Below are 57,671 nucleotides of genomic sequence, written 5' to 3' on the forward strand. Positions count from 1 at the left end.
GTGACCAGCGTCAGCGCGTTCAGCAGGAACAGGTCGATGACGCTGAACGCGCCCCAGAACTTCCCGAAGCGCTCCAGGATCAGCCGGGCGTGGCCAACACCGGTGACGGCGCCCAGGCGCAGCACCATCTCCTGGTTCACGTACAGCACCGGGACCAGCATCAGCAGCGTCCACAGCAACTGCGTGCCGTAGTTCTGCCCCGCCTGCCCGTACGTCGAGAAGGCGCCCGCGTCGTTGTCGCCGACCATCACGATCAGGCCGGGGCCCACGATGGCGAGCAGGGTCTTGAGTCTTGCGGACAGGCCGTGGCGCGGCGTGGTGTCGTCGAGCCGGATGGTGCCGAGCGCACCCTTGATGTCGCCGACGTGGGCGTCGTCCAGTACGGCTGAACGCGGGGCGGGGACCTTGGAGTTGAGCGTGGCGTTGGTGGTCATGACGATCCTCCCGTGGGCCCCGGGGCAGGCGGGGCGATCGGGGGCGCACGGCGGCGATCCCCCTGCGGACGGGCGCGGCGCATCGCCACCCGGCGGTGCGGGCCCGTTCGGGCGCGGCGAAGCCGGGAGTTGAGGTGATGAACCGTCAGAAACGTTCGCAGGGAGGGTCGTTACCGCGTGCCGGGAGTGTGCGAGGACAGGCGGGGGTAGGGGCAACTGTGGCCCGGACTACTGCAATCCATGTCTCTCGCCTCCTCCCGGTCGACGCACCCCGTGGTGCGTGTGATCGACGCGGCAAGGAGTTCGCCGGCGCGCGAAGCGACCGCCGGTTCACCCCAACTCGTCAGAGCTTTGGCACTCCACGGCGTGTCCAGCCCGGTCGGGCCGGAAGCCACTTCGGATCAACCCTTAGGTCGGGAAGATCTGTCCTAACCCTGGGCGTCTCTCGACGTCGTCGGATCAGTGGCCTGTGTCCGTGAAGAAGCCTCACCGAACGAGGTGCCTTCTTCAAACCTCCAGAAGCATAGACCGCGCGGAGGCCAATACTTGCGTACTTGGTAGAACCTTTACCTTCTGTCTCCGGTCGTCCCGGCCGAGGCGCGGCGGGGGGTTGCGGGGGGCGGCGGGGCGGATCGGGTGACGTGGGGTTTTGCCGCCGGGCCGCCACGGAACGACTTCCCACCGCATCGGCAGCAGCACCAGGTTGCGCCCGAATCCGAGGGGTGGCATGGCGTCCGCAGGCTCCCAGGGTGGTCCCCGGCAGGCGCGGGCCCTCGTGCTCGCCCGCCACGCGAAGCTGTGGCTCGTCCCGAGCATCCTGTGCGGCCTGCTGGCCGTGGTGCTCTCGCTGCTCTACATGGGCGGCATCCTCAACCCGACCGGGCACCTGCACCGGCTCCCGATCGCCCTGGTGAACGCGGATCAGGGCCCGCCGCCGCCGGGCCGGGCGGAGACCCTGGGCGCGCGGCTCAGCCGGGAGATCGTCGCCGGGACGCCCGGCAGCACCGTCGACTGGCGCCAGGTCGACCAGGCCGAGGCGATGGACCAGCTCTCCACCGGGAAGGTCTACGGCGCGCTGCTCGTCCCGCAGGCGTTCACCGCCGACGTGGCGGCACTGACCACCGGCCGGGCCACCGAACGGCCCACCCTGACGGTGCTCACCAACCCCGGCCTCGGCAGCCTCGGCTCCTCGCTGGCCTCCCAGATCACCCAGTCCGCCGCCCACCAGGCCTCGCTGGCGCTCGGCAAGGAGCTGACCGCGGCCGCGCCGCCGTCCGGTTCCGCCGGCTCCGGCTCCGGCTCCGGCACGGGCACCAGCGCCACCGCGCGGCTGCTGCTCGCCGACCCGCTCGCCGTCACCACCCGGGTCGGCCACCCGATCGGCGCCCACAGCGGGCTCGGCCTGAGCGCCTTCTACTACACCCTGCTGGCCGTGCTGACCGGCTTCATCGGCGGCAACATCATCCACAACGGCGTCGACACCGCGCTCGGCTACAGCGACAGCGAGCTCGGCCCCTGGCACACCCGGCGCCCGACCGTCCCGATCACCCGCACCCAGACCCTGCTGCTGAAGATGGTCATGACGGCCGGCATCATGCTGCTCACCACCACCCTGGTGATGCTCTGCTCGGTCACCGTCCTCGGCATGGACGCCCCGCACCAGGCGCTGCTCTGGGTCTTCGCCTACTGCGCCAGCCTCGCCGTCGGCCTCGGGGTCCAGGCGATCAACGCGGCGTTCGGCGGGATCGGGCAGCTGGTGTCCATGTTCGTCTTCATCGCGCTGGCGCTGCCCTCCTCGGGGGCGACCATCCCGCTCCAGGCGGTGCCCGGCTTCTACCGCTTCCTCAGCGTCTTCGAGCCGATGCGCCAGCTCAGCGACGGCATCCGGGCGATCCTGTTCTTCGACGCCCGGGCGGACGCGGGCCTGGCCCGGGGCTGGACCATGATCGCGGTCGGCGTGCTGCTCGCCCTGGCCTTCGGCTTCGGGATGACCCGGTACTACGACCGCAAGGGCCTGCACCGCTGGACGCCGCAGCCGTCGGAGTAGGCGTTCAGGAGTGGGCGTTCAGGAGTGGGCGTTCAGGAGTGGGCGTCTGGAGTGGGCGCCGTCCTCGGTTCCTACGCCTTGGTGACGGTGACCTTGAGGTGCTTCATGATCGGCTGGTCGCTCTGGGTGCTGTGGTCGGCGATCGCGCACAGCACGTTCATCTCGGGCATGTAGCCCGCCGCGCAGCCGCGCGGGATGTCGTACGGGATCGCGAGGTAGCCGTTCAGGGTGCGGGTGCTGCCGTCCTTCGCGGTGCTGGTGATGTCGACCGGATCGAACTCGGCGATGCCGCGCTCGCGCATGTCGTCGGTGTTCAGGAAGACCAGCGTGCGCAGGTTCCGCACGCCCCGGTAACGGTCGTTGTCGGAGTAGATCGTGGTGTTCCACTGGTCGTGGGAGCGCATGGTGCCCAGCGCCAGGGTGCCCGGGGCGGGGACGACGTCGGGCAGCGGGGCGGTGGAGAACTCGGCCCGCCCGGAGGGGGTGAGGAAGACCAGTTCGCGGGCCGGCTGCTTGATCCGGAACCCGAGGGGCAGCCGCACCCGGCGGTTGAAGTCCTCGAAGCCGTCCAGCGCCCGGGACATGGTGTCGCGGATGCGGTCGTAGTCCTCGATGTACCACTCCCAGGGTGTCCCGCTGTCCGGCAGCGCCGCGCGGGCCATCCCGGCGACGATGGCGGGCTCGGACAGCAGGTGCGGGGAGGCCGGGCGCTTCATGCCGACGGACAGGTGCACCATGCTCATCGAGTCCTCGACCGAGGTGCTCTGCACCCCGCCGCGCTGGTGGTCCTTCTCGGTGCGGCCCAGGCACGGCAGGATCAGCGCCCGGCGGCCGTGCACCAGGTGGCTGCGGTTCAGCTTGGTGCTCACCTGGACGGTCAACTCGCAGCCGCGCAGCGCCTCGTGGGTGTAGGGCGTGTCGGGAGCGGCGAGCGCGAAGTTGCCGCCCATGGCGACGAAGACCGTCACCTCGCCGCGCCGCATCGCCTCGATGGCGGAGACGGTGTCCAGGCCGTGCGCGCGCGGCGGGTCGATCCCGCAGGCCTCGGCGAGGCGGTCCAGGAACTCGGGTGAGGGGCGGTGGTCGATGCCGCAGGTGCGGTTGCCCTGGACGTTGCTGTGCCCGCGCACCGGCGACGGGCCGGCGCCCTCGCGGCCCAGGTTGCCGCGCAGCAGCAGGAGGTTGACGATCTCCCGCACGGTGTCCACGCCGTGCTCGTGCTGGGTGACGCCCAGGCACCAGCTGACGATGGAGCGGTCGGCGTCGCGGTAGACCCGGGCGGCCTTGAGGACCTCGGCCCGGTCGAGCCCGCTCTGCCGCTCGATCTCCTCCCAGGGGGTGGCCCCGCACAGCGCGCGGTAGGCCTCGAACCCGGTGGTGTGGCGCTCGATGAACTGCCGGTCCAGGGCCCGGGGGTCGGCCGTGGCCTGCTCCAGGATCGCCTTGGCCATGCCGCGCACCAGTGCCATGTCGCCGCCGATGCGCGGCTGGAGGTTCAGGGTGCTGGTCTTCGTGGACTTGAACAGCGCCATGTCCACGAAGTCGTGCGGGACGATGGTGCGGGTGGCGGCCGCCTCGATCAGCGGGTTGATGTGCACGATCTGCGCGCCGCGACGGTGCGCGTCGGCGAGGGCGGTGAGCATCCGGGGCGCGTTGGAGGCGGCGTTGACGCCCATGATGAACAGCGCGTCGGTGACCTCCCAGTCCTTGAGGTCGACCGTGCCCTTCCCGGTGCCCAGCGAGGCCTGGAGGGCGCGTCCGCTGGCCTCGTGGCACATGTTGGAGCAGTCCGGCAGGTTGTTGGTGCCCAGTTCGCGGGCCATCAGCTGGTAGAGGAAGGTGGCCTCGTTGCCGAGCCGACCGGAGGTGTAGAAGGCGGCCCGGTTCGGGTCGTCCAGCTCGCGCAGGGTGCGGCCGACCAGCTCGAAGGCGTCCTTCCAGCTGATCGGGACGTAGTGGTCCGAGGCGGCGTCGTACACCATCGGCTCGGTGAGGCGGCCCTGGTCCTCCAGCGCGAAGTCGCTCCACCCGGACAGCTCGGTCACCGAGTGGGCGGCGAAGAACTCGCGGCCGACCCGCTTGCGGGTCATCTCCCAGGTGACGTGCTTGATGCCGTTCTCGCAGATGTCCAGGTGCAGGCCCTTGGTGTCGTCCGGCCAGGCGCACCCGGGGCAGTCGAACCCGGTGTTCTCGTGGTTCATCCGCATGATCGCCCGGGGCCCGTCCACGTACGCGCCCTCCTTCACCAGGAAGCGCGTCACGCTCTTCGCGGCACCCCAGCCGGCGGCCGGGTGGTGGTACGGCGCGAACTGCGGCGGCCCGACGGGGTCGGGGCCCACGGCCGGCTCGTCCCGGGCGGGGCGGTTCCGGGCGGCGTGGTTCTGCGCGGGGTCCTGCGCGGAGTCGTCCCGCGCGCGGCCGTCGGGGGAGTTCACGAAGCCCTCCGTCCGCCGACCGACAGCACGACCGCGCTCGCCGCGCCGTTCGGCGCCTCGTAGTTCACGGTCTCCCCGGCATGCCGCCCGAGCAGCGCTCGCCCGAGCGGGCTGTCTGCGGTCACCAGGGTCTCCTCCCGCACCTCGGCGAGCTCCGCCACCTCGACGGTCTCCTCCACCCCGTCCGCGAACCGCACGGTGACGGTGGAGCCCACCCCCACCACCTCCGTGGACGGCGGCCCGGCGGCGGCCCCCTCGCGGACCCGGGCCTCCAGCTCGGCGATCCGCTCGTCCAGCCGGGCGACGTCGTCGGCCCGCTGCAACTCGTCCGCCGCGTCCGCCCGGTCGCCGACGTCCTCCCCGCGCAGCGTCCCCACCACTTTCGCCCGCTCGCCGCGCAGCTCGGCCAACTCCTCCTGCACGGCGCGCAGGGCCTCGGCACTGATGGGCTCGGGACCGTCTGTCATGGCTGCTCCCGGGTCGTTCGCGGAACGCTCAAGCACGGGTCGCTTCCATTACCCCACCACCCCGCACCCCCGGCAAATCCGCCGTGGGCGAGGCTCCCGCGACCGGCCCCGGGGGTGGCGGTGATCACCTTCGCGGTGGGCGGGCGTCGGGGCGGTGGGCCCCGGTCGGGACGAAGCCGCAGGTCCGGGCGGTGCGGGCGGGGCGCGGCCGGGCAGGCGGGGGGAGGGACCGGCCGAAGGGGTGGGGGCGGGCGAAGCTACCATGTGCGCAACACCCTCAGCTCGAAAGATGGACTTGTGACTGTCAACGACGACGTGTTCACGGACTGGAAGAACCGCGAGGAGATCGCGGAGTCGATGATCCCGATCATCGGGCGACTGCACCGCGAGCGGGACGTGACCGTCCTGCTGCACAGCAGGTCCCTGGTGAACAAGTCGGTGGTCAGCATCCTGAAGACGCACCGCTTCGCCCGCCAGATAGCCGGCGAGGAGCTCTCGGTCACCGAGACGATGCCCTTCCTGAGTGCGCTGACCACCCTGGACCTCGGCCCCTCGCAGATCGACATCGGCATGCTCGCCGCGACCTACCGGGCCGACGACCACGGCCTGTCGGTCGAGGAGTTCACCGCCCGGGCCGTCTCCGGCGCCACCGGCGAGAACAAGCTGGAGCGCCGCGACGCCCGCGACGTCGTCCTCTACGGCTTCGGCCGGATCGGCCGCCTGGTCGCCCGCCTGCTGATCGAGAAGGCCTCCGGCAACGGCCTGCGCCTGAAGGCCATCGTCGTGCGCGACAGCGGCGGCGACGACCTGGTCAAGCGCGCCTCGCTGCTGCGCCGGGACTCCATCCACGGCCAGTTCCAGGGCACGATCACCGTCGACGAGGCGAACAACAAGATCATCGCCAACGGCAACGAGATCACCGTGATCTACTCCGACGACCCGACCAAGGTCGACTACACGGAGTACGGGATCAAGGACGCCATCCTGATCGACAACACCGGCCGCTGGCGCGACCGGGAGGGTCTGTCCAAGCACCTGCGCCCCGGCATCGCCAAGGTCGTGCTGACCGCGCCGGGCAAGGGCGACGTCCCGAACATCGTCCACGGCGTCAACCACGACACGATCAAGCCCGACGAGCAGATCCTGTCCTGCGCCTCCTGCACCACCAACGCCATCGTCCCGCCGCTGAAGGCGATGGACGACGAGTACGGCGTGCTGCGCGGGCACGTGGAGACCGTCCACTCGTTCACCAACGACCAGAACCTGCTGGACAACTACCACAAGGCCGACCGTCGCGGCCGCTCGGCACCGCTCAACATGGTGATCACCGAGACCGGCGCCGCCTCGGCCGTCGCCAAGGCCCTCCCGGACCTCCAGGCGAAGATCACCGGCAGCTCGATCCGCGTCCCCGTGCCGGACGTCTCGATCGCCATCCTCAACCTGCAGCTGGCCCGCGAGACCAACCGCGAGGAGGTCCTCGACTACCTGCGCGACGTCTCGCTGACCTCGCCGCTGAAGCGCCAGATCGACTACACCGACTCCCCGGACGCGGTCTCCAGCGACTTCATCGGCTCGCGCCACGCCTCGATCGTCGACGCCGGCGCCACCAAGGTCGAGGGCGACAACGCGATCCTCTACCTGTGGTACGACAACGAGTTCGGCTACTCCTGCCAGGTCATCCGGGTCGTCCAGTACGTCTCGGGCGTCGAGTTCCCGACCTACCCGGCCCCGGCGGTCTGATCCTCCGGTAGTCCAGGTAGTTCCGGCAGTCCCGGCGGCGGGGGGGGGGGCCCGGGGGGGCCCCGGGGGGGGCGCGGGGGCGGGGGGGGGGGGGGGGCCCCCGGCCCGCCCCCCCCCCCGCCGCCGTTCACGCCCCCGCTCCGTCCTTGATCGGCCCGGGTGCACCCGGACGCGGGTGGGCCGGGGGCGGCGGCTATCTTGATGGGTCACGGACATCCGGAGGGAGCGGGCGATGGGGATGGGGATGGGTCGGAGGGTGGCTGCCGCAGTGGCGGCCGGGGCGTTGATGGGGGTGCTGGCCGGGTGCTCGTCGGGTTCTACGGGGAGTTCCCCGGCGGGCTCGGACGCGGCCAAGGGCGCGGCGGGGGCGGCGAGCGCGGTGGCGAGCGCGACGGGTCCGGCGGGCGGTGAGAGCGGTGCAGGGGCTTCGGTCTCCGCGTCGGCGTCCGCGTCCGCGTCTGCTGCCGCGACGGGGGCGGGTGCGGCCTCGGCGCCGGCGACCGGAGGCGGCGGCGCCGGGGCCTCCGCTCCGCCGGCCGGTGCGGCGACGCCCGGGGCGGACCTGGAGGCGGTGCTGCTGGACGACAAGCTCGTCGGGCAGGTGCTGCCGGACGCGAAGGCGATGGCGGGCTGGGAGGAGGAGAAGCGCAAGGTCGACACCATCGACCACGCCACCACCTGCACCGCGTCGGTGCCGTGCACCGGCAAGCCGCTCAGCGGTTCCGTCCGGTTCTCCTCGGGGGATCTGGTCGCCCGCTTCATCGTCGAGACGCTGCCGAACCGCGACGCCGCCAAGGGCAAGCTCAAGGAGTCCTACGCCTCCTACGGAGCCGGGCCGTTCCGCAAGGTCGACTCCCCGGTGCTGGGCAGCGAGAGCCAGGTCTTCCAGGGCCAGCTGGGCGAGGGTGAGGGCATCGGCATCGTGCTGCGCTCGGGCACCGTCGTCGCCAGCGTGACCACCGAGGGCGGGCCGGCCGACGTGGCTGCCGCCCGGCGGTTCGGGGCGATGCTGGTCAAGCGGATCGAGCAGGCCCAGGCGGGCAGGACCCCGGACGCCGGGCTCGGACTGGCCTGACGGCCGCCGCGTACGCGAAGCGAAGCGAAGCCCCGGGCCGAGGAGGCGCCGGGGCCGCTTGCGCTCGGCGCCGGACCGGACGGCGCCGGACCGGACGGCGTCGGACCGGACGGCGCCGCCGCCCTCGACGTGCCCTCACCCCGTTCGACGTGCCCTCACCCCGGCCGTCGGCCCCGGCCGTTCGCCCCGGTCGGCGGGCCGTGGGGCGGTCCCCGCGCGGGCCGGACCGGGACCGCCCCTGGGCTGGGGAAACGGATGTCGGTCGGCCGTGATATCTACTCATCTGGGGTGGCCGTCGTGCGGCCATGCGAAAGATGCCGATGATGTTCGAGGGGGCCACACATGCCGCTGTTCCGACGCCGCTCCGGCGAGGAGGCCGCGCAGAGCGGGGCGGGCTGGCGCGGGAGGGTGCGACGGGCCGTCGGGTCCGCGCCCGTGGCGGCCGTTGCGGCGCCGCGGCTGGATCCGGCGCTCGGGGACGAGTCGCTGCGCCTGATGCTCGGCCAGGCCGCCGCCGGTGACTGGGCGGCCCTGGGCCCCGCGCTGGCCGCCGTCGGGGACGGCGCCGATCTGACCGGGCGGGTCGGTGCGATCGCCGAGGTGCCCCGGGTCGAGGAGTGGACGGCTCGGGCCCTCGCCGACCGGCCCGAGGACACGTCGGCGCTGCTGCTGTCCGGTGCCCGGCACGTCACCTGGGCCTGGGAGGCCCGGACGGGTGCCCGGGCGAAGCACGTGTCCGAGAAGCAGTGGAAGGTGTTCCACGAGCGGCTGGACGTCGCCGAGGAGCAGCTGCTGGAGGTCGCCGAGCGCGAGCCGTCCTGGCTCGCCCCCTGGTACTTCCTGCAGATCAGCGCCCGCGGCGCCTCGCTCCCGGCGGAGGTCGCGACCTGCCGCTTCGAGGCCGCCGTGCGCCGTGCTCCCGGGCATCCGGCCTCGCACCGCCAGCGCCTCCAGCAGCTGTGCGCCAAGTGGGGCGGCTCGCACGAGGAGATGCACGCCTTCGCCCGGTCCTCGATGCTCGCGGCGCCGGAGGGCAGCCAGCTCGGCGAGCTGGTCGTGCTGGCGCACCTGGAGCGCTGGCTGGACCTCCCGGACGGTGAGGACCGCGCCTACCTGGCCAGTGCGGAGGTGGTGGCCGACTTGCAGGAGGCGGCCTTCCGCTCCGTGCTGCACCCGGACTTCACGCCGGTCCGCGGCTGGCAGGGTTCCTTCAACGCCTTCGCGATGGCCTTCTCGCTGGCCGGCCAGCGCAAGACCGCGCGCCTGCTGTTCGAGGCCTTGGACGGCGCCGTCACCGAGTCGCCCTGGCACTTCCTGTCCGGTGATCCGCTCAAGGCGTTCGCCTCCCACCGGGACCGCTGCGCGTACTGACGCCCCGGCCCGCCCAGAACCTCCGTCACCCGCCCCGCGATCGAAAGAGCCCCCGGTGTCCCCATCCGAGAACCCGACGCCCGACAACGCGGCGAGCGCGCACACCTTCCAGGTGGACCTGCGCGGCCTGGTGGACCTGCTCTCCCACCACCTCTACTCCAGCCCGCGGGTGTACCTGCGCGAGCTGCTGCAGAACGCGGTGGACGCGATCTCCGCCCGCCGCGCCCTCGATCCGCAGGCGCCGGCCCGGATCGTCGTGCGCGCCGACGACGAGCTGAGCGTCACCGACACCGGCGTCGGCCTGACCGAGGCGGACGTCCACACCTTCCTCGCCACCATCGGCCGCAGTTCGAAGCGCGACGCCGACGGCCGGCTGGACGGCGCCGGGCTGGCCCAGGCCCGCGGCGACTTCATCGGCCAGTTCGGCATCGGCCTGCTGGCCTGCTTCGTGGTCGCCGACGAGATCACCGTGGTGACCCGCTCCGCCGCCACCCCGGACGCGCCGGTGATCGAGTGGCGCGGCGGCTCCGACGGCCGCTACACGATCCGCACCCTGCCCGCCGCGGCCAAGCCGGAGCCGGGCACCACCGTGACGCTGGTCCCCCGCGCCGACGCCGCCGAGTGGACGCGGTCGGGCCGTGTCCTCGCGCTGGCCCGGGACTTCGGCAGCCTGCTGCGCCACGACGTCACGGTGGTGGACGCGAACGGCACCGAGCACCGGGTGAACCGCACCCCGCCGTGGGCCGAGCGGCACGGCTCGCCGCTGGCCCGGCGCGACGCGCTGACCGAGTACTGCCGCGCAGCCTTCGACTTCACCCCGCTCGACACCATCGACCTGGACCTGCCGCTGGTCGGCCTGCGCGGCGTCGCCTACGTGCTGCCGGACGCGGCCCCGCCGTCCCGCCGTTCGGGCCACCGGGTGCACCTCAAGGGCATGCTGCTGTCCGACCAGGCCGCCGAACTGCTACCGGACTGGGCGTTCTTCGTCCGCTGCGTGGTGGACACCGACGGCCTGCGCCCGACCGCCTCCCGCGAGGGCCTGTACGCGGACGAGACGCTGGCCGCCGTCCGCGACGCGCTGGGCGTCCGGATCCGCGACTGGCTGACCGGCCTGTCCGCGAGCGATCCGGCGCTGCTGCACCGCTTCCTGTCCGTGCACCACCTGGCCGTCAAGGAACTCGCCCGTTACGACGACGAGTTGCTGCGGATGATGCTGCCGTGGCTGCCGTTCGAGACCACCGACGGCAACGTCACCCTGGACGAGTTCACCCGCAGCCACCCGGTGGTGCTGGTGACCCGCACGGTCGAGGAGTTCCGCCAGGTCGCCCCGATCGCCGGCGCCGCCGGCCTCGGCGTGGTCAACGGCGGCTACACCTACGACCGCGACCTGGTGCACCGGCTGCCCGAGATCCGCCCCGGCGTCTCGGTCTCCGACCTCGACCCGGGCACCGTCACCGCGCACCTGGACACCGTCGACCCGGCCGCCGAGCTCGCCGCGAACGCCTTCCTCGCCGTCGCCCGCGAGGTGGTCGGCCGCTTCGACTGCGACGTCGCCCTGCGCAGCTTCCACCCGACCAACGCGCCCGCGCTGCTGCTGGACAACCGGGAGGCCCGGCACGAGCGCAGCCGCGCCCAGCTCGCCGAGGAGGCCGACGGCCTGTGGGCGGACATCCTGGGCTCGCTGCGCGCCGAGGCGCCCCGCGCCCAACTGGTGCTCAACCACCTCAACCCGCTGGTGCGCCGCGCCGCGACGGTCACCAACCGCGAGCTGGCCGTCACCGCCGTCGAGGCGCTGTACGGGCAGGCCGTGCTGATGACCCGCCGCCCGCTCAAGGCCAGTGAGAGCGCCCTGCTCAACCGCTCGTTCATCAGCCTGCTCGACCACGCCATGCTCGGCCACGAGTCGGCCGGCCCGGACCGCACCGACCCGAAGGAGGCCTGATGCTGGACACCCCCGACGCGGTGATGGCCGCGCTGCGCGAGAACGACGCCCGCCCGTACGGCCGCCAGCGGACCGTCGCGGCCGAGGAACTCGTCGACGCCGCCGAGCAGTTCGACGACACCGGGGCGCGCTCGATGGCCCTGCTGGAGCTGATGGAGGCGTACGAGTACGACGGCGAGCGCAGCAAGAGCCCGGTCGTCTTCGCCCGCCTCCTCAAGCTGTGGGACGCCGACCCGGACGGCTTCGGCGAGTGGGCCCGCCAGCAGGTGTTCTGGCGCTTCAAGTGGGTGGCCGGCGCGCTCCTGGGCAACCCGGACGTGCCGCTGCCGGCCCTGCGGCGCTGGCACACCGAACTGCGCGACCGCTACCGGGCGGCCGGCTTCGACCTCCAGCCGTACTACGCCCAGCGCTACCACCTGGCCGCGCAGACCGGCACCGGCCGCCAGGACGCCTACGAGCTGTGGACGGCCCGCCCGCGCTCCGAGCTGAGCGACTGCCACGCCTGCGAGACCCGGGCGCGCGCCGAGCACTTCGCGGACGCGGGCGACGACGCCCGGGCGCTGGAGGTCCTGCAGCCGGTCCTCGACGGCCGGAGCAGCTGCGAGCAGGAGCCCGCCCTCAGCCAGGCCGCGGCCCTGCTCCCGCTGCTGCGCCGGGGCCGTCTGGACGAGGCCCGCTCCAGCCACCTGACCGGCTACCGCGCCGCGCGCGGCAAGGCCTCGATGGCGCACGCCGTCGGCCGCCATGTCGAGTTCTGCGCGCTGTCCGGCAACGAGCCGCGCGGCCTGGAACTGCTCGCCGAGAACCGCGACCTGTTCGCGGTGGCCGGCGAGCCGTCCGGGCTGCTGTCCTTCCTCACCGGCGTCGAGGTGCTGCTCGCCGTCCTGGCCCGGGGCGGCCACGGCGGGCTCGCCGTCAGCGGCCCGCCCGGCACCTCCTGGACGGCGGACACCCTGCTCGCCCACGTGCGCGCCGAGGCCGACGCGCTCGCCGCCCGCTTCGACGCCCGCAACGGCACCGACGCGGTCGGCGCCGACCGGCGCGCCCGGCTGGCCCGCGAGCCGCTGCTGGCCGAGCCGCTGGCCCTCGGCGTGCGCGCCGCCGCCGCGCCCGAGCTGGCCGCCGCCCCGGCGCTCGCGCCCGCACCGCGTCGGGCCGTCGAGCCGGAGCCGGAGGACTTCACCGCCCTGGTGGTCCGGGCCCGCGAGCTGGAGCTCGTCGGGCACCCGGACGCCGACCGGCTCTGGCGGCGGATCGCCGAACGCGCCGCCGCCGACGGCTTCGCCCACCCCGAGGGCACCGCGGTCGGCAGCCCCGGGCGGCTGCGCGCCGAACTCGCCGAGCAGCGGGCCCACCAGGCGCTGGAGCGGGACGAGCACGCCGACGGCCGGGCCGGGCTGCTGGCCGCCGCCGACCTGTTCGAGCAGGCCGGGCTGCCCGGCCAGGCCCTGATGGTCCGGGCCCGCGCGCTGATCGTGGAACTCGGCGAAGTCGAGGGCACGGTGGCCGACTGGCCGGCGCTCGACGAGGTGCTGCGCCGGGCCGAGGAGCTGCGGTCCGCCGGCGCGATGGCCGACGACGACCACCTGATCGTGTGGCAGGTCCGCGCCTACGCCGCCCACCACGACCTGGTCGAGGCGCTGCCCGAGCCGCCCGCCGAGGCCGTCGAGCGCTTCGAGGCGGCGGCCGGCGGCTACCACCGCACCGCCGTGGAGCTGGGCTCCGCCCGCCGCGCCGCCACCTCCCGCCAGTACCTGGCCGACGCGGCCGCCCGGCAGGGCCGGCTGGCCGAGGCCACCACCGAACTGCGCGAGGTGCTCGGCGAGTTGGACGCGGCCGAACTGCCCTGGCACACCCCGCGGGTGCTCGGCCTGCTGGGCCAGGTGCTGCTGCAGGGCGGCGAGTCCGCCGAGGCCGTCGAGGTGTTCCACCGGGCGCTCGCCGAGGCCGCCCGCTGGGGCGACGACTCCTACCCGTACGCGCCCACCTACCTGATGCTCGGCCACGCGGCCATGGGGGCCGGCGACCGCGGCGGCGCGGTCCGGGCGCTCACCGAGGCGGCCGCGCGCTTCGACCGCAAGGGCCGGGAGGCGGCCGAGGACGCCGCCCGGGCCCGCCTCCAGCTGGCCGACGTGCTGCGCGCCGCCGACCGCACGGCCGACGCCGTCGCGGTGCTGGAGTCGGTGCTGCTGGACGCCGCCGCGCCGGAGCTGGACGTGCGGATGCTCGCGCAGGCCCGGCTGGACCTCGCCCGGGGCCTCACCGAACTGGACGAGCACCGGGACGCCGCCGAGGAGTACCTGCGGCTGGCCGACGCCGTCGCCGGCTGGGAGGAGCAGGACACCCACACCATGGTCGCCTGCGAGGCCGCGCTGGCGCTGGCCCGGGCGGACCGCTGGGAGGCCGCGAAGGCCGCCCTCGACCGCGCCCTCGCGGCCCACGCCCAGGCCCCCCAGGTCGACCAACTGGCCGCGACACTGCGCGAGTTCGCCCGGCTGACGATGCACGCCGAGGGCCCGGAGGGGCTGGCGTCGGCGCTGGCCCGGCTGGCCGAGGCGGACGCCGCCGGGGAGCACGCCGGGCAGGCCGGTCAGGAGTACAACCCCTGGTACCTGCGCGGCGGTTCGCACTACGAGCGGGCGCGCTGCCTGGCCATGGCCGAGCGCCACGAGGAGGCGCTGGCCGAGGTCGAGCGGGCGATCGCGGTCTACGAGGGCGGCGACGAGCGGGCCGGGACGTCCCGGGCCGAGGCCGTCCGGCTGGCCGCGCTGATCGAGGGCGCCGACCTCGGCCGTACCGGGGCGGCCGTCGCCCGGCTGACCGCGGGCATCGCCCGCTGCGAGGCCGCCGGCCTCCCGGAGGCGGCGCAGGTGCTGGCCGACCTGCGGGAGCGGTTCGCGGCCGCGAACTGACCGCGGCCGCGAACTGGCCTGCCCGGGGCCCGGGGTGCGCAGATCCCCGGGCCCCGGGCGTCGGCCCGTCAGCCCGTCGGCCCGTCGGCCCGTCGGCCCGTGTCAGCAGGGACCGTCGTCGCCCCAGACGCCCCACTGGCCGCTGGCGCTCGGCACCTCGTTCAGCGTCCACCACTTGGCGTGGTACTTGTGGCCGCCGTACGAGACCTTGCTGCCGCTGGTGTACGTGGTGCTCGCGCTCCACGCCGGGTCGGTGCAGGCCCCGGGGGTGGTCGGGGGAGTCGTCGGCGGCGTGGTGGGCGGGGTGGTCGGCGGCGTGGTGGGGGGCGTCGCCCCGGCGAACTTCACGGTGTACTTGGTGAAGTCCCAGTCGTTCTGCGCCACGCTGGAGCAGGAGCCGGACAGCCCCGGGTCCACCGGGCCCGTGCACTGACGGTCCCGGTTGACCGACCAGTAGGTGTACCGGGCCAGGTTGTGCGCGGTGGCGAAGTCCAGCACGGCCTGGAAGTCCGCCTGCCGGAAGTACTCGGCGGCGTCGGTGCGGCCGTTCATCATCGACACGCCCTCGTGGGCGTAGGCCGTCGCCTCGGACCAGCCAAAGGTGGTCTGGAGGATCTGGTTGAACTTCACCAGCGCGTCGGTCTGCGCGGCGGCGCCGTTGAACCCGCCGTCGAACGGCATGATCGAGTAGTTGTTCGGCGTGAAGCCCTGCGACTTGGCCTCGTTCAGCATCTGTGTGCCGAACCAGCCCGTCCCCGCGTTGGTCCCGGCGGTGGTGATCGAGATGTAGAGGCCGGGGTTGTTCTGCTGGAGGATCCGGGCGGCGCCGATCTCGTTGTGGATCGCCGCGGTGTTCTCGTACTCCGGCTCCTCCAGGTCGAAGTCGATCGCCTTCAACTGGTACTTGGTGATCACCTTCTGGTACCCGGCGGCGGTCGCCTCCGGCGTGCCGCAGACCTGGCCGAGCTTGGTGCCGCCGTACCCGCCGACCGACACCGAGACGTCCCCGCCCTTGCCGCGGATGGTCTGGATGACGCCGGGCATGGTGGTGTCGGTGTCGATCGAGGAGGTGCCGCCCCAGGCCGGCGAACAACTGGTGCCCTGGGCCAGGATGAACGCCAGCTGGAAGGCCTTCTGTCCGGTGGCGTCCATCACCGCCGCGGCGTCCGGCGGGCTGTTGTCCTCGGGCATCAGATAGGGCGCCGAGGCGTACCAGTTGCTGCCGAGGCCGGTCGTGGTGTCGGCGGCGGCGGAGCCGGTGTTCGCGAGCGCGGCGACGCCGCCGGCGACCAGGCCGAGCACCCCGGCCACGGCGGCGGCGACCCGGGGCGGGCGGCGGCGCGGGTTCCGGGGGGCGGGGTGTGGGGGAAGTGCGCGTTCCATCGAGGGCCTTTCCAGGCGGGACGGCAGTGGGGGAGGGGCTGCTCACGCCGGAGGTGGGGGTGGCGCGCAGACCGAACGGGCCTCCGGCAGGGGGTAGTTGCCGAAGGCTGTCACTGGTATAGACCTGTCGAGGAAGGGCGGTCAACCCCGAAATGGTCAAGCCGGGGTCCGGCGCCGGCGGTGGGCCGGGCGCCGGACGGGCTCCCCGTCAGGCGCGCGCCGCCACGCGGACCCCGGCCCCCGCCCCCTGTGCGACCCCCGCCCCCTGCGCGGCGCCCACCGCCGCCAGCAGCCCGCCGACCGCCGGCGACCACGGCCGGCTGGTCGGCCCGGTGAGCGTGAGCGTGCGGTGGACGGCCGGCCGGATCGGGACGAGCACGCAGTCGGCCGGGAGCATGGTCAGCGCCAGCGCGGGCATCACCGAGACCCCGACGCCCGCGTGCACCATGCCGATGAGCGTGTTGAGGTCGCGGATGCGGTGCCGGGGGGTGAAGCGGGTGCCGGCCCGGCGGAAGGCCTCGCGGATGTGGCGTTCGCAGCCGCCCTCGGAGAGCAGGAAGTCGTCGTCCTCCAGGTCGGCGACATGGATGGTCTCCTGCCCGGCGAGGGGGTGGTCGCGGCGCAGCAGCGCGTGCATGGAGTCGGCCCCGAGCGCGACCGCCCCGGGCGGGAGCGGCCCGGCGTCGACCAGGACGGCGGCGTCGACGGTGCCCGCCTCCAGCCAGGTGGCGAGCTCGTCGTCCTCGCCCTCGAAGACCCGGACGGTGACCTGCGGGTAGGCGGCCTTCCAGTCCCGGAGCAGCCCGGGCAGCAGCGCCTGGCAGACGGTGGTCGGCGCGGCGAGCCGTACGGTCCCGACGGGGCCGCCGGAGTGCCGGGTGGCGATGGCGCGCACGGCGGCTGCGGAGGCGACGGCGGTGCGGGCGTGGGGGAGGACCTGCTCGCCCAGGGGAGTGGGCCGGGCCGGGGTGCCGCGCAGCAGGACGGGCGCGCCGAGGGTCCGCTCCAGCGCGGCGACGGCGTGCGAGACGGCGGACTGGCTGATGCCCAGTTCGTCGGCGGCCGCGCCGAACCCACCGGTGTCGGCGACCGCGACCAGTGCCCTCAGCTGGGCCAGGTTGACCTCCGAGGCCATGAGACTTCCTCATCCATCCGGCACTGCCACTTGTTGGACTCATGCTCTGCCACCGGGCCACCCTCTGTCCAGACGGGACCCGAGGCGGGACCCGAGGCGGGACCCGAGGCGGGACCCGAGACTGGACCCTGGGCGGGACCGGGACGGAACCCGACACGGAACCAACGGGACGAAGGTGGAGGTGATCCGGGTGCGGCGCTGGTTGCCGGGCTTCGTGGCGCTGTCGGCGATCTGGGGCGCGAGCTTCGCGCTGATCAAGGTGGCGGTGGAGGCGGGGGTGCCGCCGCTGTGGGTGGCGCTGTGGCGCTGCGCCCTCGGGGCGGTCACGCTGTGGGCGATCCTCGTGCTGCGCCGCGAGCGCGTCCCCCGCGACCGCGCGCTCTGGGGGCACTCCGCCGTGGTCGCGGTGCTCCTCAACACCGTGCCGTTCACGCTGTTCTCGTTCGGCGAGACCCGGGTCAGCTCCGTCCTCGCCGGGGTGATGAACGCGACCACCCCGCTGTTCACCCTGCTGTTCGCCGTCCTCATCGTCGCCGAGGAGCGCCGCCCCGGCGCCCGTCGGCTCTCCGGACTCGCCCTCGGCTTCGTCGGCGTGCTCACCGTGCTCGGGGTCTGGCGCGGCATCGGCTCCGGCGAGGCCGCCGGCGGCCTCGCCTGCCTGGCCGCGGCCTGCTGCTACGGCGCGGGCTTCACCTACCTGCGCCGCTTCCTCTCCGGCCGGCCGGAGTCGGTGGTCACCCTCTCAGCCGTCCAGATCGCCTGCGCCACCGCCGAGCTGGCCGCCGTCGCGCCGTTCGCCGCGGGCGCCCCGCACTGGCCGGGGGCGGGCGCGGCCGGAGCCCTGCTGGTGCTGGGTGCGGTCGGCACCGGCCTCGCGTACCTGCTCAACCTCGGGCTGGTCCGCACGGCCGGCACCGCGGTGGCCTCCGCCGTCACCTACGTCATGCCGCTGTGGTCCACGGCCCTCGGCGCGGCCTTCCTCGCCGAGCCCGTCGGCTGGAACGCCCTGGCCGGCGGCGTCCTGGTGATCGCCGCCGTCGCCCTGACCCGCCCCCGGCCCGCACTCCGCCCGGCCGGCTCCGCCGTCTCCACGCCTGACGCCCCGAGGCCTGGTCAGAGGGTTCGTTAGAGTGACCGGGTGAACGAGGAGGAGCAGCAGCCGACGGCCGTCTGGGCCGCGCTGCGAGCCCACCCGCTGCACTTCCCCGTCACCCCGTGGGTGCCGCGCTGCTGGGCCTACCTGCTCGGCGGCGCGCTGCTCGGCCCGCTGCTGCTGGCTGCCCTGACGGTGCTGCTGGTGCTCGGTCTGGGCCTGTCCGTGGTCGGGGTCGGACTGCCGGTCCTCCTCGCCCTGGCCCTCGCGGGCCTCCCCGCCGCCGCCCTCGAACGCCGACGGCTGCGGCTGGTCGAGCCGGTACCGCTGCCCGACCCGCACCGCCCGCTGCCCGGCGCCGGCCGCCGCGCCCGGCTGCGGACCCGCCTGCGCGAGCGCGCCACCTGGCGCGAACTGGCCCACACCGCGCTCACCGCCACGGCCCTCGCCGCCGCCGCGCTCGGCTTCAGCGCCGCGCTGCTGTTCTCCGGCGCCCTGGTCGCCTCCCCGGTGATCGTCTGGGCGCTGGCTCCCGAAACCGTCATGATCATTCCCGGCAGGGCGGTGTCCGGGCCGCTCGCCGCCCTGCCGTTCAGCGCCGCCGGGCTCGCCGGGCTCCTCCTCTGCGCCTACGCCGGGGCCCTGCTGACCGCCGCCCAGGTGGCCCTCGCCCGCCTCCTGCTCGGGCCCCGCGAGGAGGACACCGGCCGACAGGTCCTCGAACTCACCCGCTCCCGGGCCCGGCTCGCCGACGCCTTCGAAGCCGAACGCCGCCGCATCGAACGCGACCTGCACGACGGCGCCCAACAGCAGCTCGTCGCGCTCAGCATGACCCTCGGCCTCGCCGACCACGCGCTGCGCGACGGCAGCGCCCAGTCCGGCGACCGGGCCACCGCCCTGGTCGCCCGGGCCCGCGGCGAAGCCCGGCAGGCCCTGGAACAACTGCGCGGCCTGGTCCGCGGCATCCACCCCCAGGTGCTCACCGACCACGGCCTCGCCGCCGCCGTCGCCGAGGTCGCGCTGCGCCACCCCATCCCGGTCCGGTCCGACTTCGACCTCCCCGGCCGGCTGCCCGCCCCCGTCGAGACCACCGCCTACTTCACCGTCACCGAAGCGCTCACCAACGCCGCCAAGCACAGCGGCGCCGCCGCGATCACCGTCAGCGGGCGCATCGCCGACGGCCGGCTGGTGCTCCAGGTGACCGACGACGGCCACGGCGGGGCGGACCCGGCCGCCGGGGCCGGACTGCGCGGACTCGCCGACCGGGTGGCACTCCTGAAAGGACGGCTCATGGTGACCAGCCCGACGGGCGGCCCGACCACGCTGCGGCTGGAGGTCCCGTGCTCCGGATCGTGATCGCCGAGGACGCCGTCCTGCTGCGCGCCGGACTCGTCGAACTCCTCACCCTCGGCGGCCACCGGGTGACCGCCGCCGTCGGCGACGCCCGCGCCCTCGCCGCCGCCGTCGACACCGAACGGCCCGACGCCGTCATCACCGACGTCCGGATGCCGCCCGACTTCTCCGACGAGGGCCTGCGCGCCGCCCTCGACCTGCGCGAACACCACCCGGGCCTGCCCGTCCTGGTGCTCTCCCAGTACGTCGCCACCCCGTACGCCACGCGCCTGCTCGCCGCCGCCGGCGCCCAACCCGCCGGCCTCGGCTACCTCCTGAAGGACCGCGTCGGCGACGTCGCCGACTTCCTCGACGCCCTGCGCCGGGTCGCCGCCGGCGAGACCGTCATCGACCCCGACGTGGTCCGCGTCCTGCTGCGCCAGCAGTCCGCCGACCGCCCCCTCACCCGCCTGACCCCCCGCGAACGCGAAGTCCTCGCCCTCATGGCCGAGGGCCTCAACAACCAGGCCATCGCCACCCGGCTCACCATCACCGAGGCCTCGGTGGTCAAACACTGCGGCAACATCTTCATGAAGCTCGACCTCGACCCCACCGAAGGCAACCGCCGCGTCCTCGCCGTCCTGGCCCACCTCCGGGAGGCGTAGGGCGGGTCCGACAACAGGCTCGGGTCCGACAACAGGCGTCGGTGGCTCAGCGCAGACCGAGACAGGGCAGCCAGGCCCGTGAGGCGTCGTGGCCTGCGGTGAGCAGGGCGCACAGCGGGCCGGCCGCGCCCCCGAGCAGGCCCATCCCCTCCGCGCCCAGGGCCTCCACCTCGGGCAGGCGGGCCCTGAGGTGGGCGAGCAGACGGGCCTTCAGCGCGGTCGCGGCGGGCAGGCCGGCGTGGTGGGCGAAGGCGTCGGCCACCGCCAGCACGCCCGAGGCGCCGTGGCACAGGGCCAGCAGGTCGCTCGCGCGGTCGCCGAAGAGGTGGAACCGGTCGTCGTACCGTTCGGCGAGCGTGCTGAAGGCCGCTGCGGCCCAGGTGGCCGCCTCCCGGTCGCCCGTCGCGTCGGCCGCGTCCCACAGCGCCCAGGACACTCCGGGGGTGCCGTAGCACCAGGCCTGGCGGGCGCGCGCTCCGGCGGGCGGCGGGCCGTCGAGCCCGGCGCCGTCCCAGGTGCGGATGGAGCGGGCGTCGTCGAAGGACTGCCGCATCAGCCACCCGGTCGCGCGGCGCAGGGCGGGGGTCAGGTCGGGGTGCGGTCCGAGGTGGCGTACGGCTGCGGTGAGTGCGACGACGACTCCTGCGGCGCCGTGGCCCGTGCCGGTGTTGATCCGTCCGTCGAGCCAGCCCAGGTGCGGGTGGCCGGCGTACTGCCCCGTCCGCAGCCGGGGCAGCTCGTCGGCGTCGCACAGCCGGGCCAGGTGGTCGGCGTACGGGCCGAGTTGGGCCGGTGTCGGGCGGGTGCCCGTGCTCAGGGCGAGCAGGGTGCCGGAGGGGCCGACGATGAGGTCGTAGTCCGGGAAGGCGACCTGTTCGCAGCGCCAGGTGAGGGCCGGCGCGGTGCGGACCAGGTGGTCGCGGAGCCGGTCGGCGACCGGATGCAGCCCCGGGAGCACCCGGGCTCCCAGCCGCAGGCCCGCCAGCGTTCCGGCCAGTCCGCCGTCGTACAGCCCGCAGTGGCCCGGCCCCTGGCCGGCGGTGCGGGCCCACACCGCCACGGCACGGGCCGCGGACCGTTCGGCCTCCGGCCCCCCGGTGGTGTGCAGCAGGGCGGCCAGGACGGGGATGCCCGGATCGGAGGGGTGCTCGGCGACCGCCGGGCTCTCGCGGGGCCGGGCGGACCAGGCGTCGAGGAGCCGGACGGCGAGTCCGGTGACGGCGGTGCCGGTGTCCTCGGCGTTCGCGGTGTGCTGCGGCACGGTGGCTCCTCGGGAACGACGGGTCGGCACTCCGCCCGGCCTGGAGGGGCCGGGCGGAGTGCCGGTGGTGGCGGCCGTCAGGGGCCGCTGTCCGGGTGGCCGTCCGAGGGCGTGCCCTCGGACGGCCTGACGGGAGATCAGCAGAACACGCCGCTACAGAGCAGCACCGTGTCGCAGATCAGGACGGTGCAGACGCCGCTGCAGCCGCCGCTGCTGGCCTCGGGGGTCGGCAGGGTGGTCTCGGTGATGCGCGCGTCCAGGTCGCCGATGAGGGCGTCGAGGTCGGTGAGCGCCGTGATGTCGGGCATGGTTGTCCTCCTTCAGGAGCGGTGATGGGTGGAGACCGCCCCGGTGGCCCGCCCGCGAGGGGCGGGCGCACCGGGGACGTCGGGTTCGCCGCGCAGTGCGGCGGCGGCGGGCTCCGCGAGTTCCTCGGCGCCCTGGTCGAACGGAAGTCTGAGCAGCAGTTGGGCGGCGACGGCGGCACCGCCGTGCACGGGGTCGTGGAGCAGCAGGCCGCCCGGGTCGGGAAGCATCTCCTCGACCAGCAGGTCCGCACCGGGGTGGCGCGCGCAGATCCGCTCCAGCAGGGCGACGGCGGTCAGCGCCGCGAAGTCCACGGGCACCGGTTTCGGCTGGGGTACGGCCCGGACGAACGCGAAGCGCGGCAGTCCGGCGGAGCGCCCGAGGGCGGCGAGGGCGCGCACCTTGGTCAGGTCGCCGTCGCCGGGCCGCCACAGCTGGGCCGGCGGCACGCGCCAGACCGCGGGGCTGATGACCAGGGCGCCGCCGCCGACGGTCACCCGGGGCAGTCGGTCCGTGTCGGGGAACGCCTCGGCCAGGCCGTCCAGGCGGATCAGGCGCGAGCCCGCCGGGTGGCCGGCGGCCAGCAGCAGCCGGACCAGGACGTCGTACGGGGGCAGGGGCGTACGGGTGGCGTGGTGGACGGGCAGCAGCCGGCACCCGTCGGCCTCGGCGATGATCCGCGGGCCGACCCGTCGCAGGGTGATGCGCTCCAGCGGCAGGTAGCGGGCCGTCAGGCCGTCCGCTCCCTGGTACGGCAGGGGATCGGGATCGCCCGTCCACCAGCCGGTGATGACCGGCCGCCGTACGGCGTTGGCGGCGCGTCCGGCCAGCGGCGGCACCAGCAGTTCGACGAAGCGGGCCCCGGACAGCCGCTCGACGGAGGCGAGGAAGGCCCGGTAGCTCCGGAGGTTGTCGTAGCCGCCGTGCAGGGTGTGGAGCGCGTCGGCGAACCGGGCGTCCAGCACGCCCGCCGGTGAGGCGGTCTCCAGTACCGCGACCGGTCCGGGGCCCGGCAGCGGACGCAGCAGGCAGTCCAGGGGCCAGGGTGGCAGCGCGGTCGCGGCCGGGGGCGCCCCGAGGATGTCCAGCAGGTCGTCGTCCAGGTCCACCGGTCCGCTGCCGGCCCGGGCGGACAGGTGGGCCAGCAGCCCGGCGTAGCCGGACCCGGAGGTCTCGGCGGGGTGCCAGCCCGCGTACCGGCGCGGGGGCTGAGGCGGCGGCGGGCAGCTGCCGTCGGGCAGGTGGCGCGCGAGGATCTCGCCGAGCGGGCACGGCCGTTCGGTGAGCTCCGCGAGCTCGGCCGGCAGCCGGTGCGGGTCCGGCCCCGCGAGCCGGTCGGCCTCCCGCAGCCACGCCACGCGGGCGGCGGTGCCGAGGCCCTGCTGCACCTGGCGGGCGGCCGCTCCGGAGACGGCCGAGGCTATGGTGCGGTAGGAGTCGGTGAACCACGGCCGGGAGTCGTCGGCGGGGGCGGCGGAGCCGGTGGTGCGGAGCGCCGACGCGGGGGCGGGGGCGGGTATGGGCGCGGGTGCGGCGGAATTGGCGCTCGGTGCAGGTGTCGGAGGAGGCGCCGGTTGCGGAAGGGTGCCGCGCGCGTGGACGTCCTCGGCGGCGAGCCAGCCCGTGGTGCGGCGGCGCGGGGCCGCGCAGGCCTGGAGCACGCCGAGTCCGAGCAGGTGCGCGAGGAAGCCGCGCAGCACCGTGGGGGCGGAAGCCGCCGCCCCGGCCGCCGCTGCGACGGTCGTCGCCGTGCCCAGCAGAGCCGCTTCGAGGTCGCCCAACGGGCGAGGGCCGCCGGCCAGTTGAGCCAGCACGTGATCCAGGGGGAGGGAGCGCCGCAGGTCGACCTGCCGCAACCGGCCCCGGTCGTGCGGGTCGGTCACCCAGCAGCGCAGGACGCCGGCGCCCGGTGCGGTGCCCGCCGGCTGGGGGAAGTGCAGCGGAGCCAGGGCCAGCACCGTGGCCGGGTCCGCCGCCCGCAGGTCCAGGGCGCCGAGCCGGGCCCGCACCCCGTGGACGTTCTCCACGGCCTGGGCCGCCACCTCGCCGAGGGTCGTGCCCGGCGGGACGAGCCGCAGCAGGGTGCCGTCGGCCCCGCCGCCGTTCCCGTCATCGTTCCCGCCGCCGTTCCCGCCGCCGTTCGCGCCCGTCGGGGTGACCGGCAGCAGGATGACCTGGCCGACCCAGCCGCGCGGGGTGGTCTTCGCCGCGGCCCGACCGAGCGCCCGCCACACGTATGCCGCCCGTTTGCGCAGCCGCTTCCCGCTCCAGGACTCGCCCGCGGCCAGCCGGCCGGCCACGTCTGCGGCCGCTCCGGGCTCCACCTCGTCCAGGAAGGCCCGCATGACGGGCGACGCGCACACCAGGGACCAGCCCAGGGCGCCCACGCGCTCGCGCTCGGCCGCCACCGCGGCCTCCAGCCGCCGCAGGGCGACGGCCGCCGACTCGGCCTCGCCGGACAGCCGTGCGGCGTCCGCGACGAGGCCGCCGGCGGCGGGCAGCCGCCCCAGCAGCCCGCAGTCGGCCGGGCCCGGTGCGGCGCCGGAGTGCAGCCGACGGCGCACGGCCAGCACGGCGCGGCGGTCGGCGGCGGTGAGGGCGGGGTGCGGCACGACCACGATGCCCAGCTGCTCGGCCAGTCGGCGGGCGTGCTCCGCCCGCCGTTCGTCCCGTCGGGCGTGGTCGGCGACCTGTGCGAACAGCTCCGGGTTGCCCGCCGCCGCCCACGCTGCCAAGGGCATGCCGGCCACGCGGAGCAGCGCCGCAGCGCCCAGTTCCCGGTCCTCGTCCACGTCAGGACCTCCCGTCACCGGTGAGCGCGTGGGTCAGCAGGCTCTGCCGGGCCAGGGAGAACCGCCCCCGGTTCCAGTGGAAGACGACGTAGTGGGCGGCGGCGCGGCGCGGGCCGATCACCGCTTCACCGGACTCGAAGTAGCCGGTGCGCCAGCCCTCGGCGGCCCGGCGCACGGCGTCCCCGTGCACCTCGACCGCCGCCCGCCGTTGCGGCGGCAGCGGATCGAGCAGGCTCCGTCCGCCGGCTCGCCAGGCCGCGAGGATGCCCGCGGCGGCGCGCCGGGTGTCCTCGTCGGGCTCGGTGCCCAGCCTGCGGCCGGCGTCGTCCTGGAGCACCTGCCAGACCCCGCGGTGCTCCCAGCCGACGATGCCGAGGCCGTCGAGGAGTTCACCGAGGAGGTACAGGGACAACCGCCAGTCCGCGACCGCCTCCGGTCGGCCCGGTGCCGCGACGGTGTCGTGGTGATCGAGCCAGGCCAGGGAATCCACCGTGAACAGGTCGTGGACGTGCCGCATCGATCGCGGGCCGCCGAAGAGGTAGGTCTCCGGCTCGTACCGCCCGCACAGCGGCGGTTGCGGCTGTCCGTCCACCGCGCGGAAGCGGCGCGTCAGTTCCTCGCGCAGTGCCCCGACATCGGACCGGCCCGCCTCGAACCGGACCCGGAGGCCGGGCGGTTTGTGCATGAAGAAGAAGGAGCGCGCCGCGCCGGCGGAGATCAGGTCGCGGGCCGTGTCTGCGACGGCGCGGTACGTCCGGTGCCAAGTGGCCGGGCCCGGCGCGAGGTTGATCTGCACCCAGCCGTCCTCGGGCCGGTCGTCGCGCAGCGCGGACAGCCCGGCCGTCAGGAACGCGCGGCGCGCGGTCTCGTACTCGGGGCCCGCGGAATCGACCGGTACCGTTCCCCACGGAATGTCGCGAGCGTCCCGGAGGCAGTCGGCCAGCAATCGTTCGACCTCCACCATGGTGCCCACCTCCTCGTGATTCCGGCTCTACTCCTGGGGTTTCCACCATTCGGTCGGATTGAAAAACGGAAGGCAAATATTCATATGATGAAAAAGGGTGCGCCCGCTGCGCGTACGGGACTTCGCGCGCTGAAGGCGCATCCTGCGGGCGGATTCTGAAGCCTTCGCCCCCCCCTGACTCGATGATCGCCCGCATGTTGGTGAGTGGGTGTCACTTCTGCTCGAACTCCCATTGAAAAAAACGGCGTTGGCGGGTCCGAAAGTGTCAGGGGAGCTCGGCGGGAGCGCCGGTGACGGACCGGGTGGGGTCGAGCAGGTGGGCGAGGCGGTGGGCGGAGGCGGTCCAGGACCAGTGGGTGGCGGCCCAGTCGCGGCCGGCGGCGCCCATCCGGGCGCGGTCCGCCGGCGGGGCGAGGAGGAGGCGGGTGAGGGCGGCGGCCACGTCGGCCGGGTCGCGCCCGTCGACGACGGTGCCGGTGACGCCGTCGAGGACGGTGTCGGGGGCGCCGCCGGAGCGGCCGGCGACGACGGGCAGGGCGGCGGCGGCCGCTTCCAGGTAGACGATGCCGAGGCCTTCGGCTTCGAGGCCGGCCCGGCGGGTGCGGCACGGCATGGCGAAGACGTCGGCCTCGGCGTAGTGGGCGGCGGTGGCCGCGTGGTCGAGACCGCCGGCGAATTCGACGCTGCCGGGCTCGGTGCACCGGTGGGCGAGCGCGCGCAGACGGTCCTCGTACGGGCCCTGGCCGACGAGGACGAGGACGGCGCCGGGGACGGCCCGGCGGATCGCCGGCAGGGCCCGGATCAGGACGTCCTGCCCCTTGCGCGGGACGAGCCGGGCGACGCAGAGGATCACCGGCCCGGTGCGGGCCCGCCGGGCGCCCTCGGCACCGGGCCGGAAGCGGTCCGGGTCCACGCCGGGGACGAGGCGCGCCAGCCGGGCGTCCGGGCCGAGGGCGGGGGCGATCCGGGCGCGGGTGTACTCGCCGAGGTAGGTGACGACGTCGACGCTGCGGCCTATCCGGCGCAGCAGGCGGCGGGCGCCGGGGGTGCGGGCCCACCAGATCTCGTGGCCGTGGGTGGTGGCGACGGTGCGGCGGATGCCGTCGGCCTGGCGGAGCAGGCCTGGGGTCATCGCGGCGAGCGGGGCGGCGGCGCCGAACCAGACCCGGTCGCAGCCGTGGGCACGGGCGATCTCGGCGGCGCGGCGGGTGGCCCGGGCGGTGGGCAGCAGGGTGCGGGCCCGGTCGCGGATCACCGGGAAGGGGAGAGCGGCGTCGTGCCGATCGGCGCCCGGTTCGGCGGAGGTGTAGACCACGACGTCGGAGTGGGGCAGCCGGGTGGCCAGGGCGTGGACGAAGGTTTCGATGCCGCCTTGGCGGGGCGGGAAGTCGTTCGTGACGATGAGTGTGCTGCCCATGGGCGGGTGGGACCTCGGTTCGGTGTCGGAGAAGCGGCCGGGGAAGGGATCGGAGGAGGCGTCGGGGAGGGGCTCGGAGCGGGGGAGACGGGGAGGGCCGGCGGGAGGACCCGGGCGAGCAGGACGAGGAGGACCGGCAGCGCGAGGTAGCCGAACCGCCCGGCGGGGGCGAGCAGGAAGGCCAGGGCGAGCCCGAGGGCGAGCCGGTCGGCGGCGTCCGCCGCGTGCCGGGGCGGGTGGGTGAGCAGGGAGGCCGCGAGGGCGGCTGCGGCGAGCAGCAGCAGGCCGACGGCCGCGTACCAGCCGGGCGGGCCGAGGTCGGCGAGCAGCCGTCCGGGCAGCGGGCTGGCGGCGGGGGTGGGCAGGTCGCCGCGGCCGGTGGGGAAGGCGAACACCTGGTGGAGCATCGGCCCGGGCGAGCGCAGGGCGCCGGGCAGGACGAGCAGGGCCGTGCCGCCCACCGCGACGGCGGCGGCGCGCAGGGCGGGGCGCCGTCCGGCGGTGGCGGCGAGCAGCGCGGTGACCACGGCGACGGCCGGCCAGGCCGTCCACTTGAGCGAGCAGGCGGCGGCGAGGGCCAGTCCGGCGGGGGCGGGGCGCCGTCGGGCGGCGAGGGTGAGGGCGAGCCAGCAGAGGCCGGTCATCGGCAGGTCGACGCCGCTGACGCAGAGCGGCAGCGCGACGACGGGCGAGGCGGTCAGTGCGGCGAGGGCGGTCCGCCGCCCGGCGGGCGCGGAGCGCAGCAGGCAGGCGAGGAACGCGGCCGCGCACCAGAGCCGTGCGTCGCCCGCCACCCGGGCGAGCGGCAGACCGCCGAGTGACAGGCCGTCGAGTGACAGGCCGCCGAGCGGCAGTCCGTCGAGCAGGGCCCGGGGGAGTCCGAGGATCGCCATTCCGGGCAGGTACGGGGTGTACTCGGCCACCGTCCGGGGCTCGGCGAGGTACGGCGTTCCGGTGTGCAGCAGCAGGGCCCCGGAGCGTTCGATCACCCCGACCTCGCTCTGCCCCCGGCTGGTCAGCACGAGGGCGAGCAGCGGCACGGCGACGGCCCCGGTGAGTGCGAGGGCGATGGACAGCGGCCGGCCCCGGCGCGTCGGCAGGAGGGCGGCGAGCGCCGCCAGCAGGTAGCCGACGGCGGCGCAGGTGCCCCAGGTGCGGTGCGGGCCGAGGTCGGAGAGCAGTGGGAAGGCCCCGGCCCATCCGGCCGCGAGGAGCCATCCGCCGCACCACGCGGCGGCGTGTCGCCGGTCTGGGGAGTCGTGCCGATTCATCACCCGTTCATTGCATCGTCGCAGGTCAGCCTGGTCATCACGGTCAGGTCGAGTCCTCTGGTCGGGTTTCCCCTACCATCCGTCGGGGCCGTCGCCCGGCGACCTTCGTATCCGATCTGACGTTCGGTGTTCGTCGGATTACGGAAAGTGCCCGCGCTCCCGCTATCGTGTCGGCGTGGTGAGGTCGTGGGATGCGGCAGTGGAGCGGGCGCAGGACCGGCTGGCGGCGGGGCCGCGGCTGCGGGCGGTCGCCGAGGGGGACGAACGGCGGTTCGCCCTCTGGGACTTGGCGTCCCTGGTGGAAGGTGAGCTGGGGGAGCTGGTGGCCCCGGACGAGCTGACGCCGGAGGCCGAGCGCCGGTGGCGCGAGCGGCTGGGGGAGAGCGGCCGGGAGTGGCCCGGCGGCGAGCTGTACCGGCGCCGCTACTGGGTGCTGGACGAGGACGGAGCCGCGGCCGGCACGGTGGCGGTGGACAACTGGACCAAGGGACCCGGCCAACTCGCCGTCTCCTCCCTCTACTTGATCCCGGAGGCGCGTGGCCGGGGGCTGGCCGCCGGGGCGCTGGACGAGGTGTACGCGGCGTCCGCCGCGGAGGGCCTGCCCGGCTTCCGGCTGGAGGCGCACTGGGCCTGGCAGCACACCGTCCGCTACTACCTGCGCCGCGGCCTCTGGGTGGTCGGCTGGAAGCGTTCGCTGGCCCTGGCCCGGATGCCGCAGCTCCCGCCGTACCGGGTGTGCGAGGAGGGCGGCTGGCTGCACCTGCTGGTCGCGGACCGGGGGTGGGGCTGGGTGCCGATGCTCGCTGCCGGCTGCGAGGGTCGCTGGCTGCGGCTGGACGAGACGCCCGACTACCGGGCGGCCGACGGCTGGGTGCACGAGTACGCGCGTTCGACGCTGGCGCTGCACCTGGCGCTCGCGGGCCGGCCGCTGGTGCGCGGCCCGCAGTGGTGGGCGGAGGCGTGGCGGTGGTCGGACGCCGGGGAGCCGGAGGGGCTGGCCTACAAGATCGAGCACTTCGAGCAGCTGGCCCTGGCGGCGGGCCGCCAGGTGGTCAGTCCGTATCGCCCGGCGGTGGCGGCGTCTGAAACCCCGACCCCGCCCCCGGCACCGGCGCTGAGAGCGGAGGCCCCGGTGGCGGCGGCGCCGGGGCTGGCAGACTCGGGGGATGGCTGAGATCGAGATCGACGGCGCGCCGGCCGACCCGGCGCGGCTGGCCGCACTGGGGCTGCTGAACTACGGGCACTTCACCACCCTGCGCGCCGAGGCGGGCCGGGTCCGGGGCCTGGCGCTGCACCTGGACCGGTTGGTCCGGGACTGCCGGGTGCTGTTCGCCGCCGAGTTGGACCGGGAGGCGGTGCGGGAGCGGATCCGCGCGGTGCTGCCCGCCGACGGCGCGCCGGTGATCGTCCGGGTGACGGTGTACGACCCGGAGCTCGGCCTGGAACGCCCCGGTGCCCCGGCGATGCCCCGGCTGCTGCCGACCACCCGCCCGGCGGCGGCAGCGGCGCCGGGCCCGCTGCGGGTGCGCACGGTCGGGTACCGGCGGGAGCTGCCGGAGGTGAAGCACGTCGGCCTGTTCGGCCTGGTCCACCACCGCAGGCGGGCCCAACTCGACGGCTACGACGACGTCCTGCTGGTGGATCCGGACGGCGGCGGGGTGGTCGAGGGCGCCACCTGGAACGTCGGCTTCCTCGACGGCCGCCGACTGGTCTGGCCGGACGGCCCGAGCCTGCCCGGGGTGACCGCCGCGCTGCTGGCCGGCGCGTACGGCGGGCCGCAGTCGCGCGAGCGGGTGGACGCGTCCGGGCTGGGCCGCTTCACGGCGGCGTTCGCGGCGAACGCGGGCGTCGGCGTCCGGCCGCTGGCAGCAGTCGACGGTACGGCCTTCGACCCGGCGCACCCCGTGCTCGCCGAACTCGCCACCGCCTACGGGGAGATCACCGCCGACCCGGTGTGAGCCCGCCCGGCGCGGGCCCGCAGGCCCCCGGAGGGGGGTGGGGATATCCCCACCCCCGGTCCGCCAGCGGCCTCCATGGTCCGCCGGCCTGGCCTTTTCTAGCGTGGAACCCGTCGACGACCACCGACGATCCCCGAGGGAAGGCCCACCCATGGCACGCCGCCACGACCGCCCATCGACCGAGCCGTACGCCGCCGGACCGTACGCCGCCGGCCCGTACGCGACGGGGGCGTACGGCGGCGGCCCGTACCCCGAGCAGGGCGCCCGTCCGGCGATCGAGCTGCGCGGGGTGCGCCGCACCTACGGCCGCGGCGGCGAGACCGTGCACGCGCTGCGCGGGATCGACCTGGCGCTGGCCCGGGGCAGCTTCACCGCCGTGATGGGCCCGTCCGGCTCCGGCAAGTCGACCTTCCTGCAGTGCGCGGCGGGCCTGGACAAGCCCGACCAGGGGGAGATCCGCCTCGGCGGCGAGGACATCACCCGGCTGAGCGAGGACCGGCTCACCAAGCTGCGCCGCAGCCGGATCGGCTTCGTCTTCCAGTCCTTCAACCTGCTGCCCTCGCTGACGGTGGAGCAGAACGTGCTGCTCCCGCAGCGGCTGGCCGGCGAGCGCCAGGACCGCGCCCGGGCCCGGGAGCTGCTGGCCCAGGTCGGCCTCGGTGAGCACGCCAAGCGGCGGCCCGGCCAGCTCTCCGGCGGCCAGCAGCAGCGGGTGGCGATCGCCCGCGCGCTGATCACCGACCCGGACGTGGTGTTCGCCGACGAGCCGACCGGCGCGCTGGACACCCGCACCGCGCACGAGGTGCTGGGCCTGCTGCGGCGCGCCGTGGACGACCTGGGCGCGACGGTGGTCATGGTGACCCACGACCCGGTGGCGGCCTCGTTCGCCGACCGGGCGCTGTTCCTGGCCGGCGGCGCGCTCGTCGACGAGCTGCACCACCCGCAGGCGCAGGCCGTCGCCGACCGGATGGTCTCGCTCACCGCCCGCCCGGTGGGGGTCGCGGCGTGAACGGGCGGCGTGGACCGATCGACGAGTGGAACGGGGCAGGGGCATGAGCAACGGACTGGCGCGCGCCTCGGTGCGCTTTCGACCCGCCTCCTTCGTGGGCACCCTGGTCGCCCTGCTGCTGGGCGCCGCCGTGGTGGTGGCCTGCGGTGTGCTGCTGCAGACCGGTGTGACCGCGAGCGTCGCACCGCAGCGGTACGCGGGCGCCCCGGTGGTGGTCGCGGCCGACCCGGTGGTGCGGATCACCGCCAAGGTCGGCCGCGACACCGAGACCAGGGAGCAGACCACCCCCGAGCGGGCCCGGACGGACGCCGCCCTGGTGGGCCGGATCGCCGCACTGCCCGGGGTCGCCGCCGCCCGCCCGGACAGCGCCTTCCCGCTGCCGGCCGGCACCGGCACCCCCGCCCTGACCGGCCGGGGCTTCGCCGCGCTCGGCATCGCCGGCCCGGCCGACCAGCTGGTCGAGGGCCGTGCGCCCGGCGCCGACGAGGTGGTGCTGGACGCCGACACGGCGCGCGCCGCCCACCTCGCGCCCGGCGCGAAGCTCACCCTCACCGCCCCCGGCGGCACCGGCGACTACCGGATCTCCGGCCTGGCCGCCGCCCAACCGGCCGGCCCCACCGCCTGGTTCGCCGACGCCACCGCCGACCGCCTCTCCGGCCACCCCGGCCGGATCGACGCGATCGCCGTCCAGCCGCGCGAGGGCGTGGACCGCGCCGCGCTGGTCGCGCAGGTCCGCCAGGCCCTCGACGCCCAGGCCCTCGGTGCCAAGGCCGCGGACACCCGGGCCGCGGACGCCAAGGCCGCCGGCACCCCGGCCCTCGGCCTTGAGACCAAGGCCGAGAGCGGCGGCGCCAAGGTCTTCACCGGCGACGGCCGCGGCACCGTCGAACAGCCCGCCATCGGCGAGGCCCGCACCCTGCTGATAGGGCTCGGCGGCAGCTTCGGCGGCTACGCCACCATGACCGCGATCTTCGTCGTGATGAGCACCGTCGCCCTGGCCACCGGCCAGCGCGCCCGCGAGTTCGCCCTGCTGCGCGCCATCGGCGCCACCCCGCGGCAGATCCGCCGCACCATCGCCACCGAGGCGATGCTGGTCGCGCCGGTCGCCGGGGCGCTCGGCATCCTGCCCGGACTGGCCCTGGCCCGCTGGTGGTTCGGCGAACTGACCTCGCGCGGCGCCGTGCCGCAGGGCGTGCGGCTGGACGTCGGCCCGCTGCCGATGCTCGCCGCCGTCCTCATCTGCACCCTCGCCGCGCTGACCGCCGGCTTCCTGGCCGCCCGCCGCCCCGCCAAACTGCGCCCCGGTCAGGCGCTCGGCGCGGCCGCCGTCGAACCGGGCCACCCCGGCAAGGTCCGGACCGTCATCGGGCTGCTCTTCGCCGCCGGCGGCGTGGTGGCCGCCGCCTTCGCGGCCGCCCTGGACGGCATCAACGCCGCCAACACCGCGCTCGGCGTGGTCATGTGCTTCATGCTGGCCGTCGCGCTGCTCGGCCCCTGGGTGGCGCGGGTCGCCGCCACGGTGTTCGGCGCCCCGCTGCGGGCCGGCGGCGCCCCCGGCTCGCTGGCCGCCGACAACACCCGCGCCAACGCCCGCCGGCTGGCCTCCGCGATCACCCCGATCGTGCTGGTCACCGCCTTCTGCGGCACCCTGTTGTTCCTCCAGAGCACCATCAGCCACACCACCGGCGCGAACGTGCGGGACGGCATCGTCGCCGACCACGTGATCGGCTCCACCGGCCCCGGCCTGCCCGCGGGCACCGCCGGGCGGGCCGCCAAGGTGCCCGGTGTGGACGCCGCGGTCGGCGTGCTGCGCACCGCCGCCGTGTACACCCACGACATGCAGCTCGGCTCCGCCACCGCGCTCGGCGTCGACGGCGACCCGGCCCGGCTGTCCCGGGTGCTCGACCTGGGCGTACGCAGCGGTTCGCTCGCCGACCTGGGCCGCGCCGCCGACACCGTCGCCCTGGACGCCACGCTGGCCGACGCCCTGGACGTCAAGGTCGGCGACCGGGTGCCGCTGCGGCTCGGCGACGGCACCCCGGTGCAGCCCGCCGTGGTCGCCGTCTACGACCGCGGGCTCGGCTTCGGTCAGGTGCTGCTGCCCCGGGCGGTCGTCGCCGGGCACGTCACCGCCGGGTACGACAGCCAGGTGCTGGTCGCCGACGCGCCGGGCGCCGACCGCGCGGCGGTGGCGGCCGCGCTGGCGGGCCTCGCGGGCCCCGGCGGGGCGACCGTGACCGACCGGGCCGGATTCGTCGCCCAGTCCGACAAGATGATGGAGCTGAACGCCTGGGCCAACACCGTGATGGCCGGCGTGCTCGGCGGGTTCGCCGCCGTCACCGCCGTCAACACCCTGGTGATGACCGTCCTCGACCGGCGCCGCGAGGTCGCCCTGCTCCGGCTGGCCGGCACCACCCGGCGCCAGGTGCGCGGCATGATGCGCTGGGAGGCGCTGCTGGTCGCCGCGACCGGCCTGGTGATCGGCGGGGGGATCGCCTGGGTCGCCCTCGTCCCGATCGCCCGGGGCGTCGCCAACTCCTCCCCGTACATCCCGCCGGCGCTCGCCCTGCCGCTGGCCGCCGGAGCCGTCCTGCTCTGCCTCGGCGCGACCGGGTTGCCCGCCCGGGCCCTGCTGCGCACCCGCCCGGTGGCACTGGGCGCCGCCCGGCAGTAGCGGAGGCCCGCGCATGCTCGAAGGGCCCCGTCCGGTACCGCCGGACGGGGCCCTTCGAGCATGCGCGGCACCTGCTCGAGGATCGCTGGACGGGCACACCAGAGCCTCGCTCGTACGGGTGACAAAAGCCGGGCCGAGTAGGCGCAATGGGGTAGCCGGGAAACTCCAAACCCCTTTATTGGAGCTGATCGTGATGTCGGATCAGCTACGCTCTCGCCCGCCCCGCCCGTCCCGCCCGACCCGCCGAAGCAGAGAGTAGCCCGACATGAGCAGTCCTCCCGCGGCCGCCGCGCCCCGCTGGCCGCTGATCCTGCTGCGCACCACCGCGACCACCCTGGCGGTCCTGGCCCTGCTCCAGGTCATGCTGGCCGGCAGCTTCCTCAACGGCACCTACGAGTCCCTCAAGGACCACGAGGGCAACGCGATGACGCTGGCCACCGTGGTCCTCTGCCAACTGGTGGTGGCCGCGCTGGTGCGCCGGCCCGGCCGCGGCCCGCTCTGGCCGCTGTGGACCACCGCCGTGCTGACCGTCGCCGTCGTCGGCCAGATGGCGGCCGGCTACGCGCGGTCGATCAGCGTGCACGTCACCCTCGGGGTGCTGCTGGTCAGCGGGGTCCTGTTCGGGCTGGTCGGCGCCTGGCGGCTGCCGCTGCCCGCCCGCGCGGACCACCTGCCCGAGCCGGACGGCAGCGGACGCCTGCCGCGCCCCGGCGGGCCGCTGGAGGTGTCCAAGTGAACCGTCGCCGGTTCCTGGGCGTCGGCGCCTCCGTCCTCGGCGCGGGCGCGCTGGCCGCCGTCGCCGGCCCCGCCGCCGCCCGGCTGTTCGCCGAGGGCCACCCCGGCCGGCTGCTCAGCAGCGGCCTCGACCTGCCCGAGCCGTTCCAGGTCCCGCTGCCGGTGCCCACGGTGCTCCAGCCGGTGCGCACCGACGCGACGGCCGACTACTACGAGATCACCCAACGGGTCGCCGAGCTGGAGATCCTGCCCGGCGTCAGGACCGAGGCCTGGACGTACGGCGGCACCTTCCCCGGGCCGACGGTGGTCACCCGGTCCGGCCGGGCGGCGGTGGTCAAGCACCGCAACGAGCTGCCGGTGCCGTCCGTGGTCCACCTGCACGGCGGCCACACCCCGGCCGACAGCGACGGCTACCCCGTCGACCTGCTGCTGCCGGTCGGCTCCTCCGGCGCGGGCCGGGGGGCGCCGGGCATGCCGGGGATGTCCGACATGCCCGGCATGCAGGGGATGGGCCACGAGGCGGGGCGCACCGCGGAGGGCGAGCGCACCCACACCTACCCGGGCAAGCAGCGCGCCGCCACCCTCTGGTACCACGACCACCGGATGGGCTTCACCGGCCCCGGCGTCTGGCGCGGCCTGGCCGGCTTCCACCTCGTCCACGACGACGAGGAGAGCGCCCTGCCGCTGCCGCGCGGCGACCGCGACCTCCCGCTGATGCTCGCCGACCGCTCCTTCGCCGGGGACGGCTCCTTCCGCTACCCCGCCCTGGACGAGGACCTCGCCTCGCCCGGCGTCACCGACGACTACATGAACGGCGTCCTCGGCGACGTCATCCTCGTCAACGGCGCCCCCTGGCCCCGCCTCGACGTCGACCGCGCCCGCTACCGGCTGCGCCTGCTCAACGCCTCCAACGCCCGCCCCTACCGGCTCCGGCTCGACCCGCAGCCCTCCGGCGGCGACGCCCTCGTCCAGATCGGCTCCGACGGCGGCCTGCTCGCCGCCCCGGTTGCCCACGACGTGCTGGAGATCGCCCCGGCCGAGCGCTTCGACATCGTCGTCGACTTCTCCCGCTACGCCCCGGGCACCTCGGTGCGGCTGCTCAACCTCTTCGGCAGCGGGCGCACGGCGGAGGTGATGCGCTTCGACGTCTCCGGCAAGAAGGTCAGCGACGACTCGACCGTGCCCGACAAGCTGTCCACGATCGAGGAACTGGACGCCTCCGCCGTCGACGTCACCCGCAAGTTCATCTTCCGGCGCAGCGGCAGCTACGGCTGGACCATCAACGGCGACCTGTACCGGCCCGGCCACGACCTCGCCCGGCCCGCCCTCGGCAGCACCGAGCGGTGGCGCTTCACCTCCGACCTGCACCACCCCGTCCACGTCCACCTCAACCAGTTCCAGGTGCTCAGCCGCAACGGTCGCGACCCGGGCCCGTACGACGGCGGCTGGAAGGACACCGTCGACCTGCGTCCGGCCGAGGCGGTCGAGGTCCTGGTGCGCTTCACCGACTACCGGGGGACGTACATGATGCACTGCCACAACCTGGAGCACGAGGACATGGCGATGATGGCGGACTTCACCGTGCAGTGAGCGGGGGCCTGGGGGTTTCATTCGGTCGGCTTCATCCGGTCGGCCGAGTGTCGGAGGGCGCGCGGTGCGCGCTCCGGCACTCGTGGCCTAGCGTCGCGGGGAGACGTACCCCGCCCGCCGCCCGCCGTTTCGTCCTCCCGCCGACCCGCTGTCCCGCTGTCCCGCCGACCGAGGAGCCGCCGCGCATGACCACCCCCGCCGAACGCCGCCGGCACGGCCGGGCCGCCCGCGACCGTGTCTCCCGCTCCGCCCACGGGCGGTGGATCCCCGCCGCCGACCGGCCCGACCCGGTCGAGGTACTGGTGCGCCAGGGCGAGGACCGGGTCGCCCGGCTGCTGCCGATCCGCTACGGGCGGATGGCCGACACCCCCTTCGCCTACCTGCGCGGCGCCGCCGCCGTCATGGCCGCCGACCTCGGCGCCGTCCCCGACACCGGCCTCACCGTCCAACTGTGCGGCGACGCCCACCTGGTGAACTTCGGTCTGTTCGCCTCGCCGGAACGCGCCCTGCTCTTCGACGTCAACGACTTCGACGAGACCCACCCCGGCCCCTTCGAGTGGGACGTCAAACGGCTGGCCGCCAGCATCGCCGTCGCCGCCCGCGACCACGGACAGGACGAGGACCGCGCCCACCGCGCCGCCCGCACCGCCGTCCAGGGCTACGCCACCGCCATGCGCCGCCTCGCCGGGCTCGGCGAACTCGACGTCTGGTACTCCCGGATCGACGCGGGCGACCTGCTGGCGCCGCTCCGCAAACCCCGGCAGCGCAAGCAGGCCGAGGCCGACCTCGCCCAGGCCCGCCGCCGCACCAGCCTGCACGCCTTCGGCAAGCTCACCGAGGAACGCGACGGGCAGCGGCGCATCATCAGCGCGCCACCGCTCATCGAACCGCTGAAGAAGAACGAACTGCTCGACATCGGCAAGGTGTTCAGCGACTACCGGGCCACCCTCGCCGAGGACCGTCGCGTCCTCCTCGACCGCTACCGCTTCGTCGACGCGGCGATGAAGGTCGTCGGTGTCGGCAGCGTCGGCACCCGCTGCTACATCGTCCTGCTGGAGGGCCGGGACACCCGGGACCCGCTGTTCCTCCAGCTCAAGGAGGCCGGACGGTCCGTCCTGGAGGACCACCTGCCGCCCACCCGGGTCGACGCCGAGGTCTCCGTCCACCACGGCGGGCGCCGCGTCGTCACCGGCCAGCACCTCATGCAGGCCGCCAGCGACATCTTCCTCGGCTGGACCACCGGCCCCGCCGGGCGCCACTTCTACGGCCGCCAACTGCGCGACATGAAGGGCTCGGTCGAGGTCGCCGACCTCACCCCGTCCGGCCTGCGCGCCTACGCCGACCTGTGCGGCCGCACCCTCGCCCGCGCCCACGCGCGCACCGGCGACCGCCTCGCCATCGCCGGCTACCTGGGCGGCGCGGACGCCTTCGCCGAGGCGATCGCCGACTTCTCCGTCCGGTACGCCGACCAGACGGCGCTCGACCACGCCGAACTGCTCGCCGCGATCGACGCCGGCCGGATCGTCGCGACCCCGGGCGTCTGAGCACGGCGCGCCTCCCGGCGGGTGCGCTCCGGGCCGGGGGTACGGGGGTGCGGGGTGGCGGGTGGGGGGTGCGGAAAACGGGTTGCCCCGGCAGGCGCGGTCGGCGTTGGCTGGCCCGCATGACCGAACTGCGCACCGACCGCCTTCTCCTGCGCCCCTGGCGGGACACCGACCTCGCACCCTGGGCCGCGATGAACGCCGACCCCGAAGTCCGCGAGCACCTCGGGGACGTCCTCACCCGCGAGCAGTGCGACGCCTCGGTGGCGCGCTTCGAGGCCGAGAGCGCGGCGCGCGGATACGGCTGGCTGGCCGTCGAGGTGCGCGCCACCGGCGAGTTCGTCGGCCTGGCCGGCCTCGACGAGGTCGACGAGGGCCTGCCCTTCACCGGCGTCGAGATCGGCTGGCGCCTCGCCCGCGCCGCCTGGGGCCACGGCTACGCCACCGAGGCGGCCCGCACCGTCCTCGCCCACGGCTTCGACACCCTCGGCCTCCCCGAGATCCTCGCCGTCACCACCGCGACCAACCACCGCTCGCAGGCCGTCATGCGCCGCCTCGGCATGACGTCCGACCCCGCCGACGACTTCGATGACCCGACCGCCCCCGAGGGCCCGCTGCGTCCCAACGTGCTGTTCCGCCTCCGCCGCGAGCAGCGGGCGGGCTGAACGGCGGGCTGACGGCGGGCCGACCGCGGGCCGAGAACGGGCCGACGGCGGGCGCGTCCCGGGGCTCGGCGCCGTTGTCAGTGGCGTGTGGTTGGGTGATCCACATGCTGGCGATCGGGGTGCAGGAGAACGACGGGACGCGCCACCTCCGGGTGGAGGCGGCCGAGTTGGCGCGGCTGGTGCGGCGGATCGGCGCGAAGGGCGACCGCTTCCTGGTCGCCCAGCGGATACCGGACCTGCCGGACGTCTTCATCCAGGTGTGGCACGCCGAAGGCGGCGAGTACACGCTCGAACACCGCGACGGCTCCGCCGCCCGGCACTTCGAGGTGCGCACCGACGGTCCCGAGGCGGTCATCGCCGCGATGACGGGCTGGGCGCAGCACGAGCCGGGCTGGGGCGACGGCCTGGACTGGCAGCCGCTCGACCTGGGCCCGCAGCCGGAGCCCGCCCCGCCGCTCGACGTGCCCGCCGACGACCTGCGGCAGTTGCACGACCGGCTGCGCCTCACCCTGGCCGGCGGCTACACCACCCGCGCCGAGCTCGCCGAACTCGCCGAGGACCACCTGGTCTCCGGCGACCACCGCCCGCTCTCCCGCGACCAGGCCGAGCAACTGGCCGACCGGCTCTGGCTGGAGCGCGTCGGCGAGCAGACCGGCTGGATCGGCGAGACCGACCCGGAACGCCTCACCCGGGCCTTCGCCGCCCTGGAGGAGGCCGGCATCACCGCCCGGGAGCACTTCAGCTGCTGCGGTTCCTGCGGCGACGCCGAGATCGCCGCCGCTGGGGCACCGGACGCCCGCGGCTACGTCTACTTCCACACCCAGGCCACCGACTCCGCCGCCGCCGGCCACGGCCTCACCCTCCGCTACGGCGGCTTCGACGCCTCCCCGCTGACCACCACCGCCATCGGCCACGAGGTGGCCGCCGCGCTCACCGACGCCGGCCTGCCCGCCCGTTGGAACGCCGACCCCTCCCGCGCGATGGAGATCCGCCCGCTGCTCTGGCGCCGCCGCCTGGCCGGGTGAGGCCCGTGGCTCCGGCGGGGAGGCGGGTGGGTCACGGCACCAGGAGGTGGAGGGCGCCGGGCGCGGCGCTCACGTCGACGGGGAGGGCCGCGATGAACTCGCCGTCGGCGTAGGCGGTGATGGCGGGGGAGTCGATCCGCAGGGATGCGGTGCGGTGGGTGGTGACTTCGGGGTGGGCGGTGTGGGTGCCCTTGAAGAGGGTGGGGAAGAAGCGGGCGATGCGCAGACGGGGCATGGCGGCGACGAGGGTGAGGTCGAGGAGCCCGTCGTCGGGGAGGGCGTCGGGGCAGATGAGCATGCCGCCGCCGTAGCTGCGGGTGTTGCCGACGGCGGCCAGGGTGAGGTCGCGTTCGATGACGGTGCCGTCGGCGAGGGTGATGCGGAAGGGCAGCGGGCGCAGGTTGGCGAACTCCGCGAGGATGGCCAGGTTGTAGCGCATCCGGCCGCGGGGCCAGCGCAGGCGGTTGGCGCGGTCGCTGACCAGCGAGTCGAAGCCGGTGGCGAGGACGGAGCCGTACCAGCGGGTGGTGCCGTCGGCGGCGGTGACCAGGCCGAGGTCGACGGTTCTGGTGCGTCCGGCGGCGACGACGTCGGCGGCGGCTTCGGGGGTGGCGAGCGGGAGGCCGTACGCGCGGGCGTGGTCGTTGCCGGTGCCGGCGGGTATCACGCCGAGCGGGACGGCGGTGCCGGCGACGGCCTGGAGCGCGAGGTTGACCATGCCGTCGCCGCCGACGGCCACGACGGCGTCGACGCCGTCCGCCACGGCCCGGCGGGCGAGGCGGACGGCGTCCTCGGGGTCGCGGCCGGCGTGCCGGTCGACGTGGAGGCCGAGGGCGTGCAGACGGGCGACGGCCCGGTGGGCGGCGGGGGCGGGGGGGGCGGCGCCCGCCCCCCGGGGGGGGTGGGGGGGGCCGCGGCGGATGGGTCGCGGGCCCCCGGTCCCGGGCTCAGCTTGCCGGGGGTGTGGCTGGCCGCCGGGGCGCGGCGGGGGGCGGGGGGGGCGGGGCGGGGGGGCGGGCGCCGGGGGGGGGGGGGGGGGCCCCGGGGGGCCCGGCCGGGGGGGGGGGGGGGGGGGGGGGGCCCGCCCCCCGCCGCCGGGTTGCTGAGGACGGCCACTCGCCTGATGGCTCGCGGACCGCCGGTCACGGGATCAGCTTGCCGGGGTTGAGGATGCCCGCCGGGTCCAGTTCGGCCTTGACGGCGCGCAGGATGCGCACGCCGAGCTCGCCGATCTCGTCGCTCATCCAGGGCCGGTGGTCGGCGCCGACGGCGTGGTGGTGGGTGATGGTGCCGCCGGCGGTGACGATGGCGTCGCCGGCGGCGCGCTTGGCGGCGGCCCACCGGGTGAGCGGGTCCTCGCCGAGGGCGGCGACGACGGTGAAGTAGAGCGAGGCGCCGGTCGGGTAGACGTGCGAGACGTGGCAGAGGACGAGGGCGCCGGGCAGGGCGGTGGTGAGGGCCTCGGTGACGGCGGTCCGCAGCCGCGGGAGCCGGCTCCAACTGGCCGCGGTCTCCAGGGTTTCGCAGAGGGCGCCGGCGCTGAGCAGGGAGTCCCGCAGGTAGGGGGCGTTGAAGCGGCCGTGTTCCCAGGCCCGGGCGGGGGCTTCGCCGAGGGAGGTGGCGCCGGCGGCGAGCAGGGTGTCGCGGGTGAGCCGGTGGCGGGTGGCGACCTGTTCGGCGGTGCCTTCGAAGACGGTGACGGCGAGGCAGCCGGTGACGGCGGGGGCGCCGCCGATCTGCTCGGTCATGGCGAGGTTGACCATCGTCTCGGCCTCGTCGGAGAGCCGGATGACGGTGGGGCCGGTGCCGGCCTGCTCGACGGCGCGCAGGGCGGCACTGCCGGTGGCGAAGTCGGGCAGGCTCCAGGCCTCGTAGGCCTTGACGGCGGGCAGCGGGTGGACGCGGAGCCGGACGGCGGTGATGACGCCGAGGGTGCCTTCGGAGCCGAGGAAGAGTTCGCGCAGGTCGGGGCCGGCGGCGGAGGCGGGGGCGCGGCCGAGGTCGAGCACCCCGGCGGGGGTGACGACGCGAAGGCCGCGGACCATCTCGTCGAAGCGCCCGTGGCCGGCCGAGTCCTGGCCGGAGGAACGGGTGGCGGCGAAGCCGCCGAGGGTGGCGTAGCGGAAGCTCTGCGGGTAGTGGCCGAGTTCGTAGCCGCGCTCGGCGAGCAGGGCCTCGGCGGCGGGGCCGGTGAGGCCGGCGCCGAGGACGGCCTCGCCGGAGGTCTCGTCGAGGTCGTGGAGCCGGTCGAGGCGGCGCAGGTCGAGCGAGATGACGGCGGTGAGGCCGCCGCGTTCGGGGTCGAGGCCGCCGACGACGCTGGTGCCGCCGCCGAACGGGACGACGGCGATGCGGCGTTCGGCGCAGAGCGCGAGGACGGCGGCGATCTCCTGCTCGTCGCCGGGCAGCACGACGGCGTCGGGCGCGTCCTGAGGGGCGCGGCTGCGGCGGCGCAGCAGGTCGGGGGTGGACTTGCCGCCGGCGCGGGGGAGCCGGTCGGCGTCGGCGGCGCTGACGTTGGTCTCTCCGACGGCGGCGGCGAGGGCCTTGAGGTCGTCGGCGGTGATCCGCGAGGGGTGCAGGAGGACCTCGTCGGCGGCCGGTCCGGGGGTGGCGTCGCCGGTGACGCCGAGGGCGGCGGCGAGCAGCCCCTTGATGTCCGCGGACAGCTCCTTGGCGAGGGCCGGGTCGCCCCAGGCGTCCCACTTCATCGGGGGGAGCGGCAGCGCGGCGCCGGCCGGTCCCGCTTGCGTCTCAGGTGCCATGCGTTACAGTTTCACACATCATGTCAAGTAGTAACGCCGAGTCCCCTGGCAGTCCCGCGCGCAGCACCGACGACGCGATCCTGGACGCCGCCGCCGACCTGATCGTCCATCTCGGCGTGCGCCGAACGCAGTTGGCGGAGATCGCCCGCCGCGCCGGGGTCAGCCGGCCGACCGTCTACCGGCGCTGGCCGGACGTCCGGGCGGTGATCGGCGCCCTGCTCACCCGGGAGATCCGGGCCACCCGGGAGGGCGTCGCCCTGACGCTCGGGGGCGACGGCGCCCCGATCGGCCGGGAGGCCTTCGTCGACGGGGTCGTCGAGGTGGCCGTCCGGCTGCGGGACCACCCGGTGCTCGGCGCGCTGCTGCGCTCCTCCGACTCCGACCTGCTGCTGGAGTACGTCGTCGAGCGGCTCGGCGCCAGCCAGCGCGGCCTGCTGGAGGCGCTGCGGGCCGGCATCGAGCAGGGGCAGGCGCACGGTTCGATCCGGGCCGGGGAGCCGGTCGAACTGGCCGCCATGGTCCTGCTGATCGCCCAGTCCACCGTCCAGTCGCACCGCATGGTCGCCTCCCTGCTGTCGGAGGCCGCCTGGCGGCGCGAACTGACCAGAGCACTGAACGGATACCTCGCGCCATGACCTCGACGCCCGCCGGATCCTCCGCCGCTCACTCCGCCGCTCCCTTCGCCGGCTCCAGCCGACTCGACGCCGGCCGGCGCCAGGCGGAACTCGAAGCGCTGGGGGACCGCCCGCGGGTCGACCTGCTGGTGATCGGCGGCGGCGTCACCGGTGCCGGGGTGGCCCTGGACGCCGCCTCGCGCGGGCTGCGCACGGTGCTGGTCGAGTCCCGCGACCTGGCGTTCGGCACCAGCCGCTGGAGCTCCAAGCTGGTGCACGGCGGCCTGCGCTACCTCGCCTCCGGACGGATCGGGGTGGCCCGGGAGAGCGCGATCGAGCGCGGCGTGCTGATGACCCGCACCGCCCCGCACCTGATCCGCGCGCTGCCCCAACTGGTGCCGCTGCTCCCGGGGTTGCTGCGCCCCGGGCAGGCCTCGCTGATCCGGGTGGGCTTCCACGCCGGGGACGCGCTGCGGATCGGCGCCGGGACGCCGGGCGCGCTGCTGCCCCGGGTGCGCCGGATCGGCGCCGCGCGGACGCGGCAGCTGGTGCCGGGCGTGCGGACCGCCGGGCTGTCCGGCGCGCTGGTCGCGCACGACGGCCAACTCGTCGACGACGCCCGGCTGGTGGTGGCGCTGGCGCGAACCGCGGCGCAGTACGGCGCCACCGTGCTGACCAGGGTGCGGGCGGAGTCCGTGACCGGCAGCTGCGCCCGGCTCACCGACACCGTCACCGGGCAGTCGCTGACCGTCGAAGCCGGCGCGGTGGTCAACGCCACCGGCGTCTGGGCGGGCGAGGTGGACCCGTCGATCAGGCTGCGCCCCAGCCGGGGCACCCACCTCCTGGTGGACGCCGCCGCGCTCGGCCACCCGACCGCGGCGCTCACCGTGCCGGTGCCCGGTTCGACCAGCCGCTTCGTCTTCGCGCTGCCCCAGCAACTCGGCCGGGTGGCGATCGGGCTGACCGACGAGGACGCGCCCGGTCCGATCCCGGACGAGCCGCAGCCCGCCGAGGGGGAGCTCGCCTTCCTGCTCGACACCGTCAACGCCGCCCTGAGCACCGCGCTGACCAGGGCGGACGTGCGCGGCGCGTACGCGGGGCTGCGGCCGCTGATCGACACCGGGGGCGGCAGCACCGCCGACATCTCCCGGGAGCACGCGGTGCTGGAGTCGCCGTCCGGGCTGGTCACGGTGGTCGGCGGCAAGCTCACCACCTACCGGCGGATGGCCGAGGACGCGGTGGACGCCGCCGTGCGGCTGCGCGGCCTGCCGGCCCGGGCCTGCTGGACGGCCCGCCTGCCGCTGGTCGGCGCCCCGGCCCACCGGGACAGCCGCCCGCTCCCGGCGGGCGCCGTGCCCGGCTCGCTGCTCGCCCGCCACGGCGGATCGTCCCAGGAGGTGGTGGCCGCCGGGGAGTTGACGCCGATCGCGGAAGGCCTGGACGTGACGCGCGCCGAGGTCGCCTACGCTGTCACGCACGAGGGCGCGTTGGACGTCGCCGACGTGCTCGACCGCCGGACCAGGATCGGCCTGGTCGCCGAGGACGCCGAGCGGGCCCGGAAGGCGGTCGAGGAGATCGTGGCGCAGCGCCTGTAGCGGGCGGGCGGAGGGCTCAGCGCGCCGCGCGCTCCGGCATCGGGTGCTCGGCTCCCGCGACCTCCAGGACGCAGGAGTACGGGTGCTCGGCCGCGCCCGTGCGGTCCAGCCGCACCGAGAGCGGCAGCGGCGGCTCCTCGGCGAGCTGGGCGGCGAGCGTCAGCGGGTAGACGCCGTGCCCGTGGACGCGGTGGAAGGCGCACTCCTTGCCGTCCACCAGCAACTCGGTCTCGGTGATCCAGCCGGAGCGGACGTTGACGGTGACCGAGTGCCCGGCCTGGTCGAAGTGGAAGCTGTACCGCTGGCGCATGGGGAACCTCCCGCGCGGGGGCCGCCGGTCGGGGCGGACCAGGGGATCCACCGCCAGTCTAGGGCGTGTCTTCCAACCCCCGCCTGCGCGGCGGCGTGGGGGCGGTGCGGGCCGGGGTGATGGGTGGTTCCCGGTGGAACCCCTGAGAAATCCCCGGGGTGGGGCCCGACCGCAGGTGGATTCCCGTGATCTCTACAGTGTTGTAGATTCGTCCGCAGGGAGAGATCGAGGAGGGCATTGTGGGAGTTTCACTGGCCAAGGGCGGCAACGTCTCGCTGAGCAAGGAGGCGCCCGGTCTGAGCGCCGTGATCGTGGGTCTCGGCTGGGACGTGCGCACCACCACGGGCGCCGACTACGACCTGGACGCCAGTGCGCTGCTCTGCAACGCGCTCGGCAAGGTGGTCTCGGACCAGCACTTCGTCTTCTTCAACAACCTGCGCAGCCCCGACGGTTCGGTCGAGCACAGCGGCGACAACCTGACCGGTGGCGGCGACGGCGACGACGAGCAGATCAAGGTCGACCTGGCGCGGGTGCCGGCCGACGTGGCGAAGGTGGTCTTCCCGGTGTCGATCTACGACGCCGACGCCCGGCTGCAGAACTTCGGGCAGGTCCGCAACGCGTTCATCCGGGTGCTGAACCAGGCCAACGGCCAGGAGATCGCCCGCTACGACCTCAGCGAGGACGCGTCCACGGAGACCGCGATGGTCTTCGGTGAGCTGTACCGCAACGGCGCGGAGTGGAAGTTCCGCGCGATAGGGCAGGGTTACGCCTCCGGTCTGCGCGGCATCGCGACCGACTACGGCGTCAACGTCTGATCGCGGCAGGTGGATCGCGGCAGGTGATCTGACGGGGTTTCGGCGGCCACCGGCCTTTGCGGCCCACGCTCACTCGGGACGCCCGAGGGCGTGGCCGCCGAAACCCCCGCTGCCGGTCAGCTGACGGCGCCACCAGGCGTCCATCCCCGGTCCGTCCATGGCCGACCAGTCCGGTGCGGCGGCGACCTGCTCCCGGCCGAGCCGTCGGCCCAGTTCCACCAGCTCCCGCCCGACCACGCCCCGCTCCTGGTCGTACGCGGCCAGCAGGGCCGGCCAGGACCCGCCGTCCGTGGCGGCGGCCCGCCCGGCCTGCTCGAAGGCGTGCGCGTCCTGCAAGGCCTTCACGGCGCCGCTGGTGTTGTGCGGGCGGACGACGGTGGCCGCGTCCCCGCCGAGGAGCAGCCGGCCGGCCGTGCGGCGCGGGGTCTCCAGGTCGTAGACGGGCTGGAGGAAGGTCCGCTCGCGCGGGGTGAGGGTGACCAGGGCGGCCCAGTACGGCGGCAGGTGCCGTTCGGCGAGCTGGCGCAGGTCGTCCAGCCGCCCGTCGGTGAGGGTGCCCGCCGGGATGCTGGTCGGGCCGTCGAGGCGCAGCCAGGCGGGGGTGGGCGCGTAGAAGACCCAGTTCACCTGGGTGGTGCCGGGGGTGAGCCCGGGGATGCGGTAGATCACGACCTGGCCGCCGGGGTAGCAGACGGTGGCGCACTCGTCCTCCGGCCAGGCCGCGGCCCCGCCGGGCAGCTCCGCCAGCAGTGCGGCGTCGTAGCTGCCGCGCCAGCACACGTACCCGGCGTATGCGGGTCGGGCCTGCGGGCAGACCGCCGCGCGGACCACCGAGCGGTAGCCGTCGGCGCCGATCACCAGGTCGTACGGTTCGCGGGTGCCGTCGGGGCCGGCCGTCCAGGCGCCGTCCCGGTCGGTGCCGGCCGCGGTGACGGTGTGGCCTTGCCGGAACTCGACCCGGTCGGGGGTGCGTTCGCGCAGGGCCTGCCAGAGGACGGCCCAGTGGTGGGAGTGGAACGGCATCGGCTGGTTCCAGAGCACCCGCCCGCGCCCGTCCGGTCCGTCGCCGCCGCGGTCCTCGGCCGTCTCCCGGGTGACCCAGCGGCGGACGGTGAGGCGGTGGCGGCGGACGCCGTCGTGGAGGTGGCCGGCGTGGACCAGTTCGTCGAAGCGGTCGTCGTTGATGCAGATCCCGACGCCGCGGTCCTCCAACTGGCCCTCGCTGCGTTCCAGGGCCACGATCCGGTCCGCTCCCAGCCGGGCGGCGGCCCCGGCGAAGGCGCTTCCGGCGATGCTGCCGCCGATCACGGCTATCGAGCTATCCCGCATGGCGGTCCTCTCCCAGCTGCCCACACTACCGATCTGACAATACGCGGATCATGTCCGCGAGTTGGTGGGAACCGGCAGAGCGCGGGGCCTCGGCCCGCGGCCCCCTTATGCAACTAGTTGCACATCGAGCCGCCGTCCCCTACTCTGCGGTAACACCGACCCCCGCCGCCCCCAGGAGACGTCGATGAGCGCGTCGATGAGCACCACCCCCGGCAGCAGCCGCTACCCGCACCTGCTCAGCCCGCTCGACCTCGGCTTCACCACCCTGCCCAACCGCGTCGTCATGGGCTCCATGCACGTCGGCCTGGAGGAGGCCCCCGACGGCTACCGGCGGATGGCCGAGTTCTACGCCGAGCGGGCCCGCGGCGGCGTCGGCCTCATCGTCACCGGCGGCATCGCCCCCAACGAGGCCGGGCGCCCCTGGGAGGGCGGCGCGATGCTCACCACCGGGGCCGAAGCCGACCGCCACCGCGTCGTCACCGACGCCGTGCACGCCGCCGGCGGGAAGATCGCCCTGCAGATCCTGCACTTCGGCCGCTACGCCTACCACCGCGACCTGGTCGCCCCCAGCGCCCTCCAGGCCCCGATCAGTCCCTTCGTCCCGCACGAGCTCACCGCCGCACAGGTCGAGCAGACCATCCAGGACTTCGTCCGCTGCGCCGAACTCGCCCGCCGCGCCGGGTACGACGGCGTCGAGATCATGGGCTCCGAGGGCTACCTGATCAACGAGTTCGTCGTCGCGGCCACCAACCGGCGCGAGGACGAATGGGGCGGCCCGTACGAGCGCCGGATGCGCTTCCCGGTGGAGATCGTCCGCCGGGTCCGCGAGCGGGTCGGCGAGGACTTCATCATCGTCTACCGCCTCTCCATGCTCGACCTGGTGCCCGGCGGCTCCACCCTCGACGAGGTCGTCCGCCTCGCCCAGGCCGTCGAGGCCGCCGGGGCGACCATCATCAACACCGGCATCGGCTGGCACGAGGCCCGCATCCCCACCATCGCCACCTCCGTGCCGCGCGGCGCCTTCGCCTGGGCGACCAGGAAGGTGATGGGCACCGTCGGCATCCCGCTGGTCACCACCAACCGCATCAACACACCGGAAATCGCCGAGCAGTTGCTCGCCGACGGCTGCGCCGACCTGGTCTCGCTGGCCCGCCCGCTGCTCGCCGACGCCGACTTCGTCGCCAAGGCGGAGGACGGCCGCGCCGACGCCATCAACACCTGCATCGGCTGCAACCAGGCCTGCCTCGACCACACCTTCAGCGGCCTGATCACCTCCTGCCTGGTCAACCCGCGCGCCTGCCACGAGACCGAACTCGTGCTCACGCCCACCAGGTCGCGCAAGCGCATCGGCGTCGTCGGAGCCGGCCCGGCCGGGCTCGCCTTCGCCGTCTCCGCCGCCGAACGCGGCCACGACGTCACCCTGTTCGACGCCGCCGCGGCGATCGGCGGGCAGCTGAACACCGCCCGGCTCGTGCCCGGCAAGGAGGAGTTCGACGAGACGCTGCGCTACTACCGCACCCGGCTCGCCGAGTTGGCCGTCACCCAGCGCCTCGGCACCACCGCCACCGCCGACCGGCTCGCCGCCGAGAACTTCGACGAACTCGTCCTCGCCGCCGGCGTCACCCCGCGAACCCCCGGCGACCTGCCGGGAGTTGACCACCCCAGCGTCGTCGGCTACCTCGACGTCCTGCGCGACGGCGCCCCCGTCGGCGAGCGGGTCGCCATCCTCGGCGCGGGCGGCATCGGCTTCGACGTGGCAGGCTTCCTCACCGACCAGGGGGACGCGGCCAGCCTCGACCCGGCCGTGTTCCAGGCCAAGTGGGGCATCGACCCGGAGTACCGCGAGCGCGGCGGACTGCGCCGCCCCGAGCGGCCCGCACCGCCGCGCGCCGTCCACCTGCTCCAGCGCAAGACCAGCAAGGTCGGTGCCGGGCTCGGCAAGACCACCGGCTGGATCCACCGCACCGAACTCCGGCACCGCGGCGTCACCATGGTCGCCGGCGCGACGTACGACCTGATCGACGACGCCGGCCTGCACTTCACCGTCGACGGCGAGCGCCAACTGCTGCCCGTGGACACCGTGGTGCTCTGCACCGGCCAGGAGCCGCGCCGCGACCTCTACGAGGCGCTGCGCGAGCGCGGCCTGGAGGCCCACCTGATCGGCGGCGCCGACGTCGCCGCCGAACTCGACGCCAAGCGGGCCATCAAGCAGGGCACCGAACTGGCCGCCGCGATCTGACCCTTCCTTGCGCGCTGGGTCCCTGTTCGGCCGGACAGGACCTGGGCACGCCTTGGGCACGCCCTAGGATCGACGGCATGTCGCTGCCGCACGCCATCCTCACCGCCCTGCTGGAGAAACCGTCCTCGGGGCTGGAGCTGACCCGGCGCTTCGACAAGTCGATCGGCTTCTTCTGGCCCGCCACCCACCAGCAGATCTACCGCGAACTGGGCCGGCTGGAGGCCTCCGGGCAGATCCGGGCCCTCCCGCCGTCCGGCCCCGTCCGCGGGCAGAAGAAGGAGTACGAGGTCCTGCCCGAGGGCCGTGCCGAACTCGCCCGCTGGACGGCCGAGGGCGCCGAGCCGCGCGCCGTCCGCGAACCGCTGCTGCTACGGCTGCGCGCCGCCGCGGTGGTCGGCACGGACGGCCTGGCGGCCGAGGTGCGGCGGCACCTGGCGCTGCACCGCGCGCAGTTGGACGACTACCGGGAGATCGAGCGGCACGACTTCCCGGCCGAGGCGACGGCCGGGGAGAACCGCCTCCAGCACGCCGTGCTGCGGGCGGGCATCGGGCTGGAGGCCTTCTGGGTGCAGTGGCTCGCCGAAACCCTCGAAACCCTCGAAGCGCTCGAAACCCCCGGCCCGCCCCCGGCGGACCAGGGGGACCAGCCGGACCAGGGGGTCTGACCTGCGGCGATCCGCGCCCGCGAGCCCCTTGCCAGGCCCGGTGGGACACTGGTGCCTGTCCCTGCCCGCACCCTCGACCGGGGGGCCCGCATGTCCCACCCGAAGCCGCTCCACGCCCTCGCCGCCGCCGCCCTCGCCGCGGCGGTCGCCTTGGGCCCGGCCCACCTCGCCGCGGCCGCGACGCCCGGCCAGTCCGTCCAGGGCCTGCCCACCTCCGACCAACTCACCGCGGCCCTGCTCACCGTCGACGACGTCGGCCCAGGCTTCACCCAGGTCCCCAGCACGGCCAGCCCCAGCGCCGGCCCCAGTACGATGCCCTCCCCGGCCAACGGCTGCGACGCCCTCAGCGACCTGATCAACATGCACACCGGCATTCCCGGCCCCGAGACCCCGCACGCCGAGGCCGAACTGGACGGCCCGGGCGGCAACCCGATGGTGACCGAGTCCCTCACCGCCGAGGACGCGGGAAAGCTCACCACCGACCTCGACGCCGCCACCGCGGCCCTCAAGAGCTGCCACACCATCACCTTCAACGCCGGCACCAACGACTCGGTGACCTTCACCGTCACCCCGGTCACCCTCGGCGACCGCCAGGACGCGCCCGCCGTCCGCCTCGACGGCACCCTGGCCGGCGTCCAACTGAACGCCTTCGTCGGCGTCGAGCGCTTCGGCACCGTCGGCATGGCCTTCGGCTTCTTCCAGCGCGGCGGCGACTCCCCCCAACTGGCCTCCTTCCAGTACCGCGCCGCCGTCGCCAAGGTCCAGCGCGCCCTCGGCACCACCGCCGGCAGCACCACCCCGCCCACCGCCACGGCCCCCGTCACCCAGGGCACCTCGGTCTGAGCCGGACAACGCGACAGCCCCCGTCGGGCAGGCAGCCCGACGGGGGCCGCGGCGTGCGGGGGCGCCGGTGCTGAGCGGATCGGCGCGCTGTTCGCCGACTACACGCCGGACGAGATCGCGGTGATCGCCGACTGGTTCACCCGGGCCAAGGGGGTGCTGGGGGAGTCGCTGGACGAGATCCGGGCCGAAACGCCGTAGCGGCCGGCCCCGGGGAGGGGCCGGCCGCCACGGTCGCGGGTTCACGGCAAGTAGGTCACCTCGGGGAAGGCCGCGGACGGGCCGTCGAGGAGGCGGCTGGCACGGTGCCGCAGGTGCAGGTCGAAGAAGGCCACCGGGTACGCCTGCTGGATCTTCACCGCGCGGGCCGGGTCGAGGGTGCCGATCATGCCCCGGACCTGCTCGTCGGTCAGGCCGAGGAGCTTCGCGGCCTGCGGGATCAGCACCTGGTTGTCGCCGTACGAGACGTGCACGGCGCCCTGGGCCTGGACATCGAGGCGCCAGCCGCGCAGGTGCGGCCAGAACTCGGCGACGTCCGGCTGGCCGGCCCGGGTGAACGCGGCGGTCATCATCATGAACGGCCGGTCCAGGTCGGTGGTGATGGTCGGCTGCATCGGGCCGTCCAGGCTCAGCCCGGCGCGGACGCGCCGGTCGGTGAGCATGGTGTAGGCGGTGGCCGTACCGCCCTTCGACCAGCCGAACATGCCGATCCGGTCCGGGTCGAGGGCGTGCAGCAGCCCGGCGGGCAGCGGCCTGCCGTCGACGTCGGGGTTGCGCCCGGCGGCGAGGGCCTCGACCTGGTCGAGGAGGAAGCGGATGTCCGCGGCGAAGTCCTTCGGCCCCATCGGGACGCTCCGGTCCGGGGTGAGGACCAGGCCGTCGGGGAACTCGGTGATCGCGTCGCGGGTGTGGTCGACGGTGACCACCACGTAGCCGTGGCTGGCGAGTTCCTGGACCATCACGGTGTGGTCGGCGCGGTGGCTGTGCGCGCCGTGCGAGTAGACGACGACGGGCAGGCGGCGGCCCGCGCGGTGGACCGGGGCGCCCACGCGGCCGGAGGTGAGCGGGGCGAGGGCGGGGTCGATGGCGAAGCCCGTGTCCGCGAGGAACGCCCGCAGTGCGCCGTCGGCCATCCAGGGCGCGAGCGGGTGCTCACCGGCCTCGCGAGCGGGGTACCAGACGCTCGCCATCAGCTCGCGGAACCGGCCCGGGCCGGCCAGCGGGTCCGGGCGGGAGGCGTCGAGCAGGTGCAGCGGGACGGTGCCCACGGGGTGCGGCCCGGTGGGCTCGGGCAGGGTGAGGCGCGCCGGGCCGCCGGTGGCGGTGGTGGCGGCGGGCGTGGTGGTCCCGGGGGTGGTGGTCCCGCCCGCCGCCCACGCGGGGCGGGCGAGGGCGAGCGGTGCGGCGGCCCCGGTGGCCCCGGCGGCCAGTGCGGCCCCCAGCAGGCGGCGGCGCGTCATGGCGTGTCGGCTCGTGAACGGCGTGGTGGTCATGGGCCCTCCCTGGGTGTGCTGGACAGAACCGGGCCGAGGCGCGCGGTCTTCGCAGGTGCGGCCGTCGTTCGACACCGGACCTCCGGGGAAGCGCCCCTGACGGACCGTCCGATGGATCTCCGTGCACCTGAGCGGAAGGCTGTCATCGCGGCGCACCCGGCCACATCCGACCACCGGATGACAGTGCGGCCGGGCGCATTGGCCTGGGGGTTTACATCCGTGGGCTGATGCGGCGGCGCGCCGGGGCGGGGCGGCGCATAGCGTTCACGTGCAATCCAATGCAACGGTCGGCGCGACTGACGTTGCGTTAAATCTGCAACTGTTGCAACGATAATGAGGCATTGACCTGCGATTATGCTGATTGTACGCAACATGACTGTTGCCAGGAATCTTGAAGGCAACGTAGCGTTTCCGTTGTCAGAAACAACGAGCCGCAGGAGAGCATCATGCAGAAGTTCGCCACCCCCGCCCCGGTCTCCACCGTCCTCGACATCCCCGCCGGGCGCATCCGGTTCATCGCCGCCGACCGGGCCGACACCACGGTCGAGGTCCTGCCCGCCGACGCCTCGAAGAGCCGCGACGTGAAGGCGGCGGAGCGGACCACCGTCGAATACGCCGACGGCGTCCTGCGGATCGAGGCGGCGGCGGCCGAGAACCGGATCCTCGGCCAGTCCGGCACCGTCGAGGTGACCGTCCAACTGCCCGCCGGCTCCCGCATCCAGGCGAAGACGGCCAGCGCCGAACTCCGGGGCGTCGGGCGCCTCGGCGACGTCACCTTCGAAGGCGCGCAGGCCTCGGTCAAGCTCGACGAGACCGCCGGCGCCCACCTCGCCGTCCTCGCCGGCGACATCTCCGTCGGCCGCCTCAACGGCCCCGCCGAGATCACCACCGCCAAGGGCGACATCCACATCACCGAAGCCGTGCACGGCACGATCACGCTGCGCACCGAGGCCGGCGACGTCTCCGTCGGCGCAGCCCGCGGAGTCTCCGCCTCCCTGGACGCCGGCACCACCTACGGCCGGATCCACAACGCGCTCAAGAACGCCGACGGCGCCGCCGCCGGCCTGAGCATCCACGCGACCACCGCCTACGGCGACATCACCGCCCGCAGTCTCTGACGCGGCACCGCTCACCCACCCCTGAACTGCGCCGCGCACATCCCACCGCGAGACGAGGAACGACCATGACCAGCACCCTCCACACCGTCGAGAACGACACCGCCCAGGACCGCCCGGAACTGCAGCAGGCCACCCAGGAGTTCGTCGACGCCGGCTTCGCCGGGATACAGCTGCGCGTGCACGACGAGCGCGGGGAGTGGGTCGGCAGCGCCGGGGTGCGCAAGCTGGGCGAGGCCGCGAAGCCGTCGGTGGACGGGAAGTTCTGGGTCGGCAGCACCACCAAGACCTTCGTCGCGACCCTGGTGCTGCACCTGGTGGCCGACGGCGCCATCGGGCTGGACACCCCGGTGGCCGACCACCTGCCGCAGTTCGGGCTGGACCGGCGGATCACCGTGCGGATGCTGCTCCAGCACACCAGCGGATTGGCCAGCTACACCGGCGACCTCGAACCCGACGGGACGTTCGTACCGGGGATCCCCGCGATGGGCAAGGAGTGGGTGGACAACCGGTTCCACAGCTACCGGCCCGGGGAACTCGTGCAGTTCGCCCTCTCCAGGCCGGCACGGTTCGAACCGGGCGCCGACCAGAGTTACTCCAACACCAACTACACGCTGGCCGTGCTCCTGATCGAGCAGGCCACCGGCCGCCCGTACGCCGAGGAGATGCGGCGGCGGATCCTGCGGCCGCTCGGACTGCGGGACACCGTGGTGCCCGGCGACTCGCCGGAGCTCCCCCGGCCGCACGCCCACGGCTACTACCGCTACCAGGACGGCGACCAGTGGAAGGTGGCCGACGTCGCCCGCCAGAACCTCTCCCTCCTGGTCGGCGCCGGCGACCTGATCTCGACCACCCGGGATCTCCACACGTTCTTCGCCGCACTCCTGGGCGGCACGCTCCTGCCCGCCCCGCTGCTGGACGAGATGCGCACGCCGCACGGGATGCTCGGCTACGGCCTGGGCCTGTTCGTCCAGGACCTCGGCCCGGACGGCGGCACCATCGTCCACCACAACGGCGGCGCCCCCGGGGGCTACGGGGCACTGATGATCGGCACCCCCGACGGCAGCAAGATCCTGACCGCCGGACTGACCACCGGCGACTCCGCATCCGACCCGGCGCAGGAGTTCCCGAAGGCGCTGGACCGGCTCATCAAGGCGGTGTTCGGCGGCGGCGAGCGGGCCGAGGGCTGACGGAGTGCGGTTTCGGCGTGAGGAGTGAAGCGGAGCGGCGCAATAGAGCCAATGGAAACTCAAGTCCAGCTCACCATTGGGAAATTGACTCTATGTCAAATGCCGAGTAGCGCCGACGCCGTAGCGGCCCGGGCCGCCGACGAAACCTTCGCCGGCCCGGAGGAAACGGCGGCGCCCTGGACGTATGCTGACCACGGATTCGGTGAGTGCTCGGCGCGCCTATCCGGATGCGGAGGGTTGGCCCGTCGCTTCCGCGCGGCGGGCGTCGGCGTTCCGTCGGCGGTCCGCCGGGAGATGACGGCCAATCGGCGGACGGGCGGGCGGAGTGCGGGTGTCGTCGGGCCGGTGCCGGGTGGGGGCTGCTACCAACGGTCCCATGTCCCATCACCTCAGTGGCCCCAACCTGCGCTCCCCCCGGGGCGACGCGCGGCTCGACCTGACCGACGTGTTCGCCTTCCCGGCCGCCGATGCGCCCGGCCGGACCGTCCTGATCATGAACGCGAACCCCTACGCCCCCACCCAGGCGGCCGAGTTCCACCCCGACGCCGTCTACCGCATCAACATCGACAACGACGGCGACCACCGCGCCGACGTCGCCTACTCCTTCACCTTCTCCGCCCCCACCCACACCGGCGCCCAGACCGTCACCGTCCACCGGGCGACGGGCGCCGCCGCGCAGAAGCACGAGCCCACCGGGGACGTCCTGTTCTCCGAAGCCCCGGTCGCCTTCGGGGACGCGCCCGACGTCATCGAGGTGAACGGCCGCAAGCTCTCCGTCGGCCTGCGCAGCGATCCCTTCTTCGCCGACCTCGAAGGGATCGTCAACGACTTCACCTGGACCGGCAAGGACGCCATGGCCGACGCCAACGTCTTCGGCATCGCCCTCGAAGTCCCCGACACCGACCTCGGCCCCGACCCGACGATCGGCGTCTGGGCCCGGGTCAGCCTCCGCCAGGACGGCCGGCTCGTCTCCGTCGACCGTGGCGCGCACCCCTCCCTCACCGCCTACTTCAACAAGGAGGAGGTGAAGGACGCGTACAACGCGGGCGAGCCGGCCGACGACTGGGACACCTACCGCGAGGCCTGGACGGCCGTCCTCCAGCACACCGGGGACTACACCACCGCGGCCGCCACCGAGACCCTCAAGCTCGTCCTCCCGGACATCCTCCGCTACGACCGCTCCCGCCCCGCCGCCTACCCCAACGGCCGCACCCTCGTCGACGACGTGACCTCGGCCCGCCTCACCATGGTCTCCGGCGGCAAGATCACCAGCGACCACATCCCCCCGCACACCGACGTCCTCCCCGTCTTCCCCCACCTCGGCCACCCGCACCCCGTCAAGTAGCGAGTCAAGTGGCCGGACGACAAAGCGGCGGTCAAGAATCCTTGACCGCCGCTTCGCACTTCCCGCTCTGATCATGTGCCAGGCTGTGCGCCCCCACCCGCGTATGAGGAGGTTCGGTGAACCACGCGCGCCCCCTGATCGAGGACTTCCCCGCCCACCCGGACGGAGACCCGGCCGGCGCCCTCGCCCGCGCCGTCCGCGAGCGCCGCACTGCCCTCGGCCTCTCCACCGCGGACCTCGCCAAGCGCGCCGACCTCACCGACGCCCAGATCCGCGCCATCGAGGCCGGCCACGTCGCCCCCACCCTCCCCCTCCTCACCGCCCTCTCCCGGGCGCTGGAGGTTGCGCCGAAGCCGTGAGCGCGGCGGCCCGCGCCCGGAGCAGCCCGCAGTACTTCACGCTGTCCGCGCCGAAGGAGACCCCGTGGACCGGGGAGCGGAGCGTCAGGACCAGGCCCGGAACCCCGGCGAGGACGATCGGCATGAGGTCGTCGACCCTGGTGAAGAACGCCGCCGACGAGGCCGCGATCAGTGCGCACACGAGCCCGATCGGGAAGTACGCGAGAGCCCAGGGACTGCGCCTCTTCTGCATGTCCCACCCCAGTTGCGTTGTGCGTAGGGGCGCCATCCGAACTTCGGATGGCGCCCCTACGGGTTCGTTCAGTAGATCAATGGTTGGTCGAGCCGCAGGGGGACGCGCCCCCTGCGGCCGATGTGCTTCGAGAGGAAGTGGGAAAGCCGAGGACTTCCGGGGACGGGGCCCCTCAGTCTCCAGCGACGTAGACGAAGGTGCCGGGCGCCTCACTGCATTTGCTCAGCAGTGTGTCCAGGCGCACCAACTGCGGATTCTCCCTCCAATCGGGAATCGTTCGCACCTCTGCGCGTGCGGTCGCACACTGTCGGGAGTCCAGCAGTGTGTCGCCGTAGAGGTCGATGCGGAACAGTGTCGGGAAACCCTCGCGGGGGAGGTTGGCAATGGCGTCCATGAGCACGTCATCCTCATCCCCGAACGATTCGGTGACCGTCCTCTGCGAGAGTCCCCAGCTTGTCAGATCGGGGAGTTCGGAATTCCAGAAGACATCCAGCCCCATGTAGTGACCTCCAACTCGTGTCAAACCGGGTAGGCAGTGACGACCTTGCCATGGCGCACCACCACCTTGATGCTGGTCTTCCGTATGCCGTTCTTGTTGTGGCCGACCGTCCTGTTGCCGAAGTCGTAGACGTGGAAGTGGCCGGGCGTGCCATTGGTGTTCGGCTGAGCCGGGGCCTTCTTGATGGCCGTCTTGATCATTCGCTTGATCGTTCGCGGATTGCTCGTGGCGAACTTCGACTTCCAGGGGTTGGCCAACCGGAGCACGTGGCGCGGGAAGATGTGGCCCATGTACGTCAGGTGGGAAAGGCTGGCGCCTGAGCAGTTGTGCACCACGACGTCGTTGCTCGCGTCGCGCACCGAGTAGGTGTGCCGGTTGCCGACGTTGAGGTTGACGACCAGTTGCCCGTCCAGGTCACCGAGGTCGTCGACCGCAGTGACCACCGGCGTGGTGCCGTCGGGTGAGCGCAGCCGGTCTCCCGGTCGGACCTCCAGGGCCTTCACCCAGCCGCGGCCCTCCACCCAGATCGGGTGGCCGTCAGTGGCCTGTAGCGGGGCGGCCGAGGCGTCCGCGTCGGTGCTGATCTCGACGATGTGTCGAGTGCCGTAGCCGGTGATGACGTCCAGCACCGGCTCGGCGGAGGTGGTTCCGGTCTCCGGATCCGTTGCCGCCACATGGTCACCCACCCGCACGTCACCGATCGGCAGGTAGGTGCCGTCGGCCATGAGTACGGGAGTGTCGGGCGTGAAGGAGTTCCCGATCGGGCAGGCAACGGCCTCCGTGCGCCGGAAGACCGTTCTGGCGGCCGAGGCGACCTTGCCCGCCTTGGCCGCGACCCTGGTCGTCGTGGCGGCTGCCGCGACGGCCTTGACCACCGGGCCGGCGCCGACGGTGGCGGCGACCGCGGTGATGGCCATCTCCGCGGCCTTCCCCCAGTTGCCGGTCGCGGCGTAGGAGACCGCCGAGACGGTGGCGGCGACGGCGCCGATGGGGCCGGGGATGTAGGACGCGACTTCAGCGACCTTGG

The 57,671-nt window shown here is 74.6% G+C and carries 46 protein-coding genes and 1 riboswitch (1 of these 47 running past the window's edge); of the genes, 28 read left to right on the forward strand and 18 right to left on the reverse strand.

The features are described from left to right. Positions 1 to 434, reverse strand: a 434-nt coding sequence (locus tag ACIOGZ_RS00005; RefSeq protein ID WP_400984082.1) for a divalent metal cation transporter, incomplete at its 3' end; no start/stop codon positions are given. 327 nt (positions 435 to 761) lie between these two features. Then, a riboswitch (M-box (ykoK) riboswitch) is annotated at positions 762 to 939 on the reverse strand. Between the two features lie 222 nt (positions 940 to 1,161). Between ACIOGZ_RS00005 and ACIOGZ_RS00010 the strand changes: the two genes are divergently transcribed. After that, positions 1,162 to 2,481, forward strand: a complete 1,320-nt coding sequence (locus ACIOGZ_RS00010) for a YhgE/Pip domain-containing protein (RefSeq protein ID WP_400810038.1) — start codon at positions 1,162 to 1,164, stop codon at positions 2,479 to 2,481. A 71-nt stretch (positions 2,482 to 2,552) separates the two neighbouring features. Here ACIOGZ_RS00010 and ACIOGZ_RS00015 read toward each other — a convergent pair whose 3' ends face one another. Further along, complete coding sequence (locus ACIOGZ_RS00015) at positions 2,553 to 4,820, reverse strand: FdhF/YdeP family oxidoreductase (RefSeq protein ID WP_363588327.1); 2,268 nt, start codon at positions 4,818 to 4,820, stop codon at positions 2,553 to 2,555. A 92-nt stretch (positions 4,821 to 4,912) separates the two neighbouring features. Beyond that, entirely contained in the window at positions 4,913 to 5,383 is a 471-nt protein-coding gene (locus ACIOGZ_RS00020; protein WP_363588321.1) for a GreA/GreB family elongation factor, read from the reverse strand. Between the two features lie 297 nt (positions 5,384 to 5,680). On the opposite strand from ACIOGZ_RS00020, the gene ACIOGZ_RS00025 reads away from it, so the two are divergent. The 5 genes from ACIOGZ_RS00025 (at position 5,681) to ACIOGZ_RS00045 (ending at position 14,423) form a co-directional block, all read left to right on the forward strand. Continuing rightward, on the forward strand, positions 5,681 to 7,123 hold the full coding sequence (locus tag ACIOGZ_RS00025) for a glyceraldehyde-3-phosphate dehydrogenase (RefSeq protein WP_363588319.1): 1,443 nt from the start codon (positions 5,681 to 5,683) through the stop codon (positions 7,121 to 7,123). Positions 7,124 to 7,379: 256 nt separating this feature from the next. Next, on the forward strand, positions 7,380 to 8,198 hold the full coding sequence (locus tag ACIOGZ_RS00030) for a hypothetical protein (RefSeq protein WP_400984085.1): 819 nt from the start codon (positions 7,380 to 7,382) through the stop codon (positions 8,196 to 8,198). 342 nt (positions 8,199 to 8,540) lie between these two features. Then, entirely contained in the window at positions 8,541 to 9,569 is a 1,029-nt protein-coding gene (locus tag ACIOGZ_RS00035; RefSeq protein WP_363588315.1) for a hypothetical protein, read from the forward strand. Positions 9,570 to 9,624: 55 nt separating this feature from the next. Beyond that, positions 9,625 to 11,511, forward strand: a complete 1,887-nt coding sequence (locus ACIOGZ_RS00040; protein ID WP_363588313.1) for an HSP90 family protein — start codon at positions 9,625 to 9,627, stop codon at positions 11,509 to 11,511. After that, entirely contained in the window at positions 11,511 to 14,423 is a 2,913-nt protein-coding gene (locus ACIOGZ_RS00045) for a hypothetical protein (protein WP_400984088.1), read from the forward strand. Before ACIOGZ_RS00040 ends, ACIOGZ_RS00045 begins: the two co-directional genes overlap by 1 nt. Positions 14,424 to 14,525: 102 nt before the next feature. Here the strand turns inward: ACIOGZ_RS00045 and ACIOGZ_RS00050 are convergent, their stop codons facing one another. After that, positions 14,526 to 15,806 (reverse strand): carbohydrate-binding protein, encoded by a 1,281-nt coding sequence (locus ACIOGZ_RS00050; protein ID WP_400984091.1) that lies wholly within the window; start codon positions 15,804 to 15,806, stop codon positions 14,526 to 14,528. Positions 15,807 to 16,014: 208 nt separating this feature from the next. Further along, positions 16,015 to 16,941 carry a LysR family transcriptional regulator gene (locus ACIOGZ_RS00055; RefSeq protein ID WP_400984094.1) on the reverse strand — a complete coding sequence of 309 codons (927 nt, stop codon included), beginning with the start codon at positions 16,939 to 16,941 and terminating at the stop codon, positions 16,015 to 16,017. Positions 16,942 to 17,131: 190 nt separating this feature from the next. Between ACIOGZ_RS00055 and ACIOGZ_RS00060 the strand changes: the two genes are divergently transcribed. The 3 genes from ACIOGZ_RS00060 to ACIOGZ_RS00070 are packed head-to-tail and all read left to right on the forward strand — an operon-like array spanning position 17,132 to position 20,031. Next, on the forward strand, positions 17,132 to 18,070 hold the full coding sequence (locus tag ACIOGZ_RS00060; protein WP_400810028.1) for a DMT family transporter: 939 nt from the start codon (positions 17,132 to 17,134) through the stop codon (positions 18,068 to 18,070). A 9-nt stretch (positions 18,071 to 18,079) separates the two neighbouring features. Next, entirely contained in the window at positions 18,080 to 19,390 is a 1,311-nt protein-coding gene (locus ACIOGZ_RS00065) for a sensor domain-containing protein (RefSeq protein ID WP_363588303.1), read from the forward strand. Continuing rightward, positions 19,375 to 20,031, forward strand: coding sequence for a response regulator transcription factor (locus ACIOGZ_RS00070; protein ID WP_363632557.1), 657 nt, complete (start codon positions 19,375 to 19,377; stop codon positions 20,029 to 20,031). The genes ACIOGZ_RS00065 and ACIOGZ_RS00070 overlap by 16 nt, the downstream gene beginning before the upstream one ends. 46 nt (positions 20,032 to 20,077) lie before the next feature. On the opposite strand, the gene ACIOGZ_RS00075 is transcribed toward ACIOGZ_RS00070, so the two are convergent. From ACIOGZ_RS00075 to ACIOGZ_RS00100, 6 genes are all read right to left on the reverse strand, one after another. Continuing rightward, positions 20,078 to 21,292, reverse strand: a complete 1,215-nt coding sequence (locus tag ACIOGZ_RS00075) for a lanthionine synthetase LanC family protein (RefSeq protein ID WP_363588299.1) — start codon at positions 21,290 to 21,292, stop codon at positions 20,078 to 20,080. Between the two features lie 137 nt (positions 21,293 to 21,429). Then, complete coding sequence (locus tag ACIOGZ_RS00080; RefSeq protein WP_363588297.1) at positions 21,430 to 21,600, reverse strand: hypothetical protein; 171 nt, start codon at positions 21,598 to 21,600, stop codon at positions 21,430 to 21,432. A gap of 12 nt (positions 21,601 to 21,612) precedes the next feature. Continuing rightward, positions 21,613 to 24,390 (reverse strand): lantibiotic dehydratase, encoded by a 2,778-nt coding sequence (locus ACIOGZ_RS00085; RefSeq protein ID WP_400810024.1) that lies wholly within the window; start codon positions 24,388 to 24,390, stop codon positions 21,613 to 21,615. Position 24,391: 1 nt separating this feature from the next. Then, entirely contained in the window at positions 24,392 to 25,354 is a 963-nt protein-coding gene (locus tag ACIOGZ_RS00090) for a thiopeptide-type bacteriocin biosynthesis protein (protein ID WP_363632563.1), read from the reverse strand. Positions 25,355 to 25,619: 265 nt separating this feature from the next. After that, positions 25,620 to 26,669, reverse strand: a complete 1,050-nt coding sequence (locus ACIOGZ_RS00095; protein WP_363588292.1) for a glycosyltransferase family 4 protein — start codon at positions 26,667 to 26,669, stop codon at positions 25,620 to 25,622. Beyond that, entirely contained in the window at positions 26,606 to 28,042 is a 1,437-nt protein-coding gene (locus tag ACIOGZ_RS00100) for a hypothetical protein (RefSeq protein WP_400984098.1), read from the reverse strand. Before ACIOGZ_RS00100 ends, ACIOGZ_RS00095 begins: the two co-directional genes overlap by 64 nt. Before the next feature lie 175 nt (positions 28,043 to 28,217). Here ACIOGZ_RS00100 and ACIOGZ_RS00105 point away from each other — a divergent pair, with 175 nt between their 5' ends. The 9 genes from ACIOGZ_RS00105 (at position 28,218) to ACIOGZ_RS00145 (ending at position 39,239) form a co-directional block, all read left to right on the forward strand. After that, entirely contained in the window at positions 28,218 to 29,216 is a 999-nt protein-coding gene (locus ACIOGZ_RS00105; RefSeq protein WP_400984101.1) for a GNAT family N-acetyltransferase, read from the forward strand. Then, on the forward strand, positions 29,209 to 30,000 hold the full coding sequence (locus ACIOGZ_RS00110) for an aminotransferase class IV (RefSeq protein WP_400984104.1): 792 nt from the start codon (positions 29,209 to 29,211) through the stop codon (positions 29,998 to 30,000). Before ACIOGZ_RS00105 ends, ACIOGZ_RS00110 begins: the two co-directional genes overlap by 8 nt. A 151-nt stretch (positions 30,001 to 30,151) precedes the next feature. Then, positions 30,152 to 31,009 (forward strand): ABC transporter ATP-binding protein, encoded by an 858-nt coding sequence (locus tag ACIOGZ_RS00115; protein WP_363588284.1) that lies wholly within the window; start codon positions 30,152 to 30,154, stop codon positions 31,007 to 31,009. A gap of 43 nt (positions 31,010 to 31,052) precedes the next feature. Then, positions 31,053 to 33,683, forward strand: coding sequence for an ABC transporter permease (locus ACIOGZ_RS00120; RefSeq protein ID WP_400984106.1), 2,631 nt, complete (start codon positions 31,053 to 31,055; stop codon positions 33,681 to 33,683). A gap of 265 nt (positions 33,684 to 33,948) precedes the next feature. Then, a complete protein-coding gene (locus ACIOGZ_RS00125) occupies positions 33,949 to 34,419 on the forward strand; it encodes a hypothetical protein (protein ID WP_363632571.1) in 471 nt (156 codons plus the stop codon). Next, positions 34,416 to 36,008: a multicopper oxidase domain-containing protein gene (locus ACIOGZ_RS00130; protein WP_363632572.1), complete on the forward strand. Its 1,593-nt coding sequence runs from the start codon at positions 34,416 to 34,418 to the stop codon at positions 36,006 to 36,008. The genes ACIOGZ_RS00125 and ACIOGZ_RS00130 overlap by 4 nt, the downstream gene beginning before the upstream one ends. Before the next feature lie 185 nt (positions 36,009 to 36,193). Continuing rightward, on the forward strand, positions 36,194 to 37,552 hold the full coding sequence (locus ACIOGZ_RS00135) for a DUF2252 domain-containing protein (RefSeq protein WP_363624378.1): 1,359 nt from the start codon (positions 36,194 to 36,196) through the stop codon (positions 37,550 to 37,552). Between the two features lie 119 nt (positions 37,553 to 37,671). Beyond that, positions 37,672 to 38,214: a GNAT family N-acetyltransferase gene (locus ACIOGZ_RS00140; protein ID WP_400810012.1), complete on the forward strand. Its 543-nt coding sequence runs from the start codon at positions 37,672 to 37,674 to the stop codon at positions 38,212 to 38,214. 104 nt (positions 38,215 to 38,318) lie between these two features. After that, a complete protein-coding gene (locus tag ACIOGZ_RS00145) occupies positions 38,319 to 39,239 on the forward strand; it encodes a DUF6891 domain-containing protein (protein ID WP_363579677.1) in 921 nt (306 codons plus the stop codon). A 31-nt stretch (positions 39,240 to 39,270) separates the two neighbouring features. On the opposite strand, the gene ACIOGZ_RS00150 is transcribed toward ACIOGZ_RS00145, so the two are convergent. Next, a complete protein-coding gene (locus ACIOGZ_RS00150; RefSeq protein WP_400984470.1) occupies positions 39,271 to 40,161 on the reverse strand; it encodes a diacylglycerol kinase in 891 nt (296 codons plus the stop codon). 220 nt (positions 40,162 to 40,381) lie between these two features. Continuing rightward, positions 40,382 to 42,004, reverse strand: coding sequence for an FAD-binding oxidoreductase (locus ACIOGZ_RS00155; protein WP_400984110.1), 1,623 nt, complete (start codon positions 42,002 to 42,004; stop codon positions 40,382 to 40,384). Between the two features lie 20 nt (positions 42,005 to 42,024). Between ACIOGZ_RS00155 and ACIOGZ_RS00160 the strand changes: the two genes are divergently transcribed. Next, positions 42,025 to 42,639 (forward strand): TetR/AcrR family transcriptional regulator, encoded by a 615-nt coding sequence (locus ACIOGZ_RS00160; protein WP_400984112.1) that lies wholly within the window; start codon positions 42,025 to 42,027, stop codon positions 42,637 to 42,639. Further along, positions 42,636 to 44,213 (forward strand): glycerol-3-phosphate dehydrogenase/oxidase, encoded by a 1,578-nt coding sequence (locus ACIOGZ_RS00165; RefSeq protein ID WP_400984115.1) that lies wholly within the window; start codon positions 42,636 to 42,638, stop codon positions 44,211 to 44,213. The genes ACIOGZ_RS00160 and ACIOGZ_RS00165 overlap by 4 nt, the downstream gene beginning before the upstream one ends. Before the next feature lie 16 nt (positions 44,214 to 44,229). On the opposite strand, the gene ACIOGZ_RS00170 is transcribed toward ACIOGZ_RS00165, so the two are convergent. Beyond that, positions 44,230 to 44,523, reverse strand: a complete 294-nt coding sequence (locus ACIOGZ_RS00170) for a hypothetical protein (RefSeq protein ID WP_063349769.1) — start codon at positions 44,521 to 44,523, stop codon at positions 44,230 to 44,232. 239 nt (positions 44,524 to 44,762) lie between these two features. Here ACIOGZ_RS00170 and ACIOGZ_RS00175 point away from each other — a divergent pair, with 239 nt between their 5' ends. Continuing rightward, on the forward strand, positions 44,763 to 45,338 hold the full coding sequence (locus ACIOGZ_RS00175; RefSeq protein ID WP_350883073.1) for a TerD family protein: 576 nt from the start codon (positions 44,763 to 44,765) through the stop codon (positions 45,336 to 45,338). A 69-nt stretch (positions 45,339 to 45,407) separates the two neighbouring features. Here ACIOGZ_RS00175 and ACIOGZ_RS00180 read toward each other — a convergent pair whose 3' ends face one another. Then, the gene (locus ACIOGZ_RS00180) at positions 45,408 to 46,667 is read right to left on the reverse strand and encodes an FAD-dependent monooxygenase (RefSeq protein ID WP_400984118.1); all 1,260 of its coding nucleotides are present in this window, start codon (positions 46,665 to 46,667) and stop codon (positions 45,408 to 45,410) included. Positions 46,668 to 46,851: 184 nt separating this feature from the next. Here ACIOGZ_RS00180 and ACIOGZ_RS00185 point away from each other — a divergent pair, with 184 nt between their 5' ends. The 3 genes from ACIOGZ_RS00185 (at position 46,852) to ACIOGZ_RS00195 (ending at position 50,414) form a co-directional block, all read left to right on the forward strand. Further along, positions 46,852 to 48,906, forward strand: a complete 2,055-nt coding sequence (locus ACIOGZ_RS00185) for an FAD-dependent oxidoreductase (protein ID WP_400984121.1) — start codon at positions 46,852 to 46,854, stop codon at positions 48,904 to 48,906. Positions 48,907 to 48,983: 77 nt separating this feature from the next. Beyond that, positions 48,984 to 49,571, forward strand: coding sequence for a PadR family transcriptional regulator (locus tag ACIOGZ_RS00190; RefSeq protein ID WP_400984124.1), 588 nt, complete (start codon positions 48,984 to 48,986; stop codon positions 49,569 to 49,571). A 90-nt stretch (positions 49,572 to 49,661) separates the two neighbouring features. Continuing rightward, complete coding sequence (locus ACIOGZ_RS00195) at positions 49,662 to 50,414, forward strand: hypothetical protein (RefSeq protein ID WP_400984127.1); 753 nt, start codon at positions 49,662 to 49,664, stop codon at positions 50,412 to 50,414. 239 nt (positions 50,415 to 50,653) lie between these two features. Here ACIOGZ_RS00195 and ACIOGZ_RS00200 read toward each other — a convergent pair whose 3' ends face one another. Beyond that, positions 50,654 to 51,904, reverse strand: coding sequence for an alpha/beta hydrolase family protein (locus tag ACIOGZ_RS00200; RefSeq protein WP_400984130.1), 1,251 nt, complete (start codon positions 51,902 to 51,904; stop codon positions 50,654 to 50,656). Positions 51,905 to 52,350: 446 nt separating this feature from the next. On the opposite strand from ACIOGZ_RS00200, the gene ACIOGZ_RS00205 reads away from it, so the two are divergent. The 4 genes from ACIOGZ_RS00205 to ACIOGZ_RS00220 all read left to right on the forward strand — a co-directional run bounded on the left by ACIOGZ_RS00205 (position 52,351) and on the right by ACIOGZ_RS00220 (position 55,913). Further along, positions 52,351 to 53,022, forward strand: a complete 672-nt coding sequence (locus tag ACIOGZ_RS00205) for a DUF4097 family beta strand repeat-containing protein (RefSeq protein WP_363579637.1) — start codon at positions 52,351 to 52,353, stop codon at positions 53,020 to 53,022. Positions 53,023 to 53,087: 65 nt separating this feature from the next. Continuing rightward, positions 53,088 to 54,209: a serine hydrolase domain-containing protein gene (locus ACIOGZ_RS00210; RefSeq protein WP_400984133.1), complete on the forward strand. Its 1,122-nt coding sequence runs from the start codon at positions 53,088 to 53,090 to the stop codon at positions 54,207 to 54,209. Between the two features lie 376 nt (positions 54,210 to 54,585). Further along, positions 54,586 to 55,554 carry a DUF4331 family protein gene (locus ACIOGZ_RS00215; protein ID WP_400984136.1) on the forward strand — a complete coding sequence of 323 codons (969 nt, stop codon included), beginning with the start codon at positions 54,586 to 54,588 and terminating at the stop codon, positions 55,552 to 55,554. A gap of 116 nt (positions 55,555 to 55,670) precedes the next feature. Beyond that, positions 55,671 to 55,913 (forward strand): helix-turn-helix domain-containing protein, encoded by a 243-nt coding sequence (locus ACIOGZ_RS00220; RefSeq protein WP_363579633.1) that lies wholly within the window; start codon positions 55,671 to 55,673, stop codon positions 55,911 to 55,913. Between the two features lie 404 nt (positions 55,914 to 56,317). Here the strand turns inward: ACIOGZ_RS00220 and ACIOGZ_RS00225 are convergent, their stop codons facing one another. Together ACIOGZ_RS00225 and ACIOGZ_RS00230 are read right to left on the reverse strand one after the other, a co-directional pair. Further along, on the reverse strand, positions 56,318 to 56,644 hold the full coding sequence (locus ACIOGZ_RS00225; protein WP_363579631.1) for a hypothetical protein: 327 nt from the start codon (positions 56,642 to 56,644) through the stop codon (positions 56,318 to 56,320). Positions 56,645 to 56,664: 20 nt separating this feature from the next. Next, positions 56,665 to 57,671, reverse strand: partial view of a ricin-type beta-trefoil lectin domain protein gene (locus tag ACIOGZ_RS00230; protein WP_400984138.1) — the end only. Its footprint extends 7,450 nt past the window's final position; only the last 1,007 of its 8,457 coding nucleotides appear in the window; its start codon lies beyond the right edge, outside the window — the gene reads right to left on this strand; it ends in the stop codon at positions 56,665 to 56,667.

This window comes from Kitasatospora sp. NPDC088160 (assembly GCF_044741445.1).
In the GTDB taxonomy this organism is placed as follows: Bacteria; Actinomycetota; Actinomycetes; order Streptomycetales; family Streptomycetaceae; genus Kitasatospora.

Bases quoted from the DNA above. Each gene is read 5' to 3' on its own strand.
- ACIOGZ_RS00010 (WP_400810038.1), top strand. From the start codon at position 1,162: ATGGCGTCCGCAGGCTCCCAGGGTGGTCCCCGGCAGGCGCGGGCCCTC.
- ACIOGZ_RS00020 (WP_363588321.1), bottom strand. From the start codon at position 5,383: ATGACAGACGGTCCCGAGCCCATCAGTGCCGAGGCCCTGCGCGCCGTG.
- ACIOGZ_RS00035 (WP_363588315.1), top strand. From the start codon at position 8,541: ATGCCGCTGTTCCGACGCCGCTCCGGCGAGGAGGCCGCGCAGAGCGGG.
- ACIOGZ_RS00045 (WP_400984088.1), top strand. From the start codon at position 11,511: ATGCTGGACACCCCCGACGCGGTGATGGCCGCGCTGCGCGAGAACGAC.
- ACIOGZ_RS00050 (WP_400984091.1), bottom strand. From the start codon at position 15,806: ATGGAACGCGCACTTCCCCCACACCCCGCCCCCCGGAACCCGCGCCGC.
- ACIOGZ_RS00055 (WP_400984094.1), bottom strand. From the start codon at position 16,941: ATGGCCTCGGAGGTCAACCTGGCCCAGCTGAGGGCACTGGTCGCGGTC.
- ACIOGZ_RS00080 (WP_363588297.1), bottom strand. From the start codon at position 21,600: ATGCCCGACATCACGGCGCTCACCGACCTCGACGCCCTCATCGGCGAC.
- ACIOGZ_RS00090 (WP_363632563.1), bottom strand. From the start codon at position 25,354: ATGGTGGAGGTCGAACGATTGCTGGCCGACTGCCTCCGGGACGCTCGC.
- ACIOGZ_RS00100 (WP_400984098.1), bottom strand. From the start codon at position 28,042: ATGAATCGGCACGACTCCCCAGACCGGCGACACGCCGCCGCGTGGTGC.
- ACIOGZ_RS00110 (WP_400984104.1), top strand. From the start codon at position 29,209: ATGGCTGAGATCGAGATCGACGGCGCGCCGGCCGACCCGGCGCGGCTG.
- ACIOGZ_RS00115 (WP_363588284.1), top strand. From the start codon at position 30,152: ATGGCACGCCGCCACGACCGCCCATCGACCGAGCCGTACGCCGCCGGA.
- ACIOGZ_RS00120 (WP_400984106.1), top strand. From the start codon at position 31,053: ATGAGCAACGGACTGGCGCGCGCCTCGGTGCGCTTTCGACCCGCCTCC.
- ACIOGZ_RS00125 (WP_363632571.1), top strand. From the start codon at position 33,949: ATGAGCAGTCCTCCCGCGGCCGCCGCGCCCCGCTGGCCGCTGATCCTG.
- ACIOGZ_RS00135 (WP_363624378.1), top strand. From the start codon at position 36,194: ATGACCACCCCCGCCGAACGCCGCCGGCACGGCCGGGCCGCCCGCGAC.
- ACIOGZ_RS00140 (WP_400810012.1), top strand. From the start codon at position 37,672: ATGACCGAACTGCGCACCGACCGCCTTCTCCTGCGCCCCTGGCGGGAC.
- ACIOGZ_RS00145 (WP_363579677.1), top strand. From the start codon at position 38,319: ATGCTGGCGATCGGGGTGCAGGAGAACGACGGGACGCGCCACCTCCGG.
- ACIOGZ_RS00155 (WP_400984110.1), bottom strand. From the start codon at position 42,004: ATGGCACCTGAGACGCAAGCGGGACCGGCCGGCGCCGCGCTGCCGCTC.
- ACIOGZ_RS00160 (WP_400984112.1), top strand. From the start codon at position 42,025: ATGTCAAGTAGTAACGCCGAGTCCCCTGGCAGTCCCGCGCGCAGCACC.
- ACIOGZ_RS00165 (WP_400984115.1), top strand. From the start codon at position 42,636: ATGACCTCGACGCCCGCCGGATCCTCCGCCGCTCACTCCGCCGCTCCC.
- ACIOGZ_RS00170 (WP_063349769.1), bottom strand. From the start codon at position 44,523: ATGCGCCAGCGGTACAGCTTCCACTTCGACCAGGCCGGGCACTCGGTC.
- ACIOGZ_RS00180 (WP_400984118.1), bottom strand. From the start codon at position 46,667: ATGCGGGATAGCTCGATAGCCGTGATCGGCGGCAGCATCGCCGGAAGC.
- ACIOGZ_RS00185 (WP_400984121.1), top strand. From the start codon at position 46,852: ATGAGCGCGTCGATGAGCACCACCCCCGGCAGCAGCCGCTACCCGCAC.
- ACIOGZ_RS00190 (WP_400984124.1), top strand. From the start codon at position 48,984: ATGTCGCTGCCGCACGCCATCCTCACCGCCCTGCTGGAGAAACCGTCC.
- ACIOGZ_RS00195 (WP_400984127.1), top strand. From the start codon at position 49,662: ATGTCCCACCCGAAGCCGCTCCACGCCCTCGCCGCCGCCGCCCTCGCC.
- ACIOGZ_RS00200 (WP_400984130.1), bottom strand. From the start codon at position 51,904: ATGACCACCACGCCGTTCACGAGCCGACACGCCATGACGCGCCGCCGC.
- ACIOGZ_RS00205 (WP_363579637.1), top strand. From the start codon at position 52,351: ATGCAGAAGTTCGCCACCCCCGCCCCGGTCTCCACCGTCCTCGACATC.
- ACIOGZ_RS00210 (WP_400984133.1), top strand. From the start codon at position 53,088: ATGACCAGCACCCTCCACACCGTCGAGAACGACACCGCCCAGGACCGC.
- ACIOGZ_RS00215 (WP_400984136.1), top strand. From the start codon at position 54,586: ATGTCCCATCACCTCAGTGGCCCCAACCTGCGCTCCCCCCGGGGCGAC.
- ACIOGZ_RS00225 (WP_363579631.1), bottom strand. From the start codon at position 56,644: ATGGGGCTGGATGTCTTCTGGAATTCCGAACTCCCCGATCTGACAAGC.